This is a genomic window from Paraburkholderia sp. NMBU_R16 (assembly GCF_013282575.1).
GTDB lineage: Bacteria > Pseudomonadota > Gammaproteobacteria > Burkholderiales > Burkholderiaceae > Trinickia.
The window spans coordinates 1-57671 of the sequence record NZ_JAAAYE010000031.1 but is presented as its reverse complement, the minus strand read 5'-3'; the positions used below and the strand labels follow the sequence as shown (position 1 = coordinate 57671).

The window sequence follows — 57671 nt, the reverse complement described above, 5'->3', positions numbered from 1 at the left end:
CAGCAGACGAGCGCAACTTGATGGAAGCCATGACCAAAACACAAGCGACGAAAGGACAGGGACAGATGGACCTCATCGAATTGGCTCGAGAGTCCGGCATGGCCGTGATGCTCGACGCAAGAATCGGTCAGCAAGAGTATGTGAGCGTCAGCGGGTCCCTTGCCGCGCTCGCACGATTTGCCGACGCGGTGCGCAAAGAACCGGGCTCCGATGAATCGGGCAACGGTAACGGCTGACGCAATGCGCGCCGCTCACCCGTGCGCGGGCACTCGCGCCGCGCGCGACCACGCCACGCACGCCGCGTAGCCGGCGGGCGCGGGGCACCACAACGCCTCGTAGTCGGCCACGCCGCTGTCGTCGGACATCTGCGGATCGACGGGATGCACACGTGGGGCGTGGCCGGTCCCGCGTTCGCCGCCGAGTACCTCGAACCCGGCGATGCCGCCCGCCAGCGAAATCCCGGTGCCGAGTGCTTTCACGAGCGCCTCTTTGGCGGTCCAGGCGTCGTAAAACGCGTCGTGCTGCAAATTCTCGGCCAACGATTCGAGATGCGCGATTTCGCGCGGAGCCAGGACGCTTTTCGCCACGGTGCGCCAATCGAACCGTTCGCGTCGTGCCTCGATATCGACGCCCACGCGCCGCATGCTCGACAGCGCGATCAGCGCATAGGCACCGGAATGCGACACGTTGAAATCGAGCAGGCCGTCCGTCCTCCATCCGTCGAAGATGCCGGCAAGCCGCGGCCGGCCGGCATCGTCGCGCAAAAAGCGCAGATCGCGCGCGGGCAACCCTAGTTTTGCCGCGACGGTCTGGCGCAATGCGGCACGGGCGGCGGCATGGCGCATCGCATCCTCCCGGCGCAGGAATCGGGCTGCGCGCGAACGCTCGCCGTCGTCGAGCACCGACAATTGCGGTGCGTCCAGCGGCGCCGACAGATCGATCGCGACGAGCCGCAGCTCCACCCCGGCCCGGCTCGCGGCCGGCACATCGATCGCCGATATTTCATAAGCGCGGCGGTGCGCTGTTGGCAGACTGTTCATGCGTGAAATTCAAGTATCGGCGCGTGCGAATACATGCCCCAATTTCTGGTAGTTGCCCCGGCGGGGCGCCGCAGGTCAAATCGTCGGCGTCGCACGACGCACGCTGTCCATTCTCGGACGCCGCTCGCTCACCTGGAGAGAACGATTGACCTGCCCGCCGCTGCTGCATATCGAAGCACTGACCGCCGGCCACGGCAAGCTCGACGTGCTCGACGACGTCTCGTTGAGCGTCGCGCCCGGCACCACCGCCTGCGTGCTCGGACCGGCCGGCGCCGGCAAGACCACGCTGCTGATGACGGTCGCCGGCTTGCTGCGCGGCAAGAGCGGTTCGATCCGCTTCGCGGGCGAGGAGATCCGGCGCAAGCGGGCCCATGAAATCGTCGCGCGCGGCATTGCCTATGTCCCGCACAACCGGCTGCTCTGCCGCAATCTGTCGGTGCGCGACAACCTGCTGGCCGGGGTCTGGCGCGAGCCGGACCGCCCGCGCGTGGAAGCCGACGCCACGCAGCTGTTTGCGCGCTTTCCTCGCCTCAAGGCGCTCGAGACGCACCGCGCGAGTTCTCTTTCGAGCGGCGAGCAGCAACTGCTCGGCATTGCCCGCGCGCTGATGTTGCGCCCGACACTGCTGCTGATCGACGAACCGATCGCGGGACTGCCGCCCGAAATCGTCGACGATATTCTCGAACTCGTCGAGCAGTTGAACCGCCAGGGTATCAGCGTGCTGATGGCGGAAAAACGCGACAATGGCCATAAAGTGCTGCGGGCGGCCAGATATGCGTATCTGCTCGAGCAAGGCCGCATCGCATTCGCGGGCGAAGCAAAGACGCTGCGCGCTCGCGCCGTCGCATAGCACGACGCGCCGCCCGCGGCGCACAATCGTGTCCCACTCCGATGAATTTCCCGTAGCGGCCATCTCGCTCGAACGGTTCCGCGCTTCAGTGAAGCAACCCAAGCATCGCGGCCCGCACCACGGCCGCGGTCTTGTTGGCGCTCTTGAGTTTGGTGACCGCATTCTTGACGTGGAAGTTGACGGTATCGACCGAGATGACGAGGATTTTCGAAATCTCGCCCGATGTCTTGCCATCGGCCGCCCACTTCAGCACTTCGATCTCACGCTCCGTCAGACCGCGTTCAGGGTCATCCATCAGTGCCGGCATGAGTACGCGCTTGAGCGCGAAATGCGCCGCGTTCACGAGCCAGCGCATGCGCGTTTCCTTTTCCGCGAGTTCGTCCGAGGTGATCGGCTCGCCCGAGCGCGCGAGCGTCAGCATGCCGCCCACGCCGCAACTATCGAACGCGGCCTTGGCCCACCCCACGCGCAAACCCGCTGCACGCGCTTCCTGCCATAGCTGAGGCGCCGTGGCGAAGAGCGCGTCGCTCCAAATCACAGGCAACGCCGACCGGCGGGCATGGAGTACGGTCGGATCGATTTCGATGTAACGCGCCTCGTCATAGCGCTTTTGCCACCACGCGGGATAGTTGTTGACGAGACGCGTTTTCGGCTTCGACAGCGGCCACGGCGCACGCAGCCCGTAGGCGCAATACTCGAAGCCCAGAGTTTTCGCAGCGTTTTCGATCTTGCGGAAGACCTCGTCACCTGAATGCGTATCGTCGAGGTCATTCAACAACTGTTCGGCCCAGCTCGTCATCGTTGCCTCCTCGTCATTGCGCGCCGAGCGCGCAACGGCATGCGCGATATCGCGCGGGCGCCACGCGGGCGGCCGGCATATCGCCATCCCGGCGCGCCCCCTCCGCTCACGGCATGGACCGACGAGCGGCTCTCGAACGAGGTACGCGCCAAAGGCTTTTTTATTCAGCGTTGCATGGATTTCCCAGATGGCACGCGCTCTCGCGAAACACAGCACGTCCAACTGAGGGCCGTATGCTACTCCACTGTTCGCACAATGGATGAGATCAGACCGTTCGGTCTGAACCGATGCAAACCAGCGCGTTCGCCGTCAATCCGCGATGAAACCGGTTCGCGTCGGCGTCGGGAAGGTTTCACTTCCCTCTCTCGAAAATTTGAATGAGTCCTCGGGATGGACTGCGGCCCCCGCGCCCGCGAACCGATCAGCGAGCGATTCCGACGTTTTCGTTGCGAGCCGACAACGAATGCGCAACCCGGTAAAAATGCGGGCTCAACCCTTGCTCGGGTTGTGCCGTAATACCGGCGCAGGTCCGACGAATGGTGCGCCTCACGGCCACCTCGAGTGGAAATCAGTGCGCAACGCCACACCTGGTGCGCAGACGTTGACGCATGATTACACTAGTACCCGTGACTGCGTTTGAAACACGTCTGCGTGGCACCTGAGGAGTCAATAATGAACCGCCCGCTCGCCCGTATGCCGCTGCGCGCCATCGCCACGATGTCCGTAGGCGCACGGTTAAAGTGGCTCCTCGGTCTCGTTATAGCCGCGATGCTGGGGGTACTGGCGTATTTTGTCTCTGCCGAGATGCAAACCTCGCGCCTTCAGGCGCGCTATCTCGCGCGGTTCGACCGCGATGTCTCGTTCGGCGTCGGCCCGGGGCCCAGCAACAGCATCCGCTTTCCTACGCACGGCGGCCCCTACGACGTTCGGCTCGGTTATGCCCAACTGCCCGATTTCGAAAAGCGTCTCGTTTCGCGCGGCTACCAGGTCACGCGGCAGGCCCGCGATTCGTCGACGATGACGTCGATTGCGGACCGCGGCCTCTTTCTTCCTTACCGCGAGAAAGATCAAGGCGGCCTGCAGTTGTTCGACACGCAAGGCGAGCCGCTCTTCAGCGCCCGCTATCCCGCGCTCGTCTACGGAAACTTCGAATCGATCCCGCCGCTGATCGTGAGCGCGCTCACGTTCATCGAGGATCGCTACCTGCTCGATGCGAGTCAGCCCTATCGCAATCCGGCCATCGATTGGGGCCGTTTCTCGCGCGCGTTGAGCGATCAGGCGCTGCGTCTCGTGAACCGGCATCAGGCAACGCCGGGCGGCAGCACGCTTGCCACGCAAACCGAAAAGTTTCGCCATTCGCCGGGCGGGCGCACCGCCACGCCGCCCGAGAAGCTGCGTCAGATCGCATCGGCATCGGTGCGCGCCTATATGGGCGGCGAAAAAACGATGCCGGCGCGCCGCTCGATCGTCGTCCACTACCTCAACACGGTGCCGCTCGCGGCACAACCGGGCACCGGCGAAGTCGAAGGACTCGGCGATGGCCTGGCCGCCTGGTACGGCCGCGATTTCGACGAGGTCAACCGCCTGCTCACGCAAGCCAGCATACGCAACAGCAACAACGAAGCGACGGGCCAGACGCTTTCCGACGAAGCACTCGCATTCAAGCAGGCGCTCTCGCTGTTGATTGCGCAGCGCGCGCCCTCGTATTTTCTCGTGCGCAATCCCGTCGCGCTCGATCATCTGACCGACAGCTACGTGCGCGTGCTGGCCGCCAACGGCGTCATCTCGAGTTCGCTGCGCGATGCGGCGCTGGCGGAACGGCTCGAGCTGCACCGCGCCGCGCCGCTGCAGCCTGCCACGTCCTATGTCGCGCGCAAGGCCGTCACGCTTTTACGTGCGCAACTGATGGGGATGCTGGGCGTATCGAATGTGTACGATCTCAACCGCCTCGACCTGACGGCCCAATCGACGCTCGACAAGAGCGTACAGGCCGAGGTCAGCGACCGGCTGGCGCGCGCGAGTACCGTGGACGGTGCCAAGGCAGCCGGCCTGTACGGCTTCGAAATGCTGCGCCCGGGCGACGACCCGTCGAAGATCGCGTTCAGCTTCACGCTTTTCGAGCGGCGCGGCGGCGAAAACCTGCTGCGCGTGCAGACCGACAGCGTGAACCAGCCGTTCGACATCAACCACGGCGCTCGGTTGAACCTCGGCTCGACGGCGAAACTGCGCACGATCATCACTTACCTGCAGATCGTCGCGGCGCTGCACGAGCGCTATGGTGCCCTTTCGAATGCCGAGCTCAAACGCGTTCAGCCCGATCCGTCCGACGCACTCTCGCGCTGGGCCGTCGATTACCTCTCCCACACGACCGATCGCTCGCTGCCATCGATGCTGCAAGCCGCCGTGGAGCGCAAATACTCGGCCAGCCCGGGCGAGCTTTTCGCGACGGGCGGCGGCATGCAAGCCTTCACGAACTTCGACAAGTCGGACAACGGGCGCATCCTGACCGTCCACGATGCGTTCCGGCATTCGGTCAACCTCGTCTTCGTGCGCTTGATGCGCGATATCGTCCGCTACGAAATGGTCGAAGCTGCCGGCCCATCGCAGCGCTGGCTCGACGATCCGCAGTTGCGTCAGACCTACTTGACGCGTTTCGCCGATCAGGAGAGCCTCGTCTACCTGCATCGCTTCTACACCAAATACCAAGGGAAGACGCCCGACGAGGCACTCGATACGCTCGTTGCCGGCATGCGTAGCAAGGCGCCGCCCAAGGTGGCCACGGCGCTGCGCAGCGTCGCGCCGCAAGCGCCGCTGCCCTGGTTCGACGCGCGCATGCGTGCCGCGCTCAAGGGCACGGTCAGCGCACACATCTCCGACGACGACCTGGCAAGCCTCTATGCCAAGTACGGTCCGGACAAGTTCAACCTCAACGATCGCGGCTACATCGCGCACGTGCATCCGGTCGAACTCTGGATGCTCAGCTATCTGCGCCTCCACCCCAACGCGTCCGAGCGCGAATTGCGCAGCGCGAGCCAGGACGTGCGGCTCACTTCGTACGCATGGCTTTTCAAGACGCGTCATCGCGGCGCTCAGGACCGCCGCATCCGGCACATGGTGGAGTTGGAAGCCTATGCGCGCATTACGAAGGCCTGGCGCGCGCTCGGCTATCCGTTCGAAACGGTCACGCCGTCCTATGCGGCAGCCGTCGGCGCGTCGGGCGACCGGCCCGATGCGTTGGCACAGTTGATCGGCATCGTGGCCAACGACGGACGCATGCTGCCGGCACACAGTATCGGTTCGCTCAAGTTCGCGGCGGGAACGCCCTACGAGACCGAATTCGAGCACGTGCCGGCCGCGAAAGACCCGACAGTCTCGCCCGAGATCGTCAATGTGGTGCATGGGCTGCTGCGCGATGTCGTGCAAGGCGGCACCGGCGCCCGGCTCGCGGCCGGCCTGCCGTTGCCCGACGGACGCATGCTCGACGTCTATGGCAAGACCGGCACGGGCGATCAGCGCTTCGAGGTCTATGCGCCCGGCGCGCGGCTCATCGAATCGCGCAAGGTCAATCGGACCGCCACGTTCGTTTTCGTCATCGACAACCGGTTCTTCGGCACGCTGACCGCATTCGCTCACGAGCCGTATGCCGCACGCTATTCCTACACGAGCGCGATGGCCGTCCAACTGCTCAAGTCGCTCGGCCCGACGCTCGCTCCGCTCGTCGGTCCGGCGTCCGCAGCGCACGGCGCGGGCCGGCTCGCCGAATCGCCGGATCCGCGATCGGTTGCCGCCGCTGCATCGGCCTCCTGAAGGGAGGTGGGCCGCTGAGCCGGCCCGCACCGCGTCCTTCGTGTCGTACGATGAATTCGATCGGCCGGCGCAAGCACGGGCAGCGCCGATCGAGTGTGAGATCGGGGTAAAAGATCGGCATACAATCGCCGTCTGACCATCCACCTCACGCACCCATGAGCCCATCGAACACCCCTCGCGCCGTCACCTGGTCGCTGTCCGGCAACATCCTCGTCGTCACCATCGATCATCCCCCCGTCAATGCGCTCAGCGCCGACGTTCGGCGCGGGCTCGTCGATGCGCTCGATGCCGCTGAGCGCGATCCCGCTGTCGCGGCCGTGCTGATCGTCGGTGCAGGCAGGAATTTCATCGCCGGGGCCGACATCCGTGAGTTCGGCAAGCCACCGCAGCCACCGGCGCTACCCGATGTGTGCGAGCGCGTCGAAGCCGCGTCGAAACCGGTCGTCGCCGCGCTTCACGGCGCAGCGCTCGGCGGTGGGCTCGAAATCGCACTGGCGGCACACTATCGCGTCGCGCTCGTCGGTGCGAAGCTCGGCCTGCCCGAGGTGAAGCTCGGACTCATGCCCGGCGCAGGCGGCACGCAACGCACGCCGCGCCTGATCGGCGCGGCCGCGGCGCTCGATCTGATGCTGTCGGGCCGCCACGCGGATGCCGAGGAAGCGCTTGCACTGGGGCTCATCGACCAACTGGGCAAGGGCGAGGACGCGCTCGAGGCGGGGCTCGCCTACGCGCGCGAGCTCGTCGCGCGCCATGCGCCGCCGCGACGAACCCGCGACGCTCGCGCGCTCGAAGCCGATCCGACTGCCGCGCGCAAGGCGATCGAAGAGGCGCGTGGGCATACCGCGACGCGTTCGCGCGGCCTTTTCTCGCCGGGCAAGATCGTCGACGCCGTGCAAGCCGCGCTCGAACTGCCTTTCGACGAAGGCCTCGCATACGAACGCCGTGCATTTCTCGAGTGTCTCGACAGCCCGCAGCGCGCAGGGCTCGTCCATGCGTTCTTCGCCGAGCGCGAAGCCGCGAAAGCCCCCGAGACGAAGGCGGCCCCGCCACGCCCGATCGCCTCGACCGGCGTCGTCGGCGGCGGCACGATGGGTGCCGGCATCGCCGTTGCCATCCTCGAAGCCGGGCTGCCCGTCGTCATGATCGAGCGTGACGACGAGGCACTCGGTCGCGGGCGCGCTTATGTCGAGCGCGTCTACGACGGCCTCGTCGCGAAGGGCAGGCTCTCGGGCGCCGGCAAAGAGGCGGCACTCGCCCGCTTTACCGGCAGCACGGACTATGCGGCGCTTTCCACAGTAGATCTGATCGTCGAAGCCGTGTTCGAAGACATGGCCGTCAAAAAGACCGTCTTCGCCGAACTGGACCGCGTTGCCCGGCCGCAAACAGTACTTGCCACCAACACCTCGTATCTGGACATCGACGAAATCGCGGCCGTCACCTCGCGGGCCGCGGACGTTATCGGCCTGCATTTCTTTTCGCCTGCGCATGTGATGAAGCTGCTCGAGATCGTCGTGCCGGCGCGCGTGGCAACCGATGTCGTGTCGACCGCATTCGAGTTCGCCCGGCGGCTCGGCAAAACACCGGTACGCGCCGGTGTGTGCGACGGGTTCATCGGCAACCGCCTGCTCGCGGTCTACAGGACGGCGGCCGATTACCTGATGGAAGATGGCGCGTCCCCCTACCAGATCGATCGCGCGATGCGCGAGTTCGGCTACCCGATGGGTCCGTACCAAGTCGTCGATCTCGCGGGCGGCGACATCGGCTGGGCTGCGCGCAAACGCCGCGCACCGACGCGCGACGCGCGCATGCGCTATGTCGAGATCGCCGACCGGCTCTGCGAGCGCGGGTGGTTCGGACAGAAGACGGGCCGCGGTTTTTATCGCTACGAACCGGGCGCACGCACGGGCAGCCCCGATCCGGAAGTCGAGGCGATCATCGACGCCGAGCGACAGCGCCATGGAATCGTCCCACGCCATTTCGACGACGAGGAAATCGTGCGGCGCCTCATGACCGCAGTCATCAACGAAGCGGCGAACATCGTGCGGGAAGGCATCGCGTTGCGGCCGCTCGACGTCGACGTGACGCTCGTGCACGGCTATGGTTTTCCGCGCTATCGCGGTGGACCGATGATGTATGCGGATACGATTGGTCTTGCGCACGTGCTGGCGGATCTGCGCCGCTACGAGCAGGAGGACGCGTTCTTTTGGAAGCCCTCGCCGCTCATCGTCGAGCTGGTCGAGCGCGGCGCTTCCTTCTCGAGCTTGAACGGCACCGCGCGATAGCGCCTCGGCGGGCCGCTTGCGTGCTCCGGGGCACGCAAGCGATCGCGTTGGCGACACCGGAGCGTCGCTCATCCATTTGGCGGCTAACGCCGCGAATATTCGTAAATCCGAAAATCCAATCGACCCACGATCTACTCTTTTCAATACGAATATTCGGAATTCACCCGTAATCCACTTCGAATCAAATTTAAAATTTCCTCACTTTTATGTAACTACAGCGTTTCCGCAATATTCTTTATCACTTCATAGATTTAAAAATGCTTGTCGCCCCGCTCCTAATCCGCATATACTGCGCGTCACGCATTTTCAGCTGAACATTCAACCCACCGTGGGCGACGTTCTCCCGGTTCTGCAGCGGAATGACTACGGATACCTCACCGAGCTAGCCGCCGCACGAGCTTGTATCCGCAGTGTCATCGGAGCAAAGCATGCTGACGCCACAACAGACTTCGCAATTTTGCGATACCAATCTATTTAGTCCCGCATATTTGATTCACCGCTTTCCACCCGCGAGCGGGACTCAGCGCTTTATCGAACGATCTCGGAAAGAAATATCCGAGATATTGAGCGGCGCATCTGACAAACTACTGATTATCGTCGGACCTTGCTCGATTCACGACACCGACGCCGCGCTTCAGTACGCCAATCGACTTGCACGCATTCGAGCGGAACTGAGCGACGACCTTCATATCGCAATGCGCGTGTACTTCGAAAAACCCAGAACCTGCCTTGGCTGGAAAGGCTTCATCAACGATCCGGACCTTGACGAGACATACGACGTCGACGGAGGTTTGAAACGCGCCAGGCAGCTTTTGCTCGAGATTTGCTCGCTACATGTTTCCGTGGCCACAGAGTTCCTGGATACGGTCGGTTACCAGTACATCTGCGATCTCGTCAGTTGGGGGGCTGTCGGCGCACGCACGACCGAGTCCCAGGTGCATCGCGAGATGGCCTCGGGGCTGCCCTGCCCGATCGGCTTCAAGAACGCCACCAACGGCGACGTCAAGCCGGCCATCGACGCCATCCGGGCCTCCCGGCAGCCGCATCGCTTCGTGGCGGTGACGGCCGAGGGCGCTTATGTCAGACGCGCGACGCAGGGCAATGTCCATGGGCACCTCGTGCTGCGCGGCGGCCGCGTGCCGAACTATGACGCGCATGGCGTAACTTCAGCGTGCGAACAGCTCGCAGCGCATGGGTTGCCCGCGCGTGTCGTCGTAGATGCGAGTCACGGCAACAGCGGCAAGCAGCATCGAAACCAGCTGGCAGTCTGCGACTCGCTCGGCTCGCGAATCTCGCTGGGCGATACGCACGTGGCCGGCGTCATGATCGAATCGAATCTCGTTGCCGGCAACCAACCGATCGGCCCGCTCGCGCAGTTGATGTACGGACAGAGCATTACCGACGCATGCATCGGCTGGGATGACACGGCATCGCTGCTCTGCCGTCTTGCAAACGACGTCCGAACACGCCGCAGGCTCTATACACCTGTCGAACCGCCGGCTGCGCTCGCGGGCTGAGCACCGCGACGCGGCGCCCGCGCGCTGCCGTTGTTTTGTCCTCCTACGTAGCATCTATTTAATTAGTAGTCCTTAATTTGACACGCGAGTTTTTCGATATCGCTTTTTGCATCACCTCAGAACACCCACTCAAGCCATTCCGAGGAACTATCATGTTGACCACCGTCGTGGAGCAACCGGTCGCGCCACCGTCTCGCCCACACCGCATGCAATCGATGAGCGCTGCCGATCTGCTTTGGCGCGCTGCCTACCTGCATCCCGATTCGGGTCTTTCGTTTCTGTCCGGCACCGACGACGAAGGCGCGTTCATGACCTACCCGGCGCTGCTCGACGAAGCGCGCCGGATCGCGTCGGCGCTGCGGCTTCTCGGACAGCGGCCCGGCGACAAGGTGGTGTTGCTGCTGGAACTCGCACGCGATTTCATCCCGGCATTCTGGGGTTGCGTGCTGGCGGGCTGCGTGCCTTGTCCGGTCGCGCCGATCCGCAACGACCCGCCTCGCTGGGACAAGACGATCGCGCACTTGCGCGCGCTGCTCGACGATCCGCTCGTCGTGACGACGCAGGCGCTCGAGTCCACGCTTGCCCGCGGCACACCGACCGCCTCGCTGTCCTCGCTACGAGATGCATGGCAGGGGACCAACGCCGCGCCCGTCTATGAGGCGTCGCCCGAAGACCCAGCCGTCTTCGTGCTGACCTCGGGTTCCACGGGCAACTCGAAGGCTGTCGTCCTTACGCACGCGAATCTGCTTGCTTCGATGGCCGGCAAGAACGAGCGGCAGCGCCTGGACGCGTCGGACGTCGCGCTCAACTGGATTTCTTTCGATCACGTGGCCGCATTGCTGGAGGCGCATCTGCTGCCGCTTTACACGGGCGCCCGGCAGGTTCATGTCGATTCGGCCACGATTCTCGCCGATCCCCTCTCGTTTTTGCGCCTCATCGATCGGCACCGGGTTTCGATGACGTTCGCGCCCAACTTCCTGTTCGGGCAGATCAACGCGGCAATCGGGCAACGCACGCCCGCTCCCGCGTTCGATCTGTCGTGCCTCCGGCACATCGTTTCGGGAGGCGAAGCGGTCGTCGTGGAAACCGGCCGGCGGTTTCTCGAGCTGCTCGCGCCCTACGGCCTCACGCAGCGTGCGCTTTGGCCTGCGTTCGGCATGAGCGAGACCTGCGCGGGATCGATCTACTCGCGCGTCTTTCCCGAGGACGATGTCGCACGCGAGTTCGCCGCGCTCGGCACGCCCGTGATCGGGCTCGAAATGCGCATCGCCGACGACGAGGCCAACGTGCTGCCCAACGGTGAGCTCGGCGAGCTGCAACTGCGCGGCCCCATGGTGTTCCAGCGCTACTACCGCAACGAGGAAGCGACGCGCGCGGCATTCACCGATGACGGATGGTTTCGCACGGGCGATCTCGGAAGAATCGAGGACGGCAAGCTGAGCCTCGTGGGACGCAGCAAGGACAGCATCATCGTGAGCGGCGCGAACTACTTCAGTCACGAACTCGAGACGGCGATCGATCAGCTCGACGGCATCGAACGCTCGTTCGTCGCCGCGTTTCCGACGCGCCCTAAGGGAGCGGACACGGAATCGCTCGTCATCGCGTACGCCACGACGATCGATCCAGCCGATGAAACCCGCCGCCATCAGCTCAGTGTCGCCGTACGCAATACGACGATTCTGCTGTGGGGCTTTCGGCCATCCTTGATCCTGCCGCTGCCGAAGACGGCTTTTCCGAAGACGAGCCTCGGAAAAATCCAGCGCGCGACGATGAGAAAGCGTCTCGAAGCCGGAGAATACGATGCCGAGCTGGCCGCCGCGGCTGAGATCGCGCGGCGCCAGACGGGCGAACAGGTGCCGCCTGACGGCCCGATCGAAACCGCCATCGCCGGCGTTTTCGCGGATATGTTCGGCTTGCCCTTGGATGCCATCAGCGCCACCGCGAGCTTCTTCGACCTCGGCGGAACCTCGCTCGACATCCTCACGCTGCAGCAGCGGCTTCATGTCATGCTCGAGCGCACCGAACCGGTCTCGCTCGTGACGATCTTGCAGAATCCGAGCGTGCGCGCACTGGCCTCGCACCTCGAGCCGACCCGTCGCCGAACCAACGAATACGATCCGATCGTGCCGCTGCAGACAACGGGTAGCAAAACGCCACTCTTTTGCATTCACCCCGGTGTCGGCGAAGTGCTTGTTTTCGTGAACCTGGCGAACTACTTCGTCAACGACCGTCCGTTCTATGCGCTTCGCGCGCGCGGCTTCAACGACGGAGAGACGCCGTTTCGCTCGCTCGACGAACTCGTCGAGACCTACGTTGCCGCGATCCGGCGGCGCCAGCCGCACGGCCCCTATGCGATCGCCGGTTACTCTTACGGTGGCGCCGTCGTACTGCCCGTCGCCGAGCGGCTCGAAGCGCTCGGCGAGCGCGTTGCGTTCATCGGCAGCATCGATGCACCGCCGCTCATCAAACACCCTCGCGGCAAGGTCGATGCAGTGGAGAGCGCGGTCATGCTCGCATTCTTCCTCTCGCTCATCGACCGCGATCAGATGGAGCGGCTACCCGATTCGCTGCGCGCGACGCTCGGCCCGAACGAAGACCCCTGCGAGCCCATCTATGCGCTCGCGCCCAAGTCGCGGCTCATGGAGCTCGGGCTCGATCTGCCGCACTTCAAGGCGTGGTCGGCACTCGCGCTGGGGCTGTCCGACATCGGTCAGGCGCACCGGCCGTCCGGCACCGTCGAAGCGGTCAGCATCTTTTACGCCGACCCGCTCTGGGGCACGAAAGCCGACTATCTGGAGCGGGAACTCAAGCGCTGGGACGCTTTCGCGCGCGGGACGAACCGCTACATCGAGGTGGGCGGCGAGCATCACACGATGCTCGATGTCCGGCACGTGGCTGCCTTCCAGGCCACCCTGCGCGCCGAGATCGATCGCGCCATGCAAGGCCGTTGAGGAGGACGGCGATGAGCACGAACGTCAAGCAAATCGATTTGGACGGCACGCCGTTGCATTATGTCGACGAAGGGCAGGGCTCGCCCATCGTCTTCGTTCATGGCTACATCTCAGACGAGCGCGTCTGGCGCAACCAGCGCGCCGCTTTTGCGCGATCGCACCGCTACATCGGGGTGACCCAGCGCTACTTCGGTCTCGCGCCGTGGCCCGACTCCGGCGAGCGGTTTTCGCTCGATACGCACGTCGAGGATCTCGCCGCGCTCATTCGAGCGCTCGGGACGGGTCCCGTCGACGTCGTCGGCTGGTCGTACGGCGCCTCGCTCTCGCTCGAGCTCGCCGCGCGTCATCCCGAGTGCGTCCGCTCGCTGTTCGCCTACGAGCCAGCCAATCTGGCATGGCTCAGCGACCGCGTCGCGCAGGAGGCTGCCGCCAAAGACAGGGGCGACATGGTCGGACCGGCGCTCGCCGCGCTCGCGCGAGACGACACGGCCGATGCGGTTCGCCAAATATTCGATCATGCCCACGGCCGGCCCGGGCTCTTCGACACCTTGCCCTCCGACTCGCGCCGCTGTTTTCTCGACAACGCACGCACGGTTGCGCTGCTGTTCGGGACGAAACCGTTGCCGGGCATCGACGCGTCCGCGTTGTGCTCGCTGACGATGCCGATCGCGATTGCCCACGGCGCGCTGACGAGACCGTTCTACCGGATCGTGGCCGAAGGTATCGCGGCACGGATCGCAACGGCCCGGCTCGCCGTGCTGCCGAACGGCATGCACGCCGCGCCCGTGCTTGGCGCGGCACGGTTCAACGCCACGGTCGCGGACTTCCTGCACACGGCGCAAGCCGATAGAAACGCACGAATGCAAGCAAGCGCTTAGACACCGTCGGCGGCGCTCGCTTCATCGTCGCACGACGCGCGCCGAGCCCCGACGCCTCATCGATCGATATACAGCCACCCCCTTAATGACCAGGACTGCATGATGAACCCTCCGACCGATCAGCAATCGACGCAAAAGTGGGTACTCGCCCTGACGTCCGTCGCCGCGTTGATGGCGATGCTCGACGCGATGGTCGTCGCCACCGCGATCAACGCGATCCGAGCCGATCTCGGCGCCTCGCTCGATGCGTTGCAATGGACCGTCAACGCGTACAACCTGAGCATCGCCACGGTACTGCTCACCGGCGCGGCACTGGGCGACCGCTTCGGACGCCGACGCATGTTCTCGTTCGGTGTGGCGCTGTTCGCCGTATCGTCAGCGGCTTGCGCACTTGCAAAAAGCGTCGAATGGCTCATCGTCGCCCGTATTGCACAGGGTGCCGGTGCAGCGTTCATCATGCCGCTGGCGATGGCCATCCTCACCGCTGCCTATCCGCCCGAGCGGCGCGGCAAAGCGCTCGGGCTCTTCAGCGGCATCACGGGCCTCGCGCTGATCGTGGGGCCCGTGCTCGGCGGAGCCATCGCGGGCAAGCTTTCGTGGCAATGGATCTTCTGGATCAACGTCCCGATCGCCCTCGTCATCGTGCCGCTTGCGTGGCGGCGCATTCCCGAGAGCTTCGGTCCGGCCGTCGCCGTCGATGTGCCCGGCATGGTGCTGGCCGCGCTCGCCGCGCTCGGCATCGTTTGGGGCCTCATCCGCGGCAGCGTCGCAGGCTGGACCAGCGCCGAGGTCGTCGCGGCACTCGGGGGCGGCACTGCGCTCGCGGTCGCATTCGTCGCGCGCGAGCATGCCGCCGCGCAGCCGATGATGCCGATGCGTATGTTCGGCTCACGCGCATTCTCCGCGAGCATTGCCGCCAGCTTTCTCTTCTACGCCGCCATGTATGGCGTGGTGTTCTTCCTGCCGCAGTTCTTCCAGGTCGCCCAGGGGTGCGATCCGCTCGGCGCGGGTCTGCGCCTTTTGCCATGGACGGCCACGCTGTTCGTCGTCGCACCGGTCGCGGGCGGCCTCGTCGACAAGATCGGCGAACGCGCGCTCATGATCGTGGGACTTGCGTTTCAAACGCTGGGATTCGCCTGGGTCGCGTATAACGCAACGCCCGATGTGTCGTACCTCCACCTTGCCGTCGCGCTGACGCTCGCCGGCGCCGGCGTGTCCATGGCCGGTCCCGCGGCGCAAAAGGCTGCGGTGGGCGCAGTGAGCATCAAGGAGATCGGCAAGGCCTCGGGCGTCTTCAATATGTTCCGGATTCTCGGAGGCGCAGCCGGCATCGCGCTGGCCGTTGTCGCGTTCTCAGTGGGCGGGCGTTATACGTCGCCTCAGGCGTTCGCCTCCGGATTCGGTGCCGCAATGAAAGTGTCGGCCATCCTCTCGGTCGCAGGCGTGCTCGCGGCGCTCGGCCAACCTGCGCGCCGCGCGCTGCCCGCCGCGTCGGCCAAAGCCAAGGTATAGAAAGCCCCTGTCGGGCGAGCACGCTACGCCGTTCGTTCCCTCGCGTACGCGCGCAGCGCCTCGCCCGTTTGCTCGTCGCTCGGGAAGAACGCCTCGATGGCGAGTTCCGCGAGCGTGATGTCGACGGGCGTGCCGAACACCGTCGTCGTGCTGAAGAACGACAACGTTCCGAGCGCCGTACGCAGGCGCAACGGCACGACGATATCCGACGGCATATCTGTGTCCCCGGGCGCGTCCTCGGCGCCCGGCGGCGCGGGATAAGCCGCCAGTTCCTCGACGAGCGCTTCGAGCACCGCATCCCCGCTCGTCTGAGCCTGGCGCTCGACGCGCTGGAGCACATGCGCGCGCCACGCAAACCAGTTGGCGATACTGTTCGCGAGCCCCTCGGGATGCAGCGACAGACGCAACACATTGACAGGCGGCTCGAGGAGTCTTGGCGCCGCGCCAGCCACGAGCGGCGCGAGTGCGCCGTTTGCAGCGATCATCGTCCAATGCCGGTCGACGGCCAATGCGGGAAACGGCTCGTGCGCGCGCAACACGAGTTCCACCGCCTGGCGCGCAGCATTGAGCTGAGGATCGTCGAGCGGACGCTCGCGAAAAAGCGGAGCGTAGCCGGCCGCCACGAAGAGCGCATTGCGCGCCCTCAGCGGCACCTCCAGGCGCTCGGCCAGACGCAGGATCATCTCCCGGCTCGGCACCGCGCGGCCCGATTCCACGAAGCTCAAGTGCCGCGACGAAATCTGCGCTTGCGTCGCGAGCACGAGTTGGCTCATGCGGCGCCGCTGGCGCCATTCGCGCAGTAGATCGCCGACGCCGCGGCTCATGCCGCGCGGCGCGGCAGGGCTTCGAAATGAAGTGGCAAGCGTATTCATGGCGTCGATCATAACGAATCGGCGCAGCATTTCCATTACCTGCGACGTAATCGACCGGCCTCGCCGTTTCGACGATCCTTCGTTCTCGAGCGAGTCGCCGTTCCCGAAGCGGCGACCGCACCACCCGCGGCCTCGCGCCGCCATTGAACGTCCAAGGAGCCTCTCATGAACGCACATACCCCGCTCGTCGCCCGCTACTTCGCCGCCTGGAACGAGACCGACGCCGTGCGCCGCCGCGCGCTCATTGCCGAAACCTATGCCGAGGGCGCCGTCTATGTCGATCCCATGCTCGAGGGCAAGGGCCATGAAGGCATCGACACCATGATTGCGTCCGTCCATGAGCGATTCCCGGCCTTCGTGTTCCGCCTGCTCACCGACATCGACGGATTCGGTCCATACGTGCGCTTTTCCTGGGAGCTGGTCGGCCCGGACGGCACCGTTGCGGCCAGGGGGTCGGACTTTGCCGTCGTCGATGCAACGGGACGCTTCTCGAGCGTCACGGGCTTTCTCGATGCGGCGGCTCAACCGGACTGAACCGCGCAGGCGAGCGCCGCGGCGAACCCCTATGCCGCGGCGCCGAGGCACGGCGGGCGGCTCGCCTGAGCCTCAACCCGGGACCGGAATCGCGAGCGTCTCCTTGATTTCCTCCATGACGACATAGCTCTTCGACTGCACCGCGCCCGGCAACTGCAAGAGGATGTCGCCGAGCAACTTACGGTAATCGGCCATCTCGCCGATGCGCGCCTTGATGAGATAGTCGAACTCGCCCGACACCAGATGGCACTCCAGCACCTCGGGAATCTTGTGCACCTCGCGCCGAAACTGCTCGAACATGTTGCCGCTCTTGTGACCCAGGGTGATTTCGACGAACACGAGCAGCGCCGCGCCCAGCTGAGCCGGATCGATACGTGCGTAGTAGCCCGTGATGACCCCGTCGCGCTCCATGCGCTTGACGCGCTCGATGCACGGCGTGACCGTCAGCCCGACGCGCTCGGCCAAGTCCTTCATCGCGATACGACCGTCCTCCTGAAGGATGCGCAGGATATGGTGGTCGAGCTTGTCGAGCTTGCGGATCGGCTGGCGCTGCGTTCTCACTGTTTTCACCAAAAATATGAAAACTACAAAAACAAAAACTGCTTTCGTCGCAATAGTATAGCTCCAATAACTGGACCAACGGTCTTTTGGAGTAGCTATGCGAGTCATCGTCTTGGGCAGCGGCGTGGTGGGCGTAACGAGCGCCTATTACCTGGCGCGCGCGGGCCATGAAGTCACCGTGGTCGATCGCGCCGCGGGTCCCGCACTCGAAACGAGCTTTGCGAACGCGGGGCAGATTTCCCCCGGTTACGCGGCACCCTGGGCCGCGCCGGGCGTTCCGCTGAAAGCCGTCAAGTGGATGTTCCAAAAGCATGCTCCGCTCGCCATTCGCCTGGACGGCACGTCGTTCCAGTTGAGCTGGATGTGGCAAATGCTGCGCAATTGCACGACCGAGCGCTACGCGGTCAACAAGGGCCGCATGGTGCGCCTGGCCGAGTACAGCCGCGATTGCCTGCAATCGCTGCGCGCCGATACCGGTATCCAGTACGAAGGCCGCACGGGCGGCACGCTGCAACTCTTTCGCACGCAGCAGCAGCTCGACGGTGCGCAGAAAGACATCGCGGTGCTGCGCGAGGCGCAAGTGCCTTACGAACTGCTCGCGCCCGACGAGCTGTCGCGCGCCGAGCCCGCACTCGCCGCCGTCTCGCACAAGCTGACGGGCGGGCTGCGTCTTCCGGGCGACGAAACGGGCGACTGCCAGCTGTTCACGACACGCCTCGCCGCGCTTGCCGAACAGCTCGGCGTGAAGTTCCGCTACAACACGCCCGTCGATGCGCTCGAGATGGCGGGTGGCAGGATCGCCGGTGTGCGCTGCGGCAACGAAACACTGCGCGCCGACACCTACGTCGTCGCATTCGGTGCGTATTCGACGCAGTTCGTGGCCGACATCGCGAAGATTCCGGTTTATCCGCTCAAGGGCTATTCGATCACGGCACCCATCGTCAACCCCGCCGCGGCGCCCGTATCGACAGTGCTCGACGAAACGTACAAGATCGCGATCACGCGTTTCGACGATCGTATTCGAGTGGGCGGCATGGCGGAAATCGTCGGCTTCGATCAGAAACTGCGCAACGCACGCCGCGAGACGCTCGAGATGTGCGTCAACGACCTTTTCCCCGGCGGGGGCGATACGGCGCATGCGACGTTCTGGACTGGCTTGCGTCCGATGACCCCGGACGGCACGCCGATCGTCGGCCGCACGCCTGTCGCGAATCTGTTCCTCAACACGGGCCACGGCACACTGGGCTGGACGATGTCGTGCGGCTCGGGCCAATTGCTTGCCGACCTCATCTCGGGCCGGCGCCCCGCCATCCAGGCGGACGACCTGTCGGTGCATCGCTATCTGGGCGACATCGGCACTTCGCCCCGCCCCGCTTACGCGTAACGGCTCACGCCACCCAAAGAGCCCAGGCAGCACAAACGGCGCCCCACACGGGCGCCGTTTGCATTTTCAGAACTGGTCTTCGGACAGTGCGTAGACGCCCTCGCCGCCCTTGCCGGTAACGATGGCCGTTTGGAGCGCGGCGGTCCGAGGCAGGATTTGCTCGGCGAAAAAACGGGCAGTTGCGATCTTTGCGCCATAAAACGGCGCGTCGCTGGCTTCGTCGCGCGCCGCCACCAGCATGGCGCGCGCCATGTGCCAGCCTGCCAGTACGATGCCCGCGAGCTCCAGGTACGGCACACTGCCCGCGAACACGGCTTTCGGATCGGACTTCGCATTGGCGAGCACGAAATCGACGACGGTGTCGAACGAACGCACTGCCAACGACAACTGCGAACGCATGGCCGCGAAAGCGGGCCCCTCGTGCGCCGAAAGCGCTTCGAGCGTCGCGCGAATCTGCGCGGCGAACTTCTTTGCGACGGCGCCGCCATCGCGCATCGTCTTGCGACCGACGAGGTCATTCGCCTGGATCGCCGTGGTGCCTTCGTAGATGGTCAGAATGCGCGCGTCGCGATAGTACTGAGCCGCCCCCGTTTCCTCGATGAAACCCATGCCGCCATGCACTTGCACGCCGAGACTCGCGACCTCGATCGAAAGCTCGGTACTCCATCCCTTCACGATGGGCACGAGATACTCGTAGAGCGCCTGGTGTTCGGCGCGCACCGCGGCATCGGCATGACGATGCGCAATATCGCAGTGCGCCGCCGCAACATACGCGAGGGCGCGCGCGCCTTCCGTCAACGCGCGCATGGTGGCCAACATTCTGCGCACGTCGGGATGATGAATGATCGTGACGGCGTCTTTCGCGCTACCGTCGACCGGGCGGCTCTGCACGCGCTCCTTTGCGTAAGCCACCGCCTTTTGGTACGCGCGGTCCGCGATGGCCACGCCTTGTATGCCGACGGCGAAACGCGCCGCATTCATCATGATGAACATGTATTCGAGACCGCGATTCTCTTCGCCGACGAGATAGCCGGTCGCCCCGCCATGGTCGCCGAACTGGAGCACGGTGGTCGGGCTCGCCTTGATGCCCAGCTTGTGCTCGATCGATACGCAGTGCACGTCGTTGCGCGCGCCGAGCTTGCCGCCCTCGTCTATCAGAAACTTGGGCACGATGAACAGCGAAATGCCTTTGACGCCCTCCGGCGCATCGGGCGTACGCGCGAGCACGAGGTGGACGATGTTCTCGGCCATGTCGTGCTCGCCCCAGGTAATGAAAATCTTCGTGCCGAAGATTCGATAGGTACCGTCGCCTTGCGGCTCGGCGCGCGTACGTACCAGTGCGAGATCGGAGCCGGCCTGCGGCTCCGTGAGGTTCATCGTCCCCGTCCACTCGCCTGAAAGCAGCTTGGGCACATAGCGCTGCTTCTGCTCCGCGCTACCGGCCGTGAGCAGCGCTTCGATCGCGCCGTCGGTCAGCAGCGGACAGAGCGCGAACGAAAGATTCGCGGCATTGAGCATTTCGACGCAAGGCGTCGCGATGAGCTTGGGCAAGCCTTGCCCCTCGTAGTCGACGGGATGCTGCACGCCTTGCCAACCACCTTCGACGAACTGACGGAACGCTTCCTTGAAACCAGGCGTCGCGGTGACGGCACCGTCCTTCCAGATGCTCGGCTGGCGGTCGCCCTCGACATTCAGCGGAGCAAGCACTTGCTCGCATAGTTTCGCCGACTCGCCGAGCACGGCTTGCGCCGTTTCGATCGTCGCATCATCGCTGCGCGGCAACGCGGCAACCGTCTGGAGACCGGCCAGTTCGTTCATCGCGAACAGCATGTCCTTGATGGGCGCGGTATAGCTCATTGTGTCCTCCTCCTGAGTCGTTGCTCTGCATTGGGCCTCGGTAAGTGCTGAAGCGCTAACTGGGGCCTTGCTCTGCATTGGGCCCCAGTAAGCGCTGAAGCGCTAACTGGGGCCGTAAAAAAAAAGGGGCGCGCCGCGCCCCTTCCCGTGTTGCCGTCAGGCGCCTCGTCGAACGGCGCTTCGTCGTTCGTTCAGCCGAGCTCCCCGACCAGCTCCGGCACGAGCGCGAACAGATCGCCGACGAGCCCATAATCGGCCACGCTGAAAATCGGCGCTTCCGGATCCTTGTTGATCGCGACGATCACCTTCGAATCCTTCATGCCCGCCAAGTGCTGAATCGCGCCCGAGATACCGACTGCAACGTACAGCTGCGGCGCGACGATCTTGCCCGTCTGCCCCACCTGGTAATCGTTGGGTACGTAGCCCGCATCCACCGCAGCGCGCGACGCGCCCAGCGCCGCTCCGAGCTTGTCGGCCAGCGGCACGAGCACGCTCTGATAATTCTCGCCGCTGCCCAGACCCCGACCGCCCGACACCACGATCTGCGCGCTCGTCAGCTCGGGACGGTCCAGCTTCGTCACTTCGCGGTTCACGAACTGCGAGATCCCTCGGTCGGCCACCGCTTCGATTTTCTCGATTGCGGCGCTGCCGCCAACGGCTGCCACGGCATCGAAGCCCGTCGCACGCACCGTCAGCACCTTGATCGGATCGCCCGATTGCACCGTCGCAATCGCATTGCCCGCATAGATCGGCCGCTCGAACGTATCGGGCGACACCACCGCGGTGATCTCGCTGATCTGCGCCACGTCCAGCTTCGCGGCCACGCGCGGCGCGATGTTCTTGCCGTAGGCCGTGGCCGGCGCCACGATATGCGAGTAGTCCTTCGCGATCTCGAGCACCGTCGCTTCGACGTTCTCCGCCAAACCTGCAGCCAGTTGCGGTGCGTCGGCGAGCAGCACCTTCGAGACACCCTCGATCTTCGCCGCCGCATCGGCCGCGCCCTGCGCGTTGTGACCGGCAATCAGCACGTGAATATCGCCGCCGACGAGTTTGGCAACCTCGCGCGCGGCAGCAACGGTGTTCAGCGTCGCGCCCTTGACGGTCGCGTTGTCATGTTCGGCAATCACCAGAATCGTCATTTCTTCGCGCTCCCCTTACAGCACCTTGGCTTCAGTCTTCAACTTCTCGACCAGCGTCTTCACATCCGGCACCTTCACACCGGCGCTGCGCTTGGGCGGCTCGGCCACCTTCAGCGTCTTCAAGCGCGGCGTGACGTCCACGCCAAGGTCTTCGGGCTTCAGCGTTTCCAGCGGCTTTTTCTTCGCCTTCATGATGTTGGGCAGCGTCACATAGCGCGGCTCGTTCAGGCGCAGATCCGTCGTCACCACCGCCGGCAACGTCAGCGTCAGCGTCTCCGCCCCGCCGTCCACTTCGCGCGCCACCGTCGCACGGCCGTCGGCGATCGTCAGCTTCGAAGCAAACGTCGCCTGCGGCAGGTTCGCCAGCGCCGCCAACATCTGGCCCGTCTGGTTCGAATCGTCGTCGATCGCCTGCTTGCCCAGAATCACGAGCTGCGGCTGCTCCTTGTCCACCAACGCCTTGAGCAGCTTCGCCACCGCCAACGGCTGCAAATCCTCGTTCGATTCGATCAGGATCGCGCGATCGGCACCGATCGCCAGCGCCGTGCGCAGCGTCTCTTGCGCCTGCGCCACCCCGCACGACACCGCCACGATTTCGGTCGCCACGCCCGCTTCCTTCAGCCGCACCGCCTCTTCCACCGCGATTTCGTCGAACGGGTTCATCGACATCTTCACGTTCGCAATATCGACGCCCGTGCCATCCGACTTCACGCGAACCTTCACGTTGAAATCGACCACGCGCTTGACCGGCACCAGAATTTTCATGCACACGCTCCAAAGTTACGAATACGTCAACCCAGCGGCCATTATAACGACAGCCAAACGGCAGCCCCGAGGAGCCACCGCGCCGGGCGCCGGATGTCGAGCGGGCTTCCGCTCGACGGCGCGCCTAAATAACGAACGATCGTTTTATTTTAATGAGGCCGGGCCGACTCGCCAAGCCCGGATTCTCGATCAACGCCTCTAACCGCACCGATGTTCTCAGCGATGGCTCAAACGCCGCACGAGCCAGTCGCCGAATGACTGCACGAGCTGAACGAACACGACGAGAACCGCCACGACGGCCAGCATGACCTCGGGCAGGAATCGCTGGTAGCCATAGCGAATGCCCAGATCGCCGAGGCCTCCGCCGCCGATCGCGCCAGCCATCGCCGAGTAACCGACTAGCGAAACGAAGGTGATTGTCAGCCCGGCCACGATGCCGGGCAGGGCCTCGGGCAGCAGCACCTTGAACACGATCTGGTGCGTCGTCGCGCCGAGGGCCTCGGCCGTCTCGATCAGGCCGCGGTCGACCTCGCGCAGCGCGGTTTCGACGAGGCGCGCGATGAAGGGCGCCGCCGCAATGGTGAGCGGGACCACCGCGGCCGCCGTGCCGATCGAGGTACCGACGACTAACCGCGTCAACGGAATGACCGCCACGAGCAGGATGATGAACGGTGTCGAGCGCACCGCATTGACCGTGAGCCCCATCGCGCGATTGGCCGCGGCGTTTTCGAGCACGCTGCCCGACTCCGTCAGAAAGAGCAGTACGCCCAGCGGCAGCCCGACCAGCGCGCCGAGCACGCCCGAGATGCCGACCATCACCAGCGTCTCCCAAAACGACGCAAGAAACATCGGTAGCATTTCATCAAACATGCGCGAGCGCCTCCACCACGACTCCTTGCGCGCGCAGATAAGCGAGCGCATCGCCGAGCTGGTCCGGTTCGCCGTCGGCCAGCACAGCCAGCGAGCCGAACGCCCGCCCCTGAATCTCGTCGATCTGACCGTGCAGAATGTTGACGTCGAGCGCATAGCGTCGAATAGCCTCGGACAGGACAGGCTTGTCGACGCTGCCTCCCGCAAATGCGAGCCGCAGCAGTTGGCCGGCGCCCGTTTCCAAGTGCTTGGCCACACGCGCTTTCACGGCGGCCGGCAACTCATGCGCGATGACGTCGCCGAGCAGCGCGCGTGTGACGTCGTGCCGCGGCTGCAGGAAGACATCGACGACCGCCCCCGCTTCGACGATGCGCCCCGCATCGAGCACCGCGACGCGATCGCACACCTCTTTGATGACTTCCATCTGATGGGTGATCAACACGACCGTCAACCGGAGTTCGCGGTTGATGCGTTTGAGCAACTGAAGGATCGAGCGCGTGGTCTCGGGATCGAGCGCCGACGTGGCCTCGTCGGAAAGCAGCACCTTTGGCTTGCTCGCGAGGGCGCGCGCAATGCCGACCCGTTGCTTTTGCCCGCCGCTGATCTGTGCCGGATAGCGTTGCCGTTGCGCGGCGAGACCGACCAGTTCGAGCAGCGGAGAGACGACGGCGTCGATGGCGTGACGCTTCATGCCCGCGAGTTCGAGCGGCAGCGCGACGTTTTCATATACCGTCCGCGAACTGAGCAGATTGAAATGCTGGAAGATCATGCCAATCTCGCGGCGCGCCTCGCGCAACTGCGCGGGGGGCAGGCCCGTCAACGCGCGGCCCGCCACGAGGACTTCCCCTTCGCTTGGCCGTGCGAGCAGATTGATGGTGCGCACGAGAGTACTCTTGCCAGCGCCGCTTCGGCCGATGATGCCGAAAATCTCGCCCGGCGGAATCGTCAAGTCGATCCCTTTGAGCGCCTCCACCGAGCCGCCCGGGCCGGCAAAGCGCTGTGAAACGTTGCGTAGTTCGATCATGAAAAGAAGACGACGGAGCGCGTCGCGCGGCGTTTTGCCGAGGCGACCAGCGCCCAGCCATGGTTGGCGGGACATCCCGACCCGCTATTTTATCGCGCCGCACAAATAAGCTTTCATAATTAATTCTCAAGATCTAATAACCGAAAGGAATTAGAGCCTTCTGTCCCGTTTCGGGGGCCCGGTCTTGGCGCGCGAGGATTAACATGGCGCTCGCATTCCGTCAGCGGGCAAACCCATCATGGCCACTTTCGACGCACCGTCCGATCTCTCGCCCGACTCGGCCGGCTCATATGCGGGCGCTACGCGTTCGACTGTCCGTACCGCCGACGGGGTCGAGCTTGCGCTGTACCGTTGGTGCGCCGGGCAGGCTGCTTTCCCGCCCAAGGCAACGGTGGCACTCGCGCACGGGCTGGCTGAGCACGCAGGGCGCTACACGCCGCTTGCCGCGCGACTTGGCGAAGCAGGGATCGAGCTCGTTGCCGTCGATTTGCGCGGACATGGCCGTTCGCCGGGTCCGCGCGTATGGGCCGGATCCATCGACGAGTATTTGCGCGACTTCGAAGCGTTGCTCGGGGCGGCGACCCGCTCGCGCACGCCGTTCTTTCTGATGGGACACAGTATGGGCGGGACGATTGCGGCGCTTTACGCAGCCGAGCGACTCGCGCATGGCGCGGCACACGGGCAACGGCCGGCCGGACTGATTCTGTCGAGCCCCGCACTTGCTCCCGGCCGCGATGTGCCGCGCTGGATGATCGCGGCAAGCCAACTCGTGAGCCGGGTCTGGCCGCGTTACCCGGCGATGAAAATCGACCCCGCGTTACTCGCGCGCGATTCGGCCGTCGTCGAGGCGAATCGCAACGATCCCCTCGTGCACCACGGGCCGATACCCGCGCGTACCGGTGCCGAAATCCTCGTTGCCATGAAGCGTATCGAACGCGTCCGTGCAGCGCTCGACCTTCCTGTACTCGTCTTTCATGGCAGCGACGACAAGCTGACCGAACCGGAAGGAAGCCGGGAGTTCGCGCGCGAGGTGGGCTCGGCCGATTGCACGTTGACCATCTACGAAGGCAGCTATCACGAGACCATGAACGATCTCGATCGCGCGCGCGTGATCGATGCATTGATCGAGTGGATCGCGGCGCACTCCGGGTAATCGCCCGGCGCATCGTGCCGAAGCCCGATCGCGATACCCGTTCGCTTACGCGCTCCAGTTCGGTTTGCGTTTTTCCACGAACGCCTGCATCCCCTCGAGCGTCGCGTCTTCCATCGCGTTACAGGCCATCGTCTGCCCCGCAAGCTGATAGGCGGCTTCGATGCCGGTTTCGAGCTGCCGGTAAAAAAGCGCTTTGCCCGCGCTCACCGCGGCTGCGGGCTTCGCGCAAATCCCGGACGCGAGCGAAATCACTTCGGCGTCGAGCGCATCGAGCGGCACCATCCGGTTGATGAGCCCCTCGTCGCGCGCCTTGGCCGCATCGATGAATTCGCCCGTCATCAGCATCTCGAATGCAGCCTTGCGCGAGAGGTTGCGCGACAACGGTACGGACGGTGTCGCGCAAAAGAGCCCCAGGTTGATGCCGGAAACGGCAAAGCGCGCCGTGTCGGCCGCCACCGCGAGATCGCACATTGCAACGAGCTGACAGCCCGCGGCCGTCGCCATCCCTTGAACGCGTGCGATGACGGGTTGCGGCATGCGCTGAATCGTCAGCATCAGCGCCGAGCAACGGGTGAACAGCGCCTGATAGTGGGCCAGCGACGGCGCTGCGCGCATTTCCTTCAGATCGTGGCCCGCGCAGAACGCGCGGCCCGCGGCTGCAAGGACGACGACTCGCGCATTGGTTTTCGCGATCGCAACCAAGGCGGCATGCAGCTCGGCAATCAGTTGCTCCGACAGCGCGTTGAACGCATCGGGACGATTCAGCGTCAAGCGGACGACGCCCGGCAGTCCATACGCCCCATGCTCGATGAGCAGCACGCCCGTCGGTTCCGTGCCGGCCGAACCCTCGGCCGGATGTGTCGACGATGAATCGGAGTTCATGACCGTCACCTCCATGGTTTCATCATGCGGACAGCGGGCGATGCGCGGGCGCCCGTGCGCCGTTCGATGCGTCAAATACCGGCCAGCGCGCGCACGTGGGCGGCCACGCTGCGACCGAGCGCCGACAGGTTGTAGCCGCCTTCGAGGCAGCTCACGATGCGCCCGCGTGCATAGCGCGCCGCAATGCTGCGGATCCGATCGGTTATCCAGACGTAGTCGTCCTCGACGAGCCCCATGTTGCCGAGATCGTCCTCGCGATGTGCGTCGAAACCGGCGGAGATGAAGATCATCTCGGGCTCGAAAGCCGTCAGGCGCGGCACCCAGGCGAGCTCGATGGCTTCTCTCACCGCCTCGCCCTTCGTGCGGGCAGGCATCGGCAGATTGACCATGTTCGCAGCAACGGTGTCGGCACCGCTGAACGGATAGAACGGATGCTGAAAAAAACTGCACATGAGCACGCGCTCGTCGCCCGCGAATGCCGCTTCGGTGCCATTGCCGTGATGCACGTCGAAGTCGACGATGGCCACACGCTCGAGCCCATGCGCCTCGAGTGCGTGGCGCGCCGCGATCGCGACATTGTTGAAAAAGCAAAAACCCATCGCACGCCCCGGCTCGGCGTGATGGCCCGGTGGCCTAACCCCGCAAAACGCGTTCTCGTAGCGGCCTTCGATGACGGCGTCGGTCGCCGCCACCGCGGCTCCCGTGGCGTGCAGCGCCGCCTCCCACGTATGGGCGTTCATCGCGGTATCGGGATCGATCCAGGCGTAGCCTTCGGCCGGCGACCGGCTCTCGATGTACTCGATATGCGAGCGCGTATGCACGCGCGCAATCTGCTCGAAATTCGCGCGCGGCGCCGTCTCGCGCTGAACGTGGGGAGCGATACGGCTTGCGATCAGTTGGTCTTCGATAGCCTGCAGGCGCTCGGGACATTCGGGATGCCCGGGCCCCATCTCATGAAGCAGACATTCAGGATGTGAATAGAAAGCGGTTGTCATGATGTATCCGCCTGCCGCGCAAGCATGTCTCCAAGCAGCTACGTTACCACAGGCCGATGTGCGCCAACGCCGAGACCCGGAGCGCTGCGCGCGCACACGACGCGGGCACGCTACGGGCCCGCTACGGTTTCGCGCGGGCCGCCCGTTCGCTATACTGCGCCGAGCCCCGAAACGTTCACGCACCGCCCGCCGTTCCCATCCCATCCAATATGACCGTCATCCTCGCCTCGCGCACAGCCCAGCGTTTTGTCGCCCTCGCCGCCACCTTCGCTTTCGCTGTCGCCAATGGCAACGCGGCGCTCGCGCAGACCCGCCCTGCCCACCGTTCGATCGGGGTCGCGCAAGCCGAGCCGCAACCCGCCTCACAGAGCCAGACATTCGAAGAAGAGATCGTTCCGCAGCGGTATGCGCATAACGCGGATGTAGACGCATTCATCGACGACATGGTCGCGCGCTACGACTTCGACGCCGCGGCGCTGCACGCGCTTTTTGCTAGCGCGGCCTACTCGGCCACCGTCGTGAAGCTCGTCACGCCGTCCCCCACGCCCGCGCTCAAGAACTGGCATGCGTACGAATCGCGCTTTCTCGATCCGGTTCGCATCAACGCAGGCGTCAAGTTCTGGCACGACAATCAGGCAACGCTGCAGCGCGCCTATGAGCAGTACGGCGTGCCGCCCGAGATCGTCGTCGGCATCATTGGGGTGGAGACGATCTATGGGAAGTACATGGGCAACTTCCGCGTCATCGACGCGCTGACCACGCTCGCGTTCGACTACCCGAACACGCCGAACCGCGCCGAACGCGAAATGACGTTTCGCAAGAACCTCGAAGACTATCTGGTCTGGACGCGCAACGCGCAGCTCGATCCGAGCAGTGTGCGAGGCTCGTACACAGGCGCCATCGGCATTCCGCAGTTCCTGCCGAGCAGCATCGCCAAATATGCCGTCGACTACGAAGGCAACAATCGCATCGATTTGCGCTCGAGCACGGCCGATGCGATCGGCAGCGTCGCCAACTATCTGAGCGAAAACGGCTGGAATACCGGGCGCCCCGTCGTATGGAAGATCGCGAACGATGCCGGCAGCATAGGGATCGCCCAGGCAGCCGCCGATGGCAAGCCCGAGCCGCACTGGCCGCTCTCGCAGATGCTGCGCGCCGGCATGTCGCTCGACGAACCGGGCCTCGATACGAACGTCGAGGCAGCCACGCCGGTGCTGGTCATCGATCTGCCCACCCCGGGCCAACCCACCGAATACATGCTCGGCCTGCAAAACTTCTATGTGCTCACGCGCTACAACCGCAGCTTCTTTTATGCGCTGGCCGTTTATGAACTCGGGCAGCGCGTGAAAGCGCGCATGCAGGCCGACGCCGCGGCCGCGGCCTCCAGTTGAGTTGCCGGCTGGCGGCGAGCGGAACCGAAGCCCAGTGCTAAGTCGGCGTCAGGCGGGAAAAACACCGGTGGACAGATAACGGTCGCCGCGGTCGCAAACGATGAACACGATCGTTGCATTCTCGACTTGTCGCGCAACGCGCAATGCCACCTCGCAGGCACCGCCGGACGAAATGCCGCAGAAGATACCTTCGACGGCAGCCAGTCGGCGCGCCATGGCTTCGGCGGCCGCCTGCGAGACGTTCTCCGTGCGATCGACGCGGCTGCGATCGAAAATCTTCGGCAAATAAGCCTCCGGCCATTTGCGGATGCCCGGAATGCGCGAGCCTTCCTCGGGCTGCGCACCGATGACCTCGATGGCGTCGTTTTGCTCCTTCAAGTAGCGCGAGACGCCCATGATCGTACCGGTCGTTCCCATGGACGAAACGAAGTGCGTGATGCGCCCTTCCGTCTCGCGCCACAGCTCGGGGCCCGTGCTCTCATAATGCGCGAGCGGGTTGTCGGGGTTCCCGAACTGGTCGAGGATGACGCCCTTGCCCTCGCGCTGCATCTGCTCCGCCAGATCCCGCGCGTACTCCATTCCGCCCTTGACCGGCGTAAGCACGATCTCGGCACCGTACGCCGCCATGCTCTGGCGCCGCTCGGCAGACAGATCCTCGGGCATCACGAGCACCATCCGATAGCCGCGGATCGCGGCGGCCATGGCGAGGGCGATGCCGGTATTGCCGCTCGTCGCCTCGATGAGCGTGTCCCCGGGTCTGATGCGCCCACGCGCCTCGGCGTGCTTGATCATCGATAACGCCGGACGATCCTTGACCGAGCCCGCGGGATTGTTGCCTTCGAGCTTGGCGAGCACGACATTGTTGCGGCTGCGGATTTCGTCGTCCGGCACGCGCACGAGTTGGACGAGCGGCGTGTTGCCGACCGTATCTTCAATAGTCTTGTAGGGCATGAGTTAGACGCGCAAAGCGCAATGACGTAATGAGCAATCGAGAATTCGAGGTATTGGGATGGATTGTAAAGCAGCGCGCCACGGCGTGCCCGGGCGGCTCGACCGGCTCGGGCGTCAGTAAGGTCGGCGGCGCGACGCCACGCGCCCCAGCCGAGCACGCAAAAAACCCGCGGCAAGCCGCGGGAAGCCGTCGAACCGCATGACGGTGAAGGAGAGCTGCGAGAAGACGCATCGGCAAGCGCTCGCATGCGGTGCGCAAGCCGAAACGTCAGCGATCGGTCATCGATGCGTTATGGCCACCGCGGCGCGACGCGCCGACGCACTCGTTGCGCGGCTCGGAACACCGCCGGATAGCGGGATGGAGGGCGGGGGCGATGACGGGACGGATAGCGGCCGCCCCACTGCAAGCCCTTCGGCTTGCAGCCGTTCGAGCGTGCGGCCGCCGAATCCCTTGACGCGAGCGGCCAGATCCGACGCGTCTTCGAACGGCCCATTACGTGCGCGTTCGTCCAGAATGGCCCGCGCCTTCGCGGGACCAATGCCTTTGACGCTGCGCAGGGCTGCTTCGTCAGCGGCGTTGACGTCGACGGCCGCGCTGAGCTGGCCGCATGCAGCGGCCAGAAGGCATGCGGCAAGGAATCGTTGATACATGGGACCTCCGTTGATCGAGCGGCCGGCATGAGAGCAAGCCGACCCAGAGACCCCAGTGTAGGGAGATGCGCCGTCGTCTTACAGCTGGCCGGACAGCCAACGTACGTACCTGTCCACGCCTTCTTGCACCGTCAGAAAAGGCGCGTCGTAGCCCGCCGCGCGCAAGCGCGTCAGGTCCGCTTGCGTGAAGCACTGATATTTGCCGCGCAGAGCATCGGGAAACGGTACATATTCGACGAGCCCGCTCTGGACCATTTCGGCGAGCGAAAGCGGCGCCTGACCATCGAGGGCGCGCAGCGTGTTGACGACGCTCGACGCGATGTCGTTGAACGGCTGCGCGCGGCCCGTGCCGAGATTGAAGATGCCCGATTTGTCGGGATGGTCGAAGAAAAAGAGGTTGACCTTCGCGACGTCCTCCACCGAAACGAAATCGCGTGTCTGCTCCCCGGCGGCGTAGCCGTTGTACTCGCCGAACAGCTTCACCTTGCCCTCGGCGCGAAACTGATTGAAGTTGTGAAACGCCACCGACGCCATACGTCCTTTATGAGACTCACGTGGACCGTAGACATTGAAGTAGCGAAAGCCCGCAATCTGGCTTGTTGCGCTCGGCAGCACGCGGCGGATCAACTGATCGAACAGAAATTTCGAGTAGCCGTAGACGTTGAGCGGGGCTTCGACAGCACGGTCTTCCACAAAGCGTGTCGAGCCGCCGTAGATGGCCGCCGACGACGCGTACAGAAACTGCGCCCCCTGCGCGAGACAAGCGTCGAGCACCGCCCGGCTGTATCGAAAATTGTTGTCCATCATGTAGCGGCCGTCGGTTTCCATCGTATCGGAGCAGGCTCCTTCGTGGAAAACGGCACGCACCTTGCCGAAATCGCCGCGCGTGAAGCGTTCGACGAATTCCGTCTTGTCGAGATAGTCGTCGATCTCGCAATCGACGAGATTCTTGAACTTGTCGGCGCGCTTCAGATTGTCGACTGCAACGATGCGCGTCTCGCCGCGCGCGTTGAGCGCCTTGACGAGGTTACTGCCGATGAAGCCGGCGGCGCCGGTGACGATGAGAGTCATGATCGGTTTCGCAATGAAAGGGATGTGTCGGAAGGCGGCCCGCCTCAGTGCGCGGGCGCAAAAAGTTCGTCATAGTCCACGGTCGCCGTACCGAGCTTGCCGACGACGATACCCGCCGCGCGGTTGGCCAGTGCGACCGCATCGACGAGCGGCACACGTGCGCCGAGCATTGCGGCAAGCGTTGCGATAACGGTGTCGCCCGCACCCGACACATCGTAGACCTCGCGTGCGACAGCCGGTGCATTGAGCTCGCCATGCGCCGTGAAGAGCGTCATCCCCTCTTCCGAACGCGTCAGCAACAGCGCCTCCAGCTCGAGCGATGTGCGCAGTTCCGTGACGCGCGCGACGAGGTCCTCCTCCGATTTCCATCGACCGACCACCTCGCGCAGCTCGGCCCGGTTCGGCGTGATGACCGTCGCACCGCGGTAGCGCTCCCAGTCGTCCCCCTTCGGATCGACGAGCACGGCCTTGCCGGCCGCTCGCGCCTTGGCGATCATTTGCGTCACATGCGTGAGCCCGCCCTTCGCATAGTCCGAAAGCAGCACGATATCGTGCGACGCGAGCAACGTATCGAAACGCGCGAGCCCGGCGAGCAGCGCCTCGTGCGCCGGCATCTTCTCGAAGTCCATGCGCAGCAATTGCTGCTGGCGCGACAGTACACGCAGCTTGATCGTCGTCGGGAGTTCCGGGTCGCGTTCGAGGTGCGGTACGACGCCGCTGTCCTTCAACAACTCGACGATGCGCTCGCCGGGCTCGTCGTGACCGACCACGCAAAGCAGGCCAGTGCACGCACCGAGCGCCGCGGCGTTGCGCGCAACGTTGGCGGCGCCGCCAAGCCGGTCCTCCTGGCGCTGGACATGCACGACCGGCACAGGCGCCTCGGGCGAGATGCGGTTGACGTCGCCGAACCAATAGCGATCGAGCATGACATCGCCGACCACGAGGACGCGTGCGCTCGCGAGCCGCTCGCGCGCAATGACAGGCAAGGGCGGCAACGCTTGCGTGGGCGCGGCGACGGGACGAGCCCCGCTCTCGCTCATCTCAGGCGTGCGGATCGGTTGCGGACTGGAGTGGGACATAGGGACGCCCGATTGCGTAGTAATCGATGCCGAGTTCGGCCATCGCTTGCGGTTCATAAAGGTTGCGCCCATCGAAGATCACGGGCGACTTCAGCACCGACTTCATGTGCGTGAAATCGGGACTCTTGAATTCCTTCCATTCGGTCAGCACGATGAGCGCATCGGCCCCGGCCAGCGTTTCCTCCTGCGAAGCCTCGAACGCCAGCCGGGCACGCTCGTCGCCGCGATCGGCGAGATCGAGCGCGAATACGCGGCGCGCCTCGTCGAGCGCGACCGGATCGTAGGCCTGCACGCACGCGCCGCGCGCCAGCAAAGCCGCAATCACGCGCCGGCTCGGCGCTTCGCGCATGTCGTCGGTGTTCGGCTTGAACGAAAGCCCCCAGACCGCGAACGTGCGTCCCGTGAGATCGGCGCCCAGCACTTGCTCGATCTTGCGCACGAGCGCCTCCTTCTGGTCGTGATTGACCGCCTCGACGGCTTCGAGGATGCGCAATTGCTGACCGTTTTCATTGGCCGTGCGCACGAGCGCCTGAACATCCTTCGGAAAGCACGAGCCGCCGTAACCGACGCCCGCATAGAGGAAGTGATAGCCGATGCGCGGATCGGAGCCGATGCCGCGGCGCACCGCTTCGATATCCGCACCGACGCGATCGGCCAGATTGGACATTTCGTTCATGAATGAGATGCGCGTCGCGAGCATGGCGTTGGCCGCGTACTTCGTGAACTCGGCCGAACGGACGTCCATATAAAGCGTGCGCTCGTGATTCCGGTTGAACGGCGCATAGAGGCGCTTCATCTTTTCGCGCGCCAGACGCCCGGCTTCATCGTCGTCGCTGCCGAGCACGATGCGATCGGGCCGCATGAAATCGTCGACGGCCGCGCCCTCTTTCAAAAACTCCGGGTTCGATACGACCGAAAAACTGCGGGCCGAACGATCTGCGAGACCGCGCGCCGCCAACTCAGCCTCGACGACGGCGCGCACGCGTTCCGCGGTGCCCACTGGCACCGTCGATTTATCGACGATGACCTTGAAGCCGTTCATATAGCGGCCAATATTGCGTGCCGCCTCGAGGACGTACTGCAGATCGGCCGAGCCATCCTCGTCTGGAGGGGTGCCCACGGCGATGAACTGGATCTCGCCGTGCTCCACACTGGCTTTGACATCGGTCGAAAACGTGATGCGCCCGTGCGCACGCGTGCGCGAGATGATTTCCTTCAGCCCCGGCTCGTGGATCGGCACGCCGCCGTTATTGAGGATGTCGATCTTGCGCGGGTCGACATCGAGACAAAAAACGTCGTTGCCAATTTCCGCCAGGCAAGCCCCGGTGACGAGGCCGACATATCCGGTGCCGATGATGGTGATCTTCATACCTGTTCCGCTGGTTGATGCCGGCGCTCGAACGCGCGCCGGCGCGGGCGCACGCGCCCGAATTGCATGAGGCTCTTTCGACTGCAGACGCTGCCGCGCCTCGCGAAAGCTTCACGGCCTGCTTCACTGCCCGCGTCACTGCGGTGTGGCGATCGGCTCGACGCGGCGCGGCGCATAAGTTTCCCAACCGCTGCACCCCGGGCACTGCCAGTAAAAAAGGCGCGCGCGGAAGCCGCAATTTTGGCATGTATATCGTGGCAGATTCTTGGTGCGTTGTTTGACGAGCGTGCGGATCAACGCGAGCTCGCTGCGCCGCGGCTCCTCGGCCGTCGTCATCTGCGCTTCGATCAGGCGCATCATGCCCGCGAGATTGGGCGCCGCCTGCATTTGCGTGCGAGCGAGCGTATGCGCGGCCTCGGGCCCGCGCAGCTCGGCCACATACGGGTAGACGACATCGAGCAGATCGCTCGAGCCGAAGCGCTCCACGTAGTCCGTCAGCAACGCCGCGCCCTCTTCGGCACGCGAAAGCGCCTGGTAGGCCTTCATCAGCTTTTCGGCAACGAGCGGCAGGTAGACCGGATTCTGCTCTTCGACGCGGCGCCAAGCTTCGATGGCCGCTTCGTGCTGCCCCGCCGCGGATGCCACATCGCCCGCCAGGATCGTCGCGCGCACGTTTTGGGGGTTGGCCTCGAGCGCGCGCGCCAGCTCGTCGGCTGCCGCGCGCGGCTCGTTGCGCGCAAGAGCTTCTTGGGCAAGCTCGCAGTGGAACTGCGCAATCTCCTTGCCGAGCGGGCTCGCACCCATCGATTCCAGCTTCTCGGCGATCCTGATCGCCTTCGTCCATTCCTTTTCGATCTCGTAGATCGTCAGCAGCGCACGCTGCGCGCCGAGCGCGTGCTCGCCGCTTTCCAGATGGGCGAGCGTCTCCTCGGCCCGATCGAGCAGACCCGCTTTGAGAAAATCCTGTCCGAGTTCGAAAAGCGCGTGGTCGCGCTCGTTCGCGGGCAAATCGACGCGGCTCAGCAGGTTCTGATGGATACGAATCGCACGATCGGTCTCACCGCGGCGGCGAAAAAGATTGCCGAGCGCGAAATGCAGCTCGATCGTTTCGGGATCGAGCTTGACCACCTCGATGAACGCATCGATGGCCTGATCGGGTTGCTCGTTGAGCAGGAAATTGAGACCGCGAAAATACGACCGCGGCAGATTGGCACTCTCCGAGAGGAGTGCCTTCAAGTCGTAGCGCGCCGCCACCCAGCCGAGCGCGAATGCCACGGGGATGGTCAGCAGCCACCAGAAATCGAGATCCATGCGAGGGCGGGCGATGCGAAGAAAGTGCGTGTTAGGGCAATCGGCTCGGTGCGGCCATCAGACGACCGGCGGCAACGGCGGCTCGCTCGCCACGGGCGGCGCCTCGCGCGCAGCGCGCAAGTCGCGCTTGAGGCGGCCGTTTTCCAGTTTCAGACGGACCAGCCCGGGAAATGCCGAGACGAGCCCCGCCAGCAGCCCGACGCCAAAAAAGGCCAAGCCGATCAAGATCAGCGGTGCTTGCCACGCGTAGCCGGCCAGGAAATTCAGCGTAGCGTTTTGCGTATTGGCGAGCGCGAGTACGAGCAACAGCACGAAGACGAACGCGCGAACCAGCCAGACGATCAATTTCATAAAGGCTCTCTCGAGGGAACACCACGTGCCTGACACGCGCCCGATAACGGCGATGGCGCGTTGTCGGGCGGAGAAACGCCCCGTATTGTAAAGGAAAGCTTCGACCAGCCGTCGCAGCGGGCTATCGGAAAAGGATCGCGCTCCGCCAAAGCATACGAGCCTCGAATCACGATCGCCGCTCGTGGGACGAGCACCGTCGCGACAGGCCGCATCGCTAGCACTAGCAAACGCCACACTCAAAAGAAAAAGCGCCCGAAGGCGCTTTTTCATCTTTCCTTGGCCGTGCTCTTCGCACCTGTCAAAGCGTATCGTCGGCGTCGTCGGCCTCGACCGCTTTCAGCGGCTCGCCCGCACGACGGTCCACCCGTTCACGCAGTTCCTTGCCGGGCTTGAAATGCGGCACGTGCTTTTCCGGCACGAGCACCTTCTCCCCCGATTTCGGATTGCGTCCCACCCGAGACGGGCGCCGATTCAGGCCGAAGCTGCCGAAGCCCCGAATTTCGATGCGATGGCCCTTGGCCAACGCCTCCGACATCGCATCGAGCATCGTCTTCACCGCGAAATCCGCATCCTTGAGAACAAGTTGCGGAAATCGCGCTGCCAGCTGGGCGACCAATTCCGATTTGGTCATGCTGCGGCAAACCTCTCAGACTTACTGGTTCTGACCGTCGAGCTTGGCTTTCAGCAACGCGCCAAGGTTCGTCGTGCCGGAAGCCGCGGAACCCGCATCGGCTGCCAGTCCGCGCATCGCTTCTTGCTGCTCGGCCGAGTCCTTCGCCTTGATCGACAGATTGATACCGCGCGACTTGCGATCGATGTTGATGATCATCGCGTTGACCTTGTCGCCTTCCTTCAGCACATTGCGCGCGTCTTCCACGCGGTCTTGTGCGATTTCGGACGCACGCAGATAGCCTTCGACTTCGGTCGAAAGCGCCACCACGGCACCCTTGGCGTCCACGGCCTTCACCGTGCCGTCGACGATCGAACCCTTGTCGTTCATCGCCACGAAGTTGCTGAACGGATCGCCTTCGAGTTGCTTGATGCCGAGCGAAATGCGCTCTTTCTCGACGTCGATACCGAGCACGACGGCTTCGACTTCGTCGCCCTTCTTGTACTTGCGGACCGCCTCTTCGCCGGTTTCGCTCCACGAGAGGTCGGACAGATGGACGAGCCCGTCGATACCGCCCGGCAGACCGATAAAGACGCCGAAATCGGTAATCGACTTGATCGCACCGCTGATCTTGTCGCCCTTCTTGAAGTTGCGGCTGAAGTCGTCCCACGGATTCGGCTTGCACTGCTTCATGCCGAGGCTGATACGGCGACGGTCTTCGTCGATCTCGAGCACCATGACTTCGACTTCGTCGCCGAGCTGGACCACCTTCGACGGTGCGACGTTCTTGTTCGTCCAGTCCATTTCCGACACGTGGACGAGGCCTTCGATGCCCGACTCCACTTCGACGAACGCGCCGTAGTCGGTGATGTTCGTGACCTTGCCGAACAGACGCGTGCCCGACGGGTAACGGCGCGAGATGCCTTCCCACGGATCGTCGCCCAGTTGCTTGATGCCGAGCGAAACGCGGTTCTTTTCCTGGTCGAACTTGAGGATCTTCGCCGTGACTTCCTGGCCGACCGACAACACTTCGCTCGGGTGACGCACGCGGCGCCACGCGATATCGGTGATGTGCAGCAGGCCGTCGATGCCGCCCAAGTCGACGAACGCGCCGTAATCGGTGATGTTCTTGACCACGCCGTTGACGATCGCGCCTTCCTTGAGCGTCTCGAGCAGCTTCGCGCGCTCTTCGCCCTGCGTCGCTTCGATCACCGCGCGGCGCGACAGCACCACGTTGTTACGCTTGCGATCGAGCTTGATGACGCGGAATTCGAGCGTCTTGCCTTCGTAAGGAGTCGTATCCTTGACAGGGCGCGTGTCGACGAGCGAACCGGGCAGGAACGCGCGGATGCCGTTGACCATGACGGTCATGCCGCCCTTGACCTTGCCGGTGATCGTACCGGTCACGAGCTCGTTGTTGTCGAGCGCTTTTTCCAGCGACAGCCACGAAGCGAGGCGCTTCGCCTTGTCGCGCGACAGGATCGTGTCGCCATAGCCGTTTTCGAGCGCGTCGATCGCGACCGAAACGAAGTCGCCCGCCTGCACTTCTACCTCGCCCGCGTCGTTCAGGAATTCTTCGAGCGGAATGTAGGCTTCGGACTTGAGACCCGCGTTGACGACCACGAAGTTGTGGTCGACACGCACGACTTCGGCGGAGATCACTTCGCCGGCGCGCATGTCTTGCTTGGTCAGCGACTCTTCGAACAGAGCCGCAAAGGATTCGGTATTCGGGTTGGAGGTTTGCAGGTCGGACATAAAAATCGTAAAAGCATGGCTTCGCTCTGCCTCACGCGGTCCACGTTCCGTTTGCCTGGGACCGGCGCGCCGCGGCACGGCGTACGCCATACGGGGTTAAGGGTTGATACAACGTTTCGCGACACCGCCGAAGCAGCCCCGCCAAACACCTGACGACAACTCGATACTACTAAGGCACCTACTCGGTACTACAGCGCCCGGTACCATTGCACCACTTGTTCGACCGCCTGGTCGACCGTGAGCGCCGAAGTATCGAGCAGCTTCGCATCTGCCGCGGGAGCGAGCGGCGCGACCGTGCGATTGGTATCACGCGCATCGCGCTCGCGCAAATCCCGGAGCAAGTTATCAATATTAGCAGAAAACCCTTTTTGGATCAATTGCTTATAACGGCGCGCCGCGCGTGCCTCCACGCTGGCAGTCAGGAACACCTTCAACCCGGCGTCCGGGAAGATCACCGTGCCCATATCGCGGCCATCGGCCACGAGCCCAGGCTCCTTGCGAAACGCGCGCTGGCGCGCGACCAGCGCCGCGCGCACGGGCTGGTGCACCGCGATGGCGGAGGCCCGATTGCCGATTTCCTCGGCGCGGATTTCGTTCGATACGTCGATACCGTCGAGCTGGGCGCAGCCCTCCCGAAACGTGATATGCAACCCGTCGACAAGCTCGGCGAGCGTCTCGGCCGCATCCGGGGGCACCTGGTAGCGCAGGCTCGCCAGCGCCGCGAGCCGATAGAGCGCGCCGCTGTCGAGCAAGTGAAACCCGAGCTTCGCCGCGACGAGCGCGGCCACTGTGCCCTTGCCGGAGGCGGTCGGTCCGTCGATGGCAATGACGGGAGTCTGGTGAAAGGGACGGGTCGGTTTCATCGATCAATCAGGGGCGACCAGCGTCTTGAAGCGGTCGAAGTAATCGGGGAACGTCTTGGCGACGCATTTGGGGTCGTTGATGCGCACCGGCGCACCGATCAGGCTCGCGAGCGAAAAGCACATCGCCATGCGGTGATCGTCGTACGTGTCGATCGCCGCATTCGGCACGAGGCGCGCTGACGCGGGCGGCGTGACGGCCAGCCAGTCCGGCCCCTCTTGCACGCTCGCGCCGAGCTTGCGCAATTCCGTCGCCATGGCCGCGATGCGGTCGGTTTCCTTCACGCGCCAACTGCCGATATGGGTGAGGCGCGTCGTCCCGTCGGCCGCGAGCGCCGCGATGGCGAGCGTCATCGCGGCATCGGGAATGAGGTTGCAGTCCATTTCGATGGCTTCTAGACGGCCGTGGTCATGGCCGATCCCCCGCACCTCGATCCAGTCCTCGCCCATCGCCACGTTGGCGCCCATGCGCGCGAGTGCCTGGGCGAAAGCCACGTCGCCCTGAATGCTCGCGCTGCCCACGCCCACGACACGCACCGGCCCGCCGCCGAGCGCACCCGCCGCCAGGAAGTACGAGGCGGACGATGCGTCGCCTTCGACGGCGATCGAGCCGGGGGACTGGTAGCGAACCCCCGACGGCACCGTGAAACGCCGCCAGTCTTCGCGCTCGACCGTCACGCCGAAGCGCGCCATGAGCCGTATCGTGATCTCGATATAAGGTTTCGAGATCAGCTCGCCGTCGACTTCGACGATCGTCGTGCCGCTTTTCGTGCGCACGAGTGGCAGGGCCATCAAAAGCGCAGTCAGAAACTGGCTCGACACGTCGCCGCGCACGGTGATCGGCGCTTCGACGCTGAGCGCCGCGGGACGAATCCGCAGCGGCGGATAGCCCTCGTTCGCCTCGTAATCGATACGCGCACCAATTTGCCGCAGCCCATCCACGAGATCGCCGATCGGCCGTTCGTGCATGCGCGGCACGCCGTGCACGCGATAATCGCCGCCGTTGACGGCCAGCGCCGCCGTGAGCGGACGCACGGCCGTGCCGGCATTACCGAGAAAAAGATCGGCCGTTTTCGCCGTGAACGCGCCGCGTGTGCCCTGGACCACGCACCGATCGCCGTCACGCGCGTATTTCACGCCGAGCTTCGCGAGCGCGTCGAGCATCACGCGCGTGTCGTCGGAGTCGAGCAGATTCGAGATCGTCGTCTCGCCTTCGGCGAGCGCGGCCAAGAGCAGCACGCGGTTCGAGATGCTTTTCGAGCCGGGCAAACGAACCGTGCCCCGCGCATGCGGGTACGGTCCAAGATCGAGATAGTCCATAGCCGTTCCTGTTTATTCCGGAGCGAGGTCGTCGTGGGGCCGCGCCGCCACGGTTTGTGCGCCGCGTTCCTGCCATTCGGTGCGTGCTTCGCGCGAGCGTGCGAACACCGCTTCGAGCGCAGCGCCGTCGCCGGACACGATCGCCGCCCGCAAGCGCGCGAGCACGGCCGTGTAAGCATCGAGCTCGGCGACGAGCGCCGTCGCGTTCGCCAAGCAGACATCGCGCCACATCTCCGGGCTCGACGCGGCGATCCGCGTGAAATCCCGAAAGCCGCCCGCGGCGAACGAAAACTTGAGCGCCGCATCGGGCGCGCCGAGTATTTGCTCGACGAGTGCGAACGAGAGCAAATGCGGCAGGTGACTCACCGATGCCAGCACGCGATCGTGCTGCTCTGCTTGCATCGTGCGAACGTGCGCGCCCGCCGCGAGCCACATCGCCTCCACGCGTGCCACGTCGTGCGCCCGATTCTCGGGCAGCGGGCACAGCACGACGTTGCGTCCGACATAGAGATCGGGCAATGCCGCCTCGACGCCGCTCGATTCGCGGCCTGCGATCGGATGCCCGGGCACGAACTGCGCGATACGGGTACCCAGCGCGGCGCGCGCCGCTGCGACGACATCGCCCTTGGTGCTGCCCGCGTCGGTCACGAGCGTCACGGCATCGAGAAACGGCGCGATCCGTGCCAGGAGCGGCTCGGTCTGCGCCACGGGCGCCGCGAGCAAAACGAAATCTGCGCCGGCGAGCGCGCGAGCCAAGTCGGCGTCATCGTCGAGCGCGGCCGTCTGGTCGACGACACCGAGCGCGCGAGCCCGCTCGGCCGACGCAGGCGAGCGGCCGACGCCCACGATCGTACGCGCGCCGGCCACCCCGCCGCGTTCGCGCAATGCGCGAGCGAGCGAGCCGCCGATCAGGCCCACACCGAAAATCACCAGTTTGTCGAAAGAGAAGGTGCTCACGACCGTCCGAGAAAATGAAACATCAAGCTTTTAGCGCCTGCCGCTCCGAGCGGGACAGCACAGCGCAACACGCGGTGCGCCGGCTCAGGCCGGCGCAAGTGCCTTCTCGAGGGCGGCGATGAACGCGGCGTTTTCCTCCGGCAGGCCGACCGTCACGCGCAGCCATTGCGGCAAACCATAGTTGCCGACGGGCCTCACGATCACGCCTTGCTTGAGCAGCGCAAGGTTCACGCGCGCACCCGCGCCATCGTCGTGGCCTACGCGTACGAGCACGAAGTTGCCGAACGAAGGCACATATTCGAGACCGAGCTTCTCGAACGCCTGCGTCAGCTGGCGGTAGCCCGCCGCGTTGAGCGCGGCACTCTTCTCGAGGAACGCCGTATCGCCGAGCGCGGCGATCGCCGCGGCCTGCGCAACGGTATTGACGTTGAAAGGCTGGCGCAGGCGGTTCAGCAGATCGGTCAGCGGCGGTTGGGCGACGGCGAGGCCGATACGCAGACCCGCGAGCCCATACGCCTTGGAAAAGGTGCGTGAAACGAGCAGATTCGGATAGCGGCGCACCCACTCGATGGAATCGTAGCGCTTCTCGGCAGGCAAATACTCGGTGTAAGCCTCGTCGAGCACGACCACGACGCTCTTGGGTACCTTCTCGAGAAACGCCTCGAGTACCGGACCCTCGACGAAGGTGCCGGTCGGATTGTTCGGGTTCGCGATGAACACGAGCCGCGTATCGGGCTCGATCGCGCTCAGCATTGCATCCAGGTCATGACCGTACTCGACGGCGGGGACCACGATCGCGCGCGCGCCGAGTCCTTGCGTGGCGAGCGCATAGACCGCAAACGAATACTGCGCATACACGACCGACTGCCCCTTTTCCACGAACGCATGCGCCGCGAGTTCGAGAATGTCATTGCTGCCGTTGCCGAGCGTGATCCAATCGGCCGGCACGCCGTAGCGCGCGCTGATCGCGGCCTTCAATTCGAACGCATTCGAATCCGGGTAGCGTCCCAGCTCTTCGACGGCCCGCGCCATTGCGGTCTTGGCCGCATCCGGCATGCCGAGCGGGTTTTCGTTCGACGCCAGCTTCACGATGCGCGCCTCGTCGAGTCCGAATTCGCGCGCGACTTCGGAGATCGGCTTGCCGGCGATATAGGGGGCGATCTGGCGCACATAGGAAGGGCCGTATTGCGTGGTCATGAAAGTCTCCAAACGGGCGATACTGCGTGTCATAAGAATACGAATGGGTCGCTCCCGGTGCGCGCGGCCGGCCGCCTCGGCGGCCACGCGTCCACCGCGTCAGCGCGCGCGCGGATACGAGCCCAGGATCTTGAGAAAAGCCGCCTTTTTCTCGAGCTCGGCGAGCGCCGCGGCAACGGACGCGTCCTCGCGATGGCCTTCGACGTCGATATAGAAGTAGTACTCCCACGTTCCGACACGTGCGGGCCGCGATTCGAAACGCGTCATCGAGACGCCATGCCGCGCGAGCGGCTCGAGCAGCTTGAATACGGCGCCCGGCTCGTTCTTGACCGAAACGATCAGCGAAGTCTGGTCATGGCCGCTTTGCCCGGCTGGTGCGCGCCCGATCACGACGAAGCGGGTGCGGTTGTGCGGGTCGTCCTGAATCAGCGCAAAGGCGGCCTGCAGGCCATAGCGCGCGGCCGCGCGGTCGCCCGCGATCGCGGCAACGCTTGCATCGGCCGCCGCGATGCGCGCGGCCTCGGCATTGCTCGATACCGCTTGCCGCTCGACATGCGGCAAGTGCGTCGCGAGCCAGCGCTGGCATTGCGCAAGCGCCTGCGCGTGCGCGCATACGCGCGTGATACCGTCGGTGCCGCCGCTTTGCGTAAGCAGATTGTGGTGAATCGGCAGTGCGATTTCGCCGCCGATGGAAAGCTGCGTCTGCAAGAGCAGATCGAGCGTGCGCGAAACCGCGCCTTCGCTCGAATTCTCGGCGGGCACGACGCCAAACTCGGCGGCGCCTGCCTCGACGGCACGGAACACTTCGTCGATGGACAGACACGGCAGCCCTTCGATCGAATGACCGAAATACTCGTGCATCGCCTCTTCGCTATACGTGCCGGCCGGCCCGAGAAACGCCGTCATGATCGGCCGCTCGAGCGCGCGGCTCGCGGCCATGATCTCGCGCCAGATCGCACTGATGTGTTCGTCGACGAGCGGCCCCGCGCTCATCGACTGCAGCCGCGCGATCACCTGCTGTTCGCGCTCCGGGCGGAACACCGGCGCGTTGTAGTGTTTCTTCACCTCGCCCACTTCGAGCGCGATCGCCGCGCGTTGGTTGAGCAGCGCGATCAGTTGCGCATCGATTTCATCGATGCGGTCGCGCAGCGGTTTCAATCTTGAATTGAGTTCGTCGTCCATGCGTGAAACGGCCATATCGAAAGTCGGCGCGCGCGTGCGGCGGCGCGCCGGCTTCCCGTTACCCGCGCCTTCTCAAGCGCGGGACTGTTCGAATTCCAACATGTACTCGACGAGCGCTTCGACGCCCTCGAGCGGCACCGCGTTGTAGATCGATGCCCGCATGCCGCCGACGGACTTGTGACCCTTCAGCTGCATCAAGCCGCGCGTTTTGGCGCCGGCCAGGAAATCCTCGTTGCGCGACTCGTCGGCAAGGAAGAACGGCACGTTCATCCTCGAGCGAGAGCCGGGCTCCACCTTGTTGATATAGAAGTCGCTCGCGTCGATCGTGTCGTAAAGCAGCTTCGACTTCGCGAGATTGCGCGCCTCCATCGCCCGGATACCGCCTTGGCGCTTGAGCCACTTGAACACGAGCCCCGCGATGTAGATCGCGTACGTGGGCGGTGTGTTGTACATCGAATTGTTGGCCGCCACGGTCTTCCATTCGAAGGCCGTCGGGCAGATGGCGAGCGAGCGCTCGAGCAGGTCTTCACGCACGACGACGAGCGTCACGCCGGCCATGCCGATATTCTTTTGCGCGCCACCGAACATCACCCCGAATTTGGCAACGTCGAGCGGCCGGGAAAGAACATGCGAGGAGACGTCCGCAACGAGGGGGACGCCGCCGAGATCGGGAATATCGAAGGTCTCGACGCCGTGAATCGTCTCGTTCGTACACAAATGCACATAAGCGGGATCGTCCGAAAGCTGCCACTCGGCGCGCCGCGGCGCGCGCGTGAAGCCGTCCGCGGTCTCCCCGCTCGCCGCGAGATGCGGCGTGCAGTACTTGCCCGCTTCCTTGAACGATTTTTGCGACCACGAACCGGTGATGACGAAATCGGCCGTCTTGCGCGCGCCGAGCATATTCATCGGCACGATCGCATTCTCGGCCAGGCCGCCGCCCTGCATGAAGAGAATATGGTGGCTGGCCGGCACCTCGAGCAACTCGCGCAAATCGACGAGCGCCTCTTCGTGAATCGATACGAACTCGCGCCCGCGATGGCTCATTTCCATCACGCTCATGCCACTGCCGCGCCAATCGAGCATCTCGTCGGCCGCCTGGCGCAACACTTCCTCCGGCAACGCCGCGGGACCGGCGGAGAAGTTGAAGACGCGCATCGTTGAAACCCCTGGGGAGTGAGACACGGCGGCAATCCCGATTCGATCGGGCCGCACGGGTCGGAAATAGATAATGGCCGTTCGCGCATGTCGCGCAAACGGCCATTATCGCATCGTCGCTCGAAAGCCGCCAAAGCATGCCCGCTCGGAGAGGCACGCCGGCGGCTTGCCGACGCCGAAAACTCAGGCGACTTACTTGCCCGGCTTGACCGACGCCACTTCCTTGTCGGCTTGGTCGCGCGTTGCCTTGATCGATTGGGGCATGTACTTCTGCATCAAGCCGTTCACGACGTCGCGGCCCACCTGGTCCTGAACTTCGATGAACTTGCGACCCGTCGGGCTCTTGTAGAACGTCGTCAGATCCTTGATTTCCTGCGTCGAGTAGTACTTACCGTACGCATCGTATTGCGCTTGCATCGCGTCATTGCGGAACGAATCCGTCGCGAACACCTGGCCGGCGGAGTCGACGAGCTTCGGCACCGCATTCTTTTGCAACGTCGGCACGGCTGCCTGCTTTTGCTTGTCGTTCAGCGACTTGTTCTCCGACAACGCGTCCGACAGGATCGCCGGCACGAGCTGCTTGGCTTGCATCTGCGCGCTGTTGGCGATGGCGCCGACGAGCTTTTGCGCGTCGATGGCGGCGAGCAGTTCCTTGATCGCGGCCTGCTTGGCCGGATCGTTCGCAGCGGCGGCCGTCGTCGTGGACGGTGCCGAACTCTGGGTCGACAGCGCCTGCGCCATGGCAAAGGTCGGCACAAACGCGGCCAGCAGCATCCATTGTTTGAAACGTCGTTGCATCGTCACTCCCTCTAAAAATTAATTCGGTTCCGGCGTTCGATCAGACTTCGCCGTCTTCGCCGTTTGCGTCTTCAGCCGCTGCCGCGTCCACTTCGACATCCGCATCGGCTTCCGCGATCTGCTGCAGGCCCGAAAGCTTCGTGCCCTCGTCAAGGCTGATGAGTGTAACACCCTGCGTCGCGCGCCCCATCTCACGGATCTCGGCAACGCGCGTGCGAATCAGCACACCCGTCGTTGTGATCAGCATGATCTGGCTTTCCGGATCGACGAGCGTGGCGGCCACCACACGGCCGTTGCGCTCCGAGGTCTGGATCGCGATCATGCCTTTCGTGCCGCGACCGTGGCGCGTGTACTCCGTGATCGGCGTGCGCTTGCCGAACCCGTTTTCCGTTGCGGTCAGCACCGACTGCTCCTCGCTGCCCGCGACGAGCATCGCGATCACCTGCTGCCCCTCTTCGAGCTGCATACCGCGTACGCCGCGCGCCTCGCGACCCATCGGGCGCACGTCGTTCTCGTCGAAACGCACGGCTTTGCCGGCATCGGAAAACAGCATGACGTCGTGCTGGCCGTCCGTGATGGCCGCGCCGATCAGGAAATCGCCTTCGTCCAGACCGACCGCAATGATACCTTTGCGCAATGGTCTGCTGAAAGCCTCGAGCGGCGTCTTTTTGACCGTGCCGAGGGATGTCGCCATGAAGACGTACTTGTCAGCCGAAAACTCCTTGACCGGCAGCACGACGTTGATCTTCTCGCCATCTTGCAGCGGGAACATGTTCACGATCGGACGGCCGCGCGAATTGCGCGAGCCCTGCGGCACCTCGTAGACCTTGACCCAGTAGACGCGGCCGCGGTTCGAGAAGCACAGGATGTGGTCGTGCGTGTTCGCGATGAAGAGCGTGTCGATCCAGTCGTCCTCTTTCATCTGCGTGGCCTGCTTGCCGCGCCCGCCGCGTTTTTGCGCCCGATACTCGGAAAGCGGCTGCGATTTCACGTACCCCGCGTGCGACATCGTCACCACCATGTCCTGCGGGGTGATCAGATCTTCGGTGTTGAGCTCGGTCGCATTGAGTTCGATACGCGAACGGCGCGCGTCGCCGAACTCGGCCTTCACGGCCGCCAGCTCGTCGCCGATGATTGCCGTAATGCGCTCAGGACGCGCGAGGATGTCGAGCAGATCGGCGATCTGGGCCATCACTTCGCGATACTCGCCGATGATCTTGTCCTGCTCGAGGCCCGTCAAGCGCTGCAGACGCATCTGCAGGATTTCCTGAGCCTGCGTATCGGAGAGCTTGTAAAGGCCGTCCGCCTGCATGCCGAAGGCCGGGTTGAGCCCTTCCGGCCGGTAAGCCTCGCGCCCGCCCGCGGCCGCGTTCTCGGTTTCGGCGCGCGCAAGCATGTCGCGCACGAGCGACGAATCCCAGGCTCGCGCCATCAATTCCTGCTTCGCGATCGGCGGGGTCGGCGCGGCCTTGATGATCGAGATGAACTCGTCGATGTTGGCCAGCGCGACCGCCAGGCCTTCGAGCACGTGGCCGCGCTCGCGTGCCTTGCGCAACTCGTATACGGTGCGCCGCGTCAGCACCTCCCGCCGGTGCGAGAGGAACGCCTCGAGCATTTCCTTAAGGTTGAGCAACTTCGGCTGGCCGTCGACGAGCGCGACCATGTTGATGCCGAAGGTGTCCTGCAGCTGCGTCGCCTTGTACAGATTGTTGAGGACGACTTCCGGCACTTCGCCGCGCTTCAGTTCGATGACGACACGCATGCCGCTCTTGTCGGACTCGTCGCGAATATCGGAGATGCCTTCGATCTTCTTCTCGTTGACGAGCTCGGCGATGCGCTCGAGCAGCGAGCGCTTGTTCACCTGGTACGGCAGTTCGTCGACGATGATCGCCATGCGCTGGCCGCGATCGATTTCCTCGAAGTGCGTCTGCGCGCGCATGACCACGCGTCCGCGGCCCGTGCGATAGCCGTCGCGCACGCCGGCCACGCCGTAGATGATGCCGCCCGTCGGGAAGTCAGGCGCCGGTACGATCTCGATGAGCTCGTCGATGCTCGCGCCCGGATCCTTCAGCAGATGCTGGCAGGCATCGACGACTTCGCCGAGATTGTGGGGCGGGATGTTGGTCGCCATGCCGACGGCGATGCCCGACGAACCGTTGATGAGCAGGTTCGGAATGCGCGCGGGCAGGATGAGCGGCTCGTTTTCGCTGCCGTCGTAGTTCGGGCCGAAATCGACCGTTTCCTTGTCGATATCCGCGAGCAGCTCGTGCCCGATCTTCGCCATGCGGATTTCCGTGTACCGCATGGCTGCCGCGTTGTCGCCGTCGACCGAGCCGAAGTTGCCCTGCCCGTCGACGAGCATGTAGCGCAACGAAAAATTCTGCGCCATGCGCACGATCGTGTCGTATACCGCCTGGTCGCCGTGCGGATGGTATTTACCGATCACGTCGCCCACGATACGCGCGGACTTCTTATAGGCGCGGTTCCAGTCGTTGTTGAGTTCGTGCATCGCGTAGAGCACGCGCCGATGCACGGGTTTGAGGCCGTCCCGAACGTCGGGAAGCGCACGTCCGACGATTACGCTCATCGCGTACTCGATGTACGAACGGCGCATTTCCTCCTCGAGGGAGATGGGCAGAGTCTCTTTGGCGAATTGATCCATTATCCGTATCTTTTCGGGGCGAAAGCGAACCGGGAGCCGCTTGTCCGTTCGCTCGTCCGCCAACCCGGCATCGGGCGCCGGGCATCACGCGATTCTAGCATGCCGGGCGGGGCTACTCCGAGCTCGCACGTACTCCCCCAGCGGGGCGATCGGCAGAGGCCGCCATGGCGTCGATTTAGGGCCGCCGCGAGGCAAATTTTTCCTTTGCGCTGGCACGCATCGTGCGGGGGCCGACCGCTCGGAGAAGCCCGTCCCGCTTACCTGTTGCGGACGCACCACAATAAAAACGGGTGGCTCGAAGCGGCGGGATTTTTTTTTCGTAAGAAGGGAACGATATGGCAAAATGCCAACGCACTTGGTTAGACGCTGCTCGAAGTGTCCGCATGGCTGGCGTTTTTTGTGCCGCACCAATGTTATACTTCGAGCAATGTATGACTTGTCTTCGTCATCCAGGCTCGCAGTAAACCTGCGGTAATCTCAAATTCGAGAGGAGAAATATGAATAAACTTTCAAAGCTCGCGTTCATTGCAGCTACCGCAGTTATGGCTGCATCCGCTTCGGCACAGTCGGTGCCGGCGTCGCGACAAGCCACGAATGACAACTGGGTCAACGGCACCGGTGAATACGTGTGGATGAACGGCACGAACGAGCTTTGCTGGCGCGATGCATTCTGGACGCCCGCAACGGCGAATGCCAAGTGCGACGGCGCTCTCGTCGCCCAGGCCCCGACGCCGCCGGCTCCCCCGGCCCCGGCAGCTCCGGCCATCACGAGCCAGAAGGTCACGTATCAGGCCGACACGCTGTTCGACTTCGACAAGGCCGTCCTGAAGCCGGCTGGCAAGCAGGCGCTCGACGATCTGGCCTCGAAGATTCAAGGCATGAATACGGAAGTCGTCGTTGCAACGGGCTACACGGACCGCATCGGTTCGGACAAGTACAACGACCGCCTGTCGCTGCGCCGTGCGCAAGCCGTGAAGGCCTACCTTGTCAGCAAGGGTGTTCCGGCGAACAAGATCTACACGGAAGGCAAGGGCAAGCGCAATCCGGTCAAGGATTGCGCAGGCAAGAAGGTCACGGCAAGCCTGAAGGCCTGCCTCGCACCGAACCGCCGCGTGGAAGTGGAAGTGGTCGGCACGCAGCAAACGAACGCTCAGTAAACAGCGTCCGCTGCAGCCTCGAAAAACCCCGCTTCGGCGGGGTTTTTTTTCTGGTCGGCGCGCGGATTCGACGCATCGCCGCGCCGGGCGACTTTTGTCGCCGCACCGGGCCCGATATACTCGGCCGTAGCCTGTGTGCGTCTATTTATATTGTTACTCCCTATTAATATTGTTACCGCTCGATACGCCATGACCAACGCCGATCCCCACGAATTGCAGAAATTCAGCGATCTTGCCCATCGCTGGTGGGATCCGAATGCAGAGTTCAAGCCGCTGCACGAGTTGAATCCCGTGCGTCTCGCCTGGATCGACTCGCATGCTCACCTACCGGGCAAACGCGTGCTCGATGTCGGTTGCGGCGGCGGGATCCTGTCCGAATCGATGGCGGGCCTCGGGGCACAGGTCAAAGGCATCGATCTCTCGTCGCAGGCGCTTGGCGTAGCCGATCTGCACAGCCTCGAAAGCGGCATTACCGTCGAGTACGAGGAAATCGCCGCGGAGGCCCTGGCGGCACGTGAACCGGGCACCTTCGATGTCGTCACGTGCATGGAGATGCTCGAACACGTGCCCGATCCGGCTGCCATCGTGAAGGCGTGCGCGATGCTCGTGAAGCCGGGCGGATGGGTGTTCTTCTCGACGCTCAACCGCAGCATCAAGTCATATCTGTTCGCCGTCATCGGCGCGGAATACATCGCTCAAATGCTGCCGAAGGGCACGCACGATTACGCACGCTTCATCCGCCCTTCCGAACTCGCCGCGTTCGCGCGCGCAGCCAACCTCGACGCCGCCGAGGTGAAAGGCATCACGTATCGGCCGCTTGGCAAGCATTTCATGCTTTCCGACGATACGAGCGTCAATTATCTTTTTGCCTGCCGCCGCGCGAAGGTGGGCGCATGAGTCAGCAGCCGACGCCCCAACCCGAACTGACCGACCGCGTCGCATCGATCGGCTTGTGCCGCGGCGTACTGTTCGATCTCGACGGTACGTTGGCCGACACGGCGCCCGATCTCGTTGCCGCCGTCAACAAGATGCGAGCAGACCGAGGCCTCGACATGGTGCCGCTCGACACGTTGCGGCCGCTGGCGTCGGCCGGTGCGCGCGGCTTGATCGGCGGCGCATTCGGCATCGGCCCGGACGATCAAGGGTACGCGTCGATGCGCGAGGAGTTTCTCGCCAATTACGAAGCGGACCTTTGCATCGAAACGACACTGTTTCCCGGCATCGACGAGTTGCTGGACGTCCTGGATGCGCGCAACGTGCGCTGGGGTATCGTCACCAATAAAGTCGGTCGATTGACGATGCCTCTCGTCGAGCAGCTCGGACTTGCTTCGCGCGCGGCATGCGTCGTGTCCGGCGATACGACCCCTCATTCGAAGCCGCACCCTGCCCCCCTGCTGCATGCGGCTGAAAGCCTCGCAATGCGTCCCGAGCGGATCGTTTATATCGGCGACGATCTACGCGACGTGCAAGCGGGGTTCGCGGCGGGCATGATCACGGTGGCGGCGGCCTACGGCTACTGCGGCACCGATCTGCCGCCGGCGATGTGGCACGCGCAGCACGTCGTCGATTCGCCGCAGCAGTTGCAGCAGTTGCTGCACGACCTGCGGTGAAGGCCCCGCCGGGGCGCTCGCCGAGTCGACAGCACTGCGCTTGAAATACAGCGAAGCCGCACCATCTTGTGTTCTGTGGGATAATCCCACCTTACACACAGGGGCCGACCTGGTTTCGACGTGGGTAATGAAGCAGTTCAGGGCATACCGAGGACCCGTCACCTCGTAAATCAATGGGAATTAAGTAACTGCGAACGATCTTTCGAAGCGCTTCGGCGCGGCGTCTAACGACGCTCTCGCACTGCAGGCCGCCTAAAACCGGCCTCCCTCGCACTGGCTCGCTGATGGGTCAGGGTCGCAAGACCAGCGAGGTCTCTTACGTCAGCTAATCCTTGGTGGTGTCACGCTGCCGGGGCCGAAAATCAAGTGACTCGCCGTAACGAAGCGTGTTCGTCCGCGTCGGTGCGGTTAAATCAAATGACTGAACTAAGTATGTAGAACTGGCTGTGGACTATTTGCGGACGCGGGTTCGATTCCCGCCGGCTCCACCAATACGTGCCCCCAACCGCTTGGTTGGGGGTTTTTTGTCATCAGTACATGGCGTAGACGAAATCCGAGACGGTTTCGTCCTCTTTGGCCGCAGGCGCGCGCAACGCCTTGGCTATCTTGCGCAGTTCAGGCTCGAGCCGAACCAGCGAATCGAGCCCCTGCCTGCGCCAGATGGCAATCAGCGCATCGATCGAGTCCTCCTCCACGACGATCGGCTCCGGCTCGAAGACATCGAGGAAGTACGAATCGCACCCGGGGTCGATCCTCGCCAGGATGAATGGCTCGACCTTCGGCCTCGCGCTCGCCAGCTTCGAGCGGAAGAATTTTCCAAGTTCGGCGTCAGTCAAGTTGATACTCCTTCTTCCAGGAATCGTCCTGTTCGACAGGCGTCTGCTCGTCTCGATAGAGAATGTAGTTGCCCATTACGAGCGCGTCGATTTCCGTGCGCATGAAGCAGCGATACGCATCCTCGGGCGAGCAGACTATCGGCTCGCCCCGCACGTTGAACGACGTATTCACGAGTAACGGACAACCCGTCAGCGCCTCGAATGCCTGCAGCACGGCAAATGTCCTCGGGTTCACGCTTTTCTCCACCGTTTGGATGCGCGCGCTGAAGTCGACATGCGTGACCGCCGGGATGGTGCTTCGCACCGCGTTGACGATTTGCAGCATGTCCTCGGGGTCGGATGACGCTTCCGGAATCCGCCTATGCTCGGCGCGCACGGGCGCGACAATGAGCATATAGGGGCTGTCCGAGCCGAGTTCGAAATAGTCTGCCGCGCGACTTTTGAGCACGACCGGCGCAAATGGCCGAAACGACTCGCGAAATTTGATCTTCAGGTTCATCCGCGACTGCGTCGCCGCCGCGCGCGGATCGCCGAGTATCGAGCGGCCACCGAGCGCGCGCGGGCCGAACTCCATGCGCCCTGCGAACATCCCGACGATCTTTTGCTCTGCAAGCAGACCCGCGATCTTTGCAGCGCCCGCGTCGGTGGGGTCCAACCGATGGTACGAGGCGCCGCATTGCGAGAGGAACATGACGATTTCGTCATCGCTATACTCTGGGCCGATGAAGCTGCCTTGCTGTGCGTCGCCGCCACCGGTGAGCGCGGGTCGGGTCCCACCCAGCATGTTGAAGTCGGCGAGATAAGCCGCGCCGATCGCGCCGCCCGCATCGCCCGCGGCTGGCTGGATCCAGATGTCATCGAAAATCCCGGCGCGAAGGATCTTCCCGTTGGCAACGCAATTCAATGCAACGCCCCCCGCAAGACACAGCTTCGCCGCCCCCGTCATGTCGTGCAGCGTGCGCGACATCTTCAGCATGACCTCTTCGGTCACCGCCTGAATGGACGCCGCCAGGTCCATCTCGCGCCGCGTGATCCGCGACTCCGGTACTCGAGGCGGCCCGTCGAAGAGTTGATGGAAGCGCTCGTTCGTGAGCGACAGCCCCTGGTGGAAATCGAAGAAATCGAGATTGAGCCGGAATGAGCCGTCGCTCTTGATGTCGATCAAGTTCTCCTTGATCTTCCCTGCGTAGTCAGGCGTGCCGTAGGGCGCGAGGCCCATTAGTTTGTACTCTCCGCTGTTGACCTTGAAGCCGCAAAAAAACGTGAACGCGCTGTAGAGCAGGCCGAGCGAATGGGGATAACGAATCTCCTTCATGATCTCGATCGCGCTGGCGCGACCCATGCCCACGCTGGTGGTCGACCACTCCCCGACACCGTCGACGCACATGACCGCAGCCTCTTCGAACGGCGACGGAAAGAACGCCGATGCTGCGTGCGAGTAGTGGTGCCGTGCAAAATATATTGGCACTTCGCACTTCAGCATCTCCTCGATCCGTTCCTTGAAATAGGGCTTTACGCCAAAGAACGAACGTATCGCGCGGGTAAAGAACGCTTCGGACTCCGGAGCAAATGCAATCGACGAGCGGAGAATGCGATCGACCGTAAGCGCTGGATCGTCGTAGAACGCGATTGCGGCCAGGTCGCCGCTATCGATCTCCGCCTCCTCGAGACAGTAGTTGATCGCGGCCTGTGGGAACCTCGGGTCGTGCTTCTTCCGGCTGAACCGCTCTTCTTGCGCGGCCGCTACGATTATTCCGTCTTTCAGCACCGCAGCAGCCGAGTCGTGATAGAACGCCGAGACCCCTAATACATACCTTGACATTGCCCGCCCCCCGCATCCGTCTACACTTGTTCCCACTCGCGCACGACGACACCGGCAAACACCGCCGGGCCAACCGTTGATCGGCGTTCCTCATGCACGGAATCTGTCGAATGGCGATGGACATTCCGCGCCCGCCGTACGCGCCGGCCTGCCGATATCGCCAACTGGCATCGCCGGCGGCGCATCGGCCAGCACCGCGGCACCCACCGACGACGGATGCGCTTCACACGTCGCGCCTGCGTGCAACATCGGCGCGACGACCTTGCTCAATGCCTGGCCAATGAGCGTGTGAGCAGCCGGCGTAAAATGGCAATCCCTCCGGAAGCGCAATTGCCTTCTCATAGGGGCCGGATGACGCAGCAGATCGTCCACGACGTGGTAAACCGGCACGTCGATCGACTGCGCGAGTTCGTCGAACCGCTGCCTCACATGCTTGTAACTGGCCGTCTCCTCGACATATTGATAGACGGGAATGACGGCGATCACCGCCGGCACCGTGAGGTCCGACGCCCACCTTTCGAGGATAGCCCGCAAGAGCTTCCAACCGTCGCTGCGCGAAGAACCATACTCGGGAAGCGGCTGGAATCGCATCAACCGCTGGCAGAGATCTTTGAAATCGGGCCCCAGCATGTTGACCATGTTGCGCAGGCTCGCGCGGAGCGCCCCCGCGCCTCGCGGCGCAATCGACCGATCGGCCTTATAGGGCCGCGCAACCGGCCCCCCCTTCAACGTCAGCCCGCCGTCGGAAGACAGTTCGAACCAGGGCTTGGGAACGCGAATGGCTTCGCCGGCACGGTCCGCCCATCCACGCTCCTTGACGAGATTGCGCTGGATGTTTTCCACGAGCACGCTGATCACGACGGCGTCGTAATCAAGCTTCCCGGCGTACTCCCGGAAGATTAGATACTGCTGGTCGGTGCCGCTGCCACTCATGCCGAAGTTCAGTATCTCGGTGTCCGGCAGTTGCTTCTCCATCAGGTCGGTGTAGCGCTTGCCGTTGCTGACGCCGTCGCCGGCCGTATAGGAGTCGCCGAATACCAATAAACGGTGTGCGCGATTCTTGTTGACCGTAATCGGGTGATCGCAGCGAAAGCCGTCACGGTTGGTCCTGACGAGATATCCGCCGCCTTCATGAGGAATCCGGAGTTTGAGACCGGGTGCGAACCGGTAGCCCAAAACTGGATCGTATTGCATCAGGCGCCTGTGCAGCCCAAGCGCCTGTGCGTCCTGAGAACGCTCATCCATAATGGTCCTGGGTCTCCCGAGTTACTGTATTCGCGCTTGTTTCTTCCCGCCAACGCAAAGGAACGCCGAATGAGGGACGGTCCGAACTGTGTGTAAAAGGCAAGGTATGCCGACAATCCGATGCAGAAACGCCATCACATAGTGGATTTCGGCAAAGGCGATTCAGCGTGAATTCTTGTCAAGCAACGCGGGGAACTCAGCGGGCGGGGCAGGACTGCCCGGCGGGATAGACGCAACCTCGCGTCTCCGGACTACCAATTACCGGGAGATCTTAATCGATGGGGTTTTTGGTCCTTTTTCGGCGAATTCCTTTATACGGCTGTGCAGTTAGACTAGCATCGCCTGTCTGGATACCCAGGTCTTTCCGACGTCTTATCTCGATCGCCTACACATGACCAAAGTCTTTGCCATCGTCGCCGCCGTTCAGCTTCTCGGATTGGCCGCCTGCGGCTCGTCCCCGACCGCCTCGAACGACGCCGCCGTTTCACCCGGTGTCGCCGCACGCACTTCGGATTCCGCGATGGCCTTCACTTCGCACCGCACGCCGAGCTCGATCACGAGCTGTCTCTCGAGCCGGATGCACGGTGTGCACCGCGCCAGCTCCGGCACTGCAACCGAGCTCGTCATCGGCAACGGTGCACGCACCAACACGTGGCGCATTACGCTTGCGCCCGCCGGGGCAGGCAGCGCCGTCAACGTGCACAAGCCGTCATCCGACGACGGCTCCGTGTCCGAACCCGAGCTCCGATATCACATCGCGCGTTGCGTCGTCTGACGCTTGCCGCCCTCTTCCGCAGGAACGCTCACTGATCTTGCGGACATTGGAGGTTGCAGCCATCCGGGTCGCCGTTATCGCCGCGTTTGCGCCGTTGCGAGCGGCCGTTTTGAAATTTCTTGTTGCGCGCCGCGGATTCCGATGCCGCAAACTGCAGTTGCGGATGTTCCTGCAAACGGAATTCGTCGTTGAGGATGCCGCCCGGCACCCCGGGCGAGTTCTGTGCGAACACAACCGATGTTGCAGTGCATAACGCGCCGATGGCGATCACGCCCGCAGTGAATTGAATAAGCCGTTTCATGTCGCTTGCCGCGCCCCTCGGCGCGTAGATCGATCGGAGGAAAGAAGGCTGCAAGCGTACCGCGAAACCGGCTCGCTGTGCAGCGACGCGCGTTACAGCGGTAATACCGGGCCGCAGCAACGGCCGCTTCAGCGGTGTGCGTGAAGGCCGATCCCCGATGAGTGCGTCGCATCAACCGGTGATGTCCGCCCCGCCCCGCAAGCCGTTTTGAATGTCGACGAGCGAGCCGCACTCCGCCGGGTCGTAGCCTTCCAGGTGCGAGACCCCGAGCCGAAACGGGTCGCTGCGCAGCACCGCCAGCGCGGCGGCCAGCGGCGCCGCTGACAGCCGCGCTCGCTCACAGGCGAAGTAATAGTCTTCGTCGACGATCGGTACGAAATCGAGACCGAAATGATGCGCCGCGGGCGCCACGCCAAAGCCCACGTCTGCCATGCCGCTCGCGACGAACGCCGCAATCGCGGTATGCGTGAGTTCGGTCGAGGCGTAGCCGTTGATGCGTTCCGGATCGACGCCGACACGGCGTAATTCAAGATCGATCAAGAGCCGGGTTCCGGAACCAGGCTGCCGGTTGACGAAGCGCACATCGGCGCGGGCGAGATCGTCGAGGCCGCGGACCCCCTTCGGATTGCCCTTTTGCAGGAAGAGCCCTTGTTTGCGCCGGGTCAAATAGATGAGGACATGCCGGCGCGGATCGAGCCAGCGCCGATAAATGTCTGCACAAATCTCCCGAAACGCGCCGCGCGGCAAATGAAAGCCCGCAAAGTCGCATTCGCCACGCGCGAGCGCCGCGACGGCTTCCGCGCTCTCGCGATATTTGATGTCGACGGAGCCGGCCTCGCGGGTTTGCAGCGCCGTGACGAGCGCTGCCACCGCATAACCGTGCGACGCATGGATCCGTACCATCGCACTGCGCCCCAGTTGGCGACCGAGCTCCTCGGCAATCTCGCTAGCCAGCCCCTGCATCGGGGCATCGAGCCGCTCGGCGCAGAGGCGCTGCGCGCGCACGACGGCGTGCCCCAGACTCGACAGCGCCGAGCCCTTGCCGCGCTCTTTCGCGATCAAATCTCCGCCGAGGCGCGCCTCGAAGAGGCGCAGCAATCCCCACGCATGGCGGTACGAAAGCCGGCTTTGCTCGGCGGCCTGCGCAATGCTGCCCGTCTCGTCGACAAGCGCCAGCAGCGGCACGATATCGGTCAGGCTCGCCTCACGGCCCGCGCTGTCGCGCACGATCAATTCAGCGACGCATTTGATATCAATCATTTATGTCGTCCAATTTCCTATTGCACTTCGTATTGACCGGGCCTATCGTTCGATCATAACTGGAAAACGTCGAGCATATATGTGCATCATATGAGTAGCAAGTACATATATGCAGGCTGAAAGGAGACCCCACTTGGAACATGCAAGCCCCCCGGCGCCGGATGAGCTCGTCCGCCGGCATTGGAAGCCGGGCATGTCGCTCCTCGCGGTGCTGCACGCGATACAGGACGAAGCCGGTTTCATCCCGCCCGAGGTCGTGACGCCGCTGGCGCGGGCGATGAACCTCTCGCGCGCCGAAGTGCATGGCGTGATGACGTACTACC

At 63.9% G+C, this 57671-nt stretch carries 50 protein-coding genes and 1 other RNA gene; 18 read left to right on the top strand and 33 right to left on the bottom strand.

The features are described from left to right. The first annotated feature begins 29 nt into the window (after window positions 1–29). A complete protein-coding gene (locus GWC77_RS16990) occupies window positions 30–236 on the top strand; it encodes a hypothetical protein (RefSeq protein ID WP_173258723.1) in 207 nt (68 codons plus the stop codon). Window positions 237–251: 15 nt separating this feature from the next. Here GWC77_RS16990 and GWC77_RS16985 read toward each other — a convergent pair whose 3' ends face one another. Continuing rightward, window positions 252–1040 carry a 4'-phosphopantetheinyl transferase superfamily protein gene (locus GWC77_RS16985; protein WP_173258811.1) on the bottom strand — a complete coding sequence of 263 codons (789 nt, stop codon included), beginning with the start codon at window positions 1038–1040 and terminating at the stop codon, window positions 252–254. 145 nt (window positions 1041–1185) lie between these two features. Here GWC77_RS16985 and GWC77_RS16980 point away from each other — a divergent pair, with 145 nt between their 5' ends. Then, window positions 1186–1890: an ABC transporter ATP-binding protein gene (locus GWC77_RS16980; RefSeq protein ID WP_173258809.1), complete on the top strand. Its 705-nt coding sequence runs from the start codon at window positions 1186–1188 to the stop codon at window positions 1888–1890. Between the two features lie 85 nt (window positions 1891–1975). Here the strand turns inward: GWC77_RS16980 and GWC77_RS16975 are convergent, their stop codons facing one another. Further along, complete coding sequence (locus GWC77_RS16975) at window positions 1976–2689, bottom strand: autoinducer binding domain-containing protein (protein ID WP_173258807.1); 714 nt, start codon at window positions 2687–2689, stop codon at window positions 1976–1978. 672 nt (window positions 2690–3361) lie between these two features. On the opposite strand from GWC77_RS16975, the gene GWC77_RS16970 reads away from it, so the two are divergent. The 6 genes from GWC77_RS16970 (at window position 3362) to GWC77_RS16945 (ending at window position 15636) form a co-directional block, all read left to right on the top strand. Then, window positions 3362–6496 (top strand): transglycosylase domain-containing protein, encoded by a 3135-nt coding sequence (locus tag GWC77_RS16970; RefSeq protein ID WP_173258805.1) that lies wholly within the window; start codon window positions 3362–3364, stop codon window positions 6494–6496. Window positions 6497–6651: 155 nt separating this feature from the next. Then, the gene (locus GWC77_RS16965) at window positions 6652–8778 is read left to right on the top strand and encodes a 3-hydroxyacyl-CoA dehydrogenase NAD-binding domain-containing protein (protein WP_173258803.1); all 2127 of its coding nucleotides are present in this window, start codon (window positions 6652–6654) and stop codon (window positions 8776–8778) included. A gap of 428 nt (window positions 8779–9206) precedes the next feature. Next, window positions 9207–10295 (top strand): 3-deoxy-7-phosphoheptulonate synthase, encoded by a 1089-nt coding sequence (locus GWC77_RS16960; protein WP_173258801.1) that lies wholly within the window; start codon window positions 9207–9209, stop codon window positions 10293–10295. A 206-nt stretch (window positions 10296–10501) separates the two neighbouring features. Next, on the top strand, window positions 10502–13246 hold the full coding sequence (locus tag GWC77_RS16955; protein WP_173258846.1) for a non-ribosomal peptide synthetase: 2745 nt from the start codon (window positions 10502–10504) through the stop codon (window positions 13244–13246). Window positions 13247–13257: 11 nt separating this feature from the next. Then, complete coding sequence (locus GWC77_RS16950; protein ID WP_173258799.1) at window positions 13258–14124, top strand: alpha/beta fold hydrolase; 867 nt, start codon at window positions 13258–13260, stop codon at window positions 14122–14124. A gap of 99 nt (window positions 14125–14223) precedes the next feature. Then, window positions 14224–15636, top strand: coding sequence for a DHA2 family efflux MFS transporter permease subunit (locus GWC77_RS16945; RefSeq protein ID WP_254367010.1), 1413 nt, complete (start codon window positions 14224–14226; stop codon window positions 15634–15636). A 23-nt stretch (window positions 15637–15659) separates the two neighbouring features. On the opposite strand, the gene GWC77_RS16940 is transcribed toward GWC77_RS16945, so the two are convergent. Continuing rightward, the gene (locus GWC77_RS16940; RefSeq protein ID WP_254367009.1) at window positions 15660–16508 is read right to left on the bottom strand and encodes a helix-turn-helix domain-containing protein; all 849 of its coding nucleotides are present in this window, start codon (window positions 16506–16508) and stop codon (window positions 15660–15662) included. 165 nt (window positions 16509–16673) lie between these two features. Between GWC77_RS16940 and GWC77_RS16935 the strand changes: the two genes are divergently transcribed. After that, entirely contained in the window at window positions 16674–17042 is a 369-nt protein-coding gene (locus GWC77_RS16935; RefSeq protein WP_173258795.1) for a nuclear transport factor 2 family protein, read from the top strand. Between the two features lie 72 nt (window positions 17043–17114). On the opposite strand, the gene GWC77_RS16930 is transcribed toward GWC77_RS16935, so the two are convergent. After that, window positions 17115–17603 carry an Lrp/AsnC ligand binding domain-containing protein gene (locus tag GWC77_RS16930; RefSeq protein ID WP_173258793.1) on the bottom strand — a complete coding sequence of 163 codons (489 nt, stop codon included), beginning with the start codon at window positions 17601–17603 and terminating at the stop codon, window positions 17115–17117. Window positions 17604–17700: 97 nt separating this feature from the next. Between GWC77_RS16930 and GWC77_RS16925 the strand changes: the two genes are divergently transcribed. Next, window positions 17701–18987 carry a D-amino acid dehydrogenase gene (locus tag GWC77_RS16925; RefSeq protein WP_173258792.1) on the top strand — a complete coding sequence of 429 codons (1287 nt, stop codon included), beginning with the start codon at window positions 17701–17703 and terminating at the stop codon, window positions 18985–18987. 66 nt (window positions 18988–19053) lie between these two features. Here GWC77_RS16925 and GWC77_RS16920 read toward each other — a convergent pair whose 3' ends face one another. The 5 genes from GWC77_RS16920 to GWC77_RS16900 form a co-directional block, all read right to left on the bottom strand. Beyond that, window positions 19054–20844, bottom strand: a complete 1791-nt coding sequence (locus tag GWC77_RS16920; protein WP_173258790.1) for an acyl-CoA dehydrogenase — start codon at window positions 20842–20844, stop codon at window positions 19054–19056. 191 nt (window positions 20845–21035) lie between these two features. Further along, the gene (locus GWC77_RS16915) at window positions 21036–21983 is read right to left on the bottom strand and encodes an electron transfer flavoprotein subunit alpha/FixB family protein (RefSeq protein ID WP_173258788.1); all 948 of its coding nucleotides are present in this window, start codon (window positions 21981–21983) and stop codon (window positions 21036–21038) included. Between the two features lie 15 nt (window positions 21984–21998). Then, window positions 21999–22748 (bottom strand): electron transfer flavoprotein subunit beta/FixA family protein, encoded by a 750-nt coding sequence (locus tag GWC77_RS16910; RefSeq protein WP_173258786.1) that lies wholly within the window; start codon window positions 22746–22748, stop codon window positions 21999–22001. A 216-nt stretch (window positions 22749–22964) separates the two neighbouring features. Continuing rightward, on the bottom strand, window positions 22965–23618 hold the full coding sequence (locus tag GWC77_RS16905; RefSeq protein WP_173258784.1) for a methionine ABC transporter permease: 654 nt from the start codon (window positions 23616–23618) through the stop codon (window positions 22965–22967). After that, window positions 23611–24642, bottom strand: a complete 1032-nt coding sequence (locus GWC77_RS16900; protein ID WP_173258842.1) for a methionine ABC transporter ATP-binding protein — start codon at window positions 24640–24642, stop codon at window positions 23611–23613. The genes GWC77_RS16905 and GWC77_RS16900 overlap by 8 nt, the downstream gene beginning before the upstream one ends. Before the next feature lie 238 nt (window positions 24643–24880). Here GWC77_RS16900 and GWC77_RS16895 point away from each other — a divergent pair, with 238 nt between their 5' ends. Further along, window positions 24881–25795 (top strand): alpha/beta hydrolase, encoded by a 915-nt coding sequence (locus GWC77_RS16895; protein WP_173258782.1) that lies wholly within the window; start codon window positions 24881–24883, stop codon window positions 25793–25795. A gap of 45 nt (window positions 25796–25840) precedes the next feature. Here GWC77_RS16895 and GWC77_RS16890 read toward each other — a convergent pair whose 3' ends face one another. Together GWC77_RS16890 and GWC77_RS16885 are read right to left on the bottom strand one after the other, a co-directional pair. Next, on the bottom strand, window positions 25841–26677 hold the full coding sequence (locus GWC77_RS16890) for an enoyl-CoA hydratase (protein ID WP_173258781.1): 837 nt from the start codon (window positions 26675–26677) through the stop codon (window positions 25841–25843). A 71-nt stretch (window positions 26678–26748) separates the two neighbouring features. Continuing rightward, the gene (locus GWC77_RS16885; protein ID WP_173258779.1) at window positions 26749–27672 is read right to left on the bottom strand and encodes a histone deacetylase family protein; all 924 of its coding nucleotides are present in this window, start codon (window positions 27670–27672) and stop codon (window positions 26749–26751) included. 209 nt (window positions 27673–27881) lie between these two features. Here GWC77_RS16885 and mltB point away from each other — a divergent pair, with 209 nt between their 5' ends. Next, on the top strand, window positions 27882–29063 hold the full coding sequence (mltB, locus tag GWC77_RS16880; protein ID WP_173258778.1) for a lytic murein transglycosylase B: 1182 nt from the start codon (window positions 27882–27884) through the stop codon (window positions 29061–29063). 48 nt (window positions 29064–29111) lie between these two features. On the opposite strand, the gene cysM is transcribed toward mltB, so the two are convergent. The 17 genes from cysM to gyrA form a co-directional block, all read right to left on the bottom strand. Further along, a complete protein-coding gene (gene cysM, locus GWC77_RS16875) occupies window positions 29112–30014 on the bottom strand; it encodes a cysteine synthase CysM (RefSeq protein ID WP_173258776.1) in 903 nt (300 codons plus the stop codon). Between the two features lie 279 nt (window positions 30015–30293). Next, window positions 30294–30665 (bottom strand): helix-hairpin-helix domain-containing protein, encoded by a 372-nt coding sequence (locus GWC77_RS16870; protein ID WP_173258774.1) that lies wholly within the window; start codon window positions 30663–30665, stop codon window positions 30294–30296. Window positions 30666–30743: 78 nt separating this feature from the next. Then, complete coding sequence (rfaD, locus tag GWC77_RS16865; RefSeq protein WP_173258772.1) at window positions 30744–31736, bottom strand: ADP-glyceromanno-heptose 6-epimerase; 993 nt, start codon at window positions 31734–31736, stop codon at window positions 30744–30746. A 44-nt stretch (window positions 31737–31780) separates the two neighbouring features. Continuing rightward, entirely contained in the window at window positions 31781–32776 is a 996-nt protein-coding gene (rfaE1, locus tag GWC77_RS16860; RefSeq protein ID WP_173258841.1) for a D-glycero-beta-D-manno-heptose-7-phosphate kinase, read from the bottom strand. 1 nt (window position 32777) lies between these two features. After that, window positions 32778–34184 carry a UDP-glucose/GDP-mannose dehydrogenase family protein gene (locus tag GWC77_RS16855; RefSeq protein ID WP_173258770.1) on the bottom strand — a complete coding sequence of 469 codons (1407 nt, stop codon included), beginning with the start codon at window positions 34182–34184 and terminating at the stop codon, window positions 32778–32780. Between the two features lie 135 nt (window positions 34185–34319). Continuing rightward, window positions 34320–35495, bottom strand: coding sequence for a lipopolysaccharide assembly protein LapB (lapB, locus tag GWC77_RS16850; RefSeq protein ID WP_173258768.1), 1176 nt, complete (start codon window positions 35493–35495; stop codon window positions 34320–34322). A gap of 57 nt (window positions 35496–35552) precedes the next feature. Further along, window positions 35553–35846: a lipopolysaccharide assembly LapA domain-containing protein gene (locus GWC77_RS16845; protein WP_173258766.1), complete on the bottom strand. Its 294-nt coding sequence runs from the start codon at window positions 35844–35846 to the stop codon at window positions 35553–35555. A 298-nt stretch (window positions 35847–36144) separates the two neighbouring features. Then, on the bottom strand, window positions 36145–36477 hold the full coding sequence (locus GWC77_RS16840; RefSeq protein WP_173258764.1) for an integration host factor subunit beta: 333 nt from the start codon (window positions 36475–36477) through the stop codon (window positions 36145–36147). Between the two features lie 21 nt (window positions 36478–36498). Further along, window positions 36499–38211: a 30S ribosomal protein S1 gene (rpsA, locus tag GWC77_RS16835; protein ID WP_173258762.1), complete on the bottom strand. Its 1713-nt coding sequence runs from the start codon at window positions 38209–38211 to the stop codon at window positions 36499–36501. Window positions 38212–38399: 188 nt separating this feature from the next. Continuing rightward, window positions 38400–39074, bottom strand: a complete 675-nt coding sequence (gene cmk / locus GWC77_RS16830; RefSeq protein WP_173258760.1) for a (d)CMP kinase — start codon at window positions 39072–39074, stop codon at window positions 38400–38402. Window positions 39075–39077: 3 nt separating this feature from the next. Continuing rightward, complete coding sequence (gene aroA, locus GWC77_RS16825) at window positions 39078–40391, bottom strand: 3-phosphoshikimate 1-carboxyvinyltransferase (RefSeq protein ID WP_173258758.1); 1314 nt, start codon at window positions 40389–40391, stop codon at window positions 39078–39080. Window positions 40392–40403: 12 nt separating this feature from the next. Continuing rightward, the gene (locus GWC77_RS16820; protein WP_173258757.1) at window positions 40404–41348 is read right to left on the bottom strand and encodes a prephenate dehydrogenase/arogenate dehydrogenase family protein; all 945 of its coding nucleotides are present in this window, start codon (window positions 41346–41348) and stop codon (window positions 40404–40406) included. Between the two features lie 84 nt (window positions 41349–41432). Then, window positions 41433–42545 carry a histidinol-phosphate transaminase gene (gene hisC / locus GWC77_RS16815; RefSeq protein ID WP_173258755.1) on the bottom strand — a complete coding sequence of 371 codons (1113 nt, stop codon included), beginning with the start codon at window positions 42543–42545 and terminating at the stop codon, window positions 41433–41435. A 99-nt stretch (window positions 42546–42644) separates the two neighbouring features. After that, on the bottom strand, window positions 42645–43727 hold the full coding sequence (gene pheA, locus GWC77_RS16810) for a prephenate dehydratase (protein WP_173258754.1): 1083 nt from the start codon (window positions 43725–43727) through the stop codon (window positions 42645–42647). Between the two features lie 72 nt (window positions 43728–43799). After that, a complete protein-coding gene (serC, locus tag GWC77_RS16805; RefSeq protein WP_173258752.1) occupies window positions 43800–44882 on the bottom strand; it encodes a 3-phosphoserine/phosphohydroxythreonine transaminase in 1083 nt (360 codons plus the stop codon). Window positions 44883–45074: 192 nt separating this feature from the next. Beyond that, window positions 45075–45680, bottom strand: a complete 606-nt coding sequence (locus tag GWC77_RS16800; protein ID WP_173258750.1) for a DUF2059 domain-containing protein — start codon at window positions 45678–45680, stop codon at window positions 45075–45077. Window positions 45681–45720: 40 nt separating this feature from the next. Then, a complete protein-coding gene (gene gyrA / locus GWC77_RS16795; protein WP_173258748.1) occupies window positions 45721–48342 on the bottom strand; it encodes a DNA gyrase subunit A in 2622 nt (873 codons plus the stop codon). Between the two features lie 497 nt (window positions 48343–48839). Here gyrA and ompA point away from each other — a divergent pair, with 497 nt between their 5' ends. The 4 genes from ompA to ssrA all read left to right on the top strand — a co-directional run bounded on the left by ompA (window position 48840) and on the right by ssrA (window position 51600). Next, the gene (ompA, locus tag GWC77_RS16790; protein WP_173258746.1) at window positions 48840–49499 is read left to right on the top strand and encodes an outer membrane protein OmpA; all 660 of its coding nucleotides are present in this window, start codon (window positions 48840–48842) and stop codon (window positions 49497–49499) included. A 189-nt stretch (window positions 49500–49688) separates the two neighbouring features. After that, on the top strand, window positions 49689–50396 hold the full coding sequence (gene ubiG, locus GWC77_RS16785; RefSeq protein ID WP_173258744.1) for a bifunctional 2-polyprenyl-6-hydroxyphenol methylase/3-demethylubiquinol 3-O-methyltransferase UbiG: 708 nt from the start codon (window positions 49689–49691) through the stop codon (window positions 50394–50396). Then, a complete protein-coding gene (locus tag GWC77_RS16780) occupies window positions 50393–51109 on the top strand; it encodes an HAD-IA family hydrolase (RefSeq protein ID WP_173258742.1) in 717 nt (238 codons plus the stop codon). The genes ubiG and GWC77_RS16780 overlap by 4 nt, the downstream gene beginning before the upstream one ends. A gap of 100 nt (window positions 51110–51209) precedes the next feature. After that, window positions 51210–51600, top strand: a transfer-messenger RNA (tmRNA) gene (ssrA, locus tag GWC77_RS16775). A 39-nt stretch (window positions 51601–51639) separates the two neighbouring features. Here ssrA and GWC77_RS16770 read toward each other — a convergent pair. The 3 genes from GWC77_RS16770 to GWC77_RS16760 all read right to left on the bottom strand — a co-directional run bounded on the left by GWC77_RS16770 (window position 51640) and on the right by GWC77_RS16760 (window position 54961). After that, a complete protein-coding gene (locus tag GWC77_RS16770; protein ID WP_173258740.1) occupies window positions 51640–51945 on the bottom strand; it encodes a hypothetical protein in 306 nt (101 codons plus the stop codon). Next, a complete protein-coding gene (locus GWC77_RS16765) occupies window positions 51938–53767 on the bottom strand; it encodes a carbamoyltransferase (protein ID WP_173258738.1) in 1830 nt (609 codons plus the stop codon). Before GWC77_RS16765 ends, GWC77_RS16770 begins: the two co-directional genes overlap by 8 nt. Window positions 53768–53857: 90 nt before the next feature. Continuing rightward, window positions 53858–54961, bottom strand: coding sequence for an SGNH/GDSL hydrolase family protein (locus GWC77_RS16760; RefSeq protein ID WP_173258736.1), 1104 nt, complete (start codon window positions 54959–54961; stop codon window positions 53858–53860). A 442-nt stretch (window positions 54962–55403) separates the two neighbouring features. Between GWC77_RS16760 and GWC77_RS16755 the strand changes: the two genes are divergently transcribed. Continuing rightward, window positions 55404–55787 (top strand): hypothetical protein, encoded by a 384-nt coding sequence (locus GWC77_RS16755; RefSeq protein WP_173258734.1) that lies wholly within the window; start codon window positions 55404–55406, stop codon window positions 55785–55787. Between the two features lie 28 nt (window positions 55788–55815). Here GWC77_RS16755 and GWC77_RS16750 read toward each other — a convergent pair whose 3' ends face one another. Then, entirely contained in the window at window positions 55816–56088 is a 273-nt protein-coding gene (locus tag GWC77_RS16750) for a hypothetical protein (protein ID WP_173258732.1), read from the bottom strand. 171 nt (window positions 56089–56259) lie between these two features. Further along, window positions 56260–57348, bottom strand: coding sequence for a substrate-binding domain-containing protein (locus tag GWC77_RS16745; protein ID WP_173258730.1), 1089 nt, complete (start codon window positions 57346–57348; stop codon window positions 56260–56262). Between the two features lie 109 nt (window positions 57349–57457). Here GWC77_RS16745 and GWC77_RS16740 point away from each other — a divergent pair. After that, on the top strand, window positions 57458–57671 hold a 214-nt coding region (locus GWC77_RS16740), incomplete at its 3' end, for an NAD(P)H-dependent oxidoreductase subunit E (RefSeq protein ID WP_173258728.1).

Coding starts and splice junctions, on each gene's coding strand:
- ompA (WP_173258746.1), top strand. CDS start 48,840: ATGAATAAACTTTCAAAGCTCGCGTTCATTGCAGCTACCGCAGTTATG.
- GWC77_RS16885 (WP_173258779.1), bottom strand. CDS start 27,672: ATGACAACCGCTTTCTATTCACATCCTGAATGTCTGCTTCATGAGATG.
- rfaE1 (WP_173258841.1), bottom strand. CDS start 32,776: ATGAGCGAGAGCGGGGCTCGTCCCGTCGCCGCGCCCACGCAAGCGTTG.
- GWC77_RS16905 (WP_173258784.1), bottom strand. CDS start 23,618: ATGTTTGATGAAATGCTACCGATGTTTCTTGCGTCGTTTTGGGAGACG.
- GWC77_RS16780 (WP_173258742.1), top strand. CDS start 50,393: ATGAGTCAGCAGCCGACGCCCCAACCCGAACTGACCGACCGCGTCGCA.
- GWC77_RS16925 (WP_173258792.1), top strand. CDS start 17,701: ATGCGAGTCATCGTCTTGGGCAGCGGCGTGGTGGGCGTAACGAGCGCC.
- GWC77_RS16910 (WP_173258786.1), bottom strand. CDS start 22,748: ATGAAAATTCTGGTGCCGGTCAAGCGCGTGGTCGATTTCAACGTGAAG.
- cysM (WP_173258776.1), bottom strand. CDS start 30,014: ATGCCCTACAAGACTATTGAAGATACGGTCGGCAACACGCCGCTCGTC.
- GWC77_RS16840 (WP_173258764.1), bottom strand. CDS start 36,477: ATGACCAAATCGGAATTGGTCGCCCAGCTGGCAGCGCGATTTCCGCAA.
- rfaD (WP_173258772.1), bottom strand. CDS start 31,736: ATGACTCTCATCGTCACCGGCGCCGCCGGCTTCATCGGCAGTAACCTC.
- GWC77_RS16900 (WP_173258842.1), bottom strand. CDS start 24,642: ATGATCGAACTACGCAACGTTTCACAGCGCTTTGCCGGCCCGGGCGGC.
- GWC77_RS16920 (WP_173258790.1), bottom strand. CDS start 20,844: ATGAGCTATACCGCGCCCATCAAGGACATGCTGTTCGCGATGAACGAA.
- GWC77_RS16845 (WP_173258766.1), bottom strand. CDS start 35,846: ATGAAATTGATCGTCTGGCTGGTTCGCGCGTTCGTCTTCGTGCTGTTG.
- GWC77_RS16750 (WP_173258732.1), bottom strand. CDS start 56,088: ATGAAACGGCTTATTCAATTCACTGCGGGCGTGATCGCCATCGGCGCG.
- GWC77_RS16940 (WP_254367009.1), bottom strand. CDS start 16,508: ATGAATACGCTTGCCACTTCATTTCGAAGCCCTGCCGCGCCGCGCGGC.
- hisC (WP_173258755.1), bottom strand. CDS start 42,545: ATGACCACGCAATACGGCCCTTCCTATGTGCGCCAGATCGCCCCCTAT.
- GWC77_RS16970 (WP_173258805.1), top strand. CDS start 3,362: ATGAACCGCCCGCTCGCCCGTATGCCGCTGCGCGCCATCGCCACGATG.
- GWC77_RS16950 (WP_173258799.1), top strand. CDS start 13,258: ATGAGCACGAACGTCAAGCAAATCGATTTGGACGGCACGCCGTTGCAT.
- GWC77_RS16945 (WP_254367010.1), top strand. CDS start 14,224: ATGATGAACCCTCCGACCGATCAGCAATCGACGCAAAAGTGGGTACTC.
- GWC77_RS16760 (WP_173258736.1), bottom strand. CDS start 54,961: ATGCAATACGATCCAGTTTTGGGCTACCGGTTCGCACCCGGTCTCAAA.
- gyrA (WP_173258748.1), bottom strand. CDS start 48,342: ATGGATCAATTCGCCAAAGAGACTCTGCCCATCTCCCTCGAGGAGGAA.
- ubiG (WP_173258744.1), top strand. CDS start 49,689: ATGACCAACGCCGATCCCCACGAATTGCAGAAATTCAGCGATCTTGCC.
- GWC77_RS16955 (WP_173258846.1), top strand. CDS start 10,502: ATGCAATCGATGAGCGCTGCCGATCTGCTTTGGCGCGCTGCCTACCTG.
- GWC77_RS16965 (WP_173258803.1), top strand. CDS start 6,652: ATGAGCCCATCGAACACCCCTCGCGCCGTCACCTGGTCGCTGTCCGGC.
- rpsA (WP_173258762.1), bottom strand. CDS start 38,211: ATGTCCGACCTGCAAACCTCCAACCCGAATACCGAATCCTTTGCGGCT.
- GWC77_RS16745 (WP_173258730.1), bottom strand. CDS start 57,348: ATGATTGATATCAAATGCGTCGCTGAATTGATCGTGCGCGACAGCGCG.
- serC (WP_173258752.1), bottom strand. CDS start 44,882: ATGCGCGTCTTCAACTTCTCCGCCGGTCCCGCGGCGTTGCCGGAGGAA.
- mltB (WP_173258778.1), top strand. CDS start 27,882: ATGACCGTCATCCTCGCCTCGCGCACAGCCCAGCGTTTTGTCGCCCTC.
- GWC77_RS16870 (WP_173258774.1), bottom strand. CDS start 30,665: ATGTATCAACGATTCCTTGCCGCATGCCTTCTGGCCGCTGCATGCGGC.
- GWC77_RS16960 (WP_173258801.1), top strand. CDS start 9,207: ATGCTGACGCCACAACAGACTTCGCAATTTTGCGATACCAATCTATTT.
- aroA (WP_173258758.1), bottom strand. CDS start 40,391: ATGGACTATCTCGATCTTGGACCGTACCCGCATGCGCGGGGCACGGTT.
- GWC77_RS16755 (WP_173258734.1), top strand. CDS start 55,404: ATGACCAAAGTCTTTGCCATCGTCGCCGCCGTTCAGCTTCTCGGATTG.
- lapB (WP_173258768.1), bottom strand. CDS start 35,495: ATGGATCTCGATTTCTGGTGGCTGCTGACCATCCCCGTGGCATTCGCG.
- GWC77_RS16915 (WP_173258788.1), bottom strand. CDS start 21,983: ATGACGATTCTGGTGATTGCCGAACATGACAACGCGACCGTCAAGGGC.
- pheA (WP_173258754.1), bottom strand. CDS start 43,727: ATGGACGACGAACTCAATTCAAGATTGAAACCGCTGCGCGACCGCATC.
- GWC77_RS16990 (WP_173258723.1), top strand. CDS start 30: ATGACCAAAACACAAGCGACGAAAGGACAGGGACAGATGGACCTCATC.
- GWC77_RS16765 (WP_173258738.1), bottom strand. CDS start 53,767: ATGTCAAGGTATGTATTAGGGGTCTCGGCGTTCTATCACGACTCGGCT.
- GWC77_RS16975 (WP_173258807.1), bottom strand. CDS start 2,689: ATGACGAGCTGGGCCGAACAGTTGTTGAATGACCTCGACGATACGCAT.
- GWC77_RS16855 (WP_173258770.1), bottom strand. CDS start 34,184: ATGAAGATCACCATCATCGGCACCGGATATGTCGGCCTCGTCACCGGG.
- GWC77_RS16895 (WP_173258782.1), top strand. CDS start 24,881: ATGGCCACTTTCGACGCACCGTCCGATCTCTCGCCCGACTCGGCCGGC.
- cmk (WP_173258760.1), bottom strand. CDS start 39,074: ATGAAACCGACCCGTCCCTTTCACCAGACTCCCGTCATTGCCATCGAC.
- GWC77_RS16935 (WP_173258795.1), top strand. CDS start 16,674: ATGAACGCACATACCCCGCTCGTCGCCCGCTACTTCGCCGCCTGGAAC.
- GWC77_RS16800 (WP_173258750.1), bottom strand. CDS start 45,680: ATGCAACGACGTTTCAAACAATGGATGCTGCTGGCCGCGTTTGTGCCG.
- GWC77_RS16985 (WP_173258811.1), bottom strand. CDS start 1,040: ATGAACAGTCTGCCAACAGCGCACCGCCGCGCTTATGAAATATCGGCG.
- GWC77_RS16890 (WP_173258781.1), bottom strand. CDS start 26,677: ATGAACTCCGATTCATCGTCGACACATCCGGCCGAGGGTTCGGCCGGC.